This window comes from Virgibacillus halodenitrificans (assembly GCF_001878675.1).
GTDB classification, from domain to species: Bacteria; Bacillota; Bacilli; order Bacillales; family Amphibacillaceae; genus Virgibacillus_Q; species Virgibacillus_Q halodenitrificans.
This window is the reverse complement of sequence record NZ_CP017962.1, coordinates 115,343-172,550: the sequence shown is the minus strand read 5'-3', so window position 1 is coordinate 172,550 and position 57,208 is coordinate 115,343. Positions and strand designations below refer to the sequence as shown.

Here is a 57,208-nt window from a genome sequence, read left to right as displayed (position 1 = left end):
TGGTAGCAATTCCTTTGCCCCAGTATTCTTTTCCTATCCAGTAGCTAACCCCCGGTACGCCGAACTGCTCAAAACATAGAATATTTCCAGCAACATTATTTTGAACAATAATGGTTTGCTTGATGATGTCTTTATCCTTCAGAATTTTATTCCAGTGAGTTAAGAAGTTGTTCCAATCCCCCGGGTCCTTACTTGTAAATGCTGCCATATGATTGGCATCCCAATCCTGTTGGTGTTTGAAGAAAATCGGAAGATCATCTTCAATTACGTTTCGAAGCATTATATTACCCATCAAAATCACCCCTTTGTAGATTACTAGTGTTATGTACAGTCGAATGTGAAAAATGATGATTTGTAACACCCGAACAGAAAAAGAGGAATCCTTACTAGATTCCAAAAGAAAGTATCTTACTGCCATCCCACACACTGTCTTTTAAATTTGACTTAGTGCGCAGACTGCTCCTTCTGGATACTCAATGACGGCAAAGCTGCCGCACCCCGAGCCTTCCGGTTTTCTCAGCACCTTGCCACCAAGCTCTCGGCACATCTTTAAACTATGGTCCAGATCTTTCACTTGAAAATAAGTCAGCCATACGGGAGGCAACCCGGCATTGCTTCCGGATCGATGACAAATGCCGGCAACAGGAGTCCCCTCTTTGGTTGTCATCATGTAATCACTGTAATTTCCCATATTGACTTCACTGTTCTCCCAACCGATCACCTTTTTATAAAAGTCGCGCACCTGCTCTGCATTCTCGACAGTTAAATCAGCGGATATAATCTTCCCTTCCTTTTCCATGTAACTTATTCTCCTTCCTTAATAGATTTCGGTTTAATTGTAACGAATTTCATTCACGCTCATTTCTCCTGAATTGTGCTGTTGAATGTATTTTTTTATCAATAATGATAGAGAGACCAATACCGGCGGGTCTGTATTTCGTCCCGGCCGCAATGCCAGGTCAATTCCTTCCCTGATATGAACGCCTTGGTCGAAGTTGAAGGGCTCTTCCCACCTTGCGTATAAAGAATTGTGAAAAATTTCCCTGTTCGTCGTATGCTTGGACTTTGCCATTGATACTGCAATCAAATAATATGTTCCGGGACAAATATTGGCCAAACGATAAAAACCATCTTTTTTTAACAATTGAAGATAGGAGGGCAACCCCACTGGTACAGGCTTTTTAAATAACCCGACTATCACGACCCCTTTACCAAGCTGCTCCACCCCATCTACCCATCCGCAAACGACGGAACCAATGCTGCCGAATGGAATACGTGTTTTTGCACAGGGGACTTTCATGGAATAATGGTATTCCTGCAATTGCCTTGGCTGGGCACGATATTGAGCCGGGGTAATGCCGACTTTCTGCATAAAGGAAGAAGTGAAGGAGCCCAGGCTCTCGTAAACGACTTCCAAACAAATATCCCGGATCGTCAAATTGGTGTTTAACAATAGCGTCTTGGCGTTTGAATTCGGACTGCGAAAATATAGTAAAATGGGGATATACCTGTTACTTTATTAAAAATTTTGGTTAAATGGTACGGACTGTAGGAAGCGATGGCGGCCAGATCGGACAAGGCTATCGGACTATCTAAATGGTGATGAATATAATCCAGCACCTTCTCCACGGCTGCCTCCCACTCCGTACTCGCCTGATCTTTCGACATGCTCTCCCTCCTCGTCCGTACATAAAAAACTTGAACAGCCATGCTTTTACTTGCTTTTTGCATTACTAGGATTACGTTGCCTTTTGAAACTATAAAACACAGCTAATAGCCCAAAAAGAATGCCGCCCATTAAAAACAAATATCATGGTCAATAATGGGATGTCACATATGGCACCAACAGGTTCTTCGTTTAAATCTACCGCAATATAGGCTATATCTCCATGTCTTCCACAATCATCTGAATATTTTGATATACCTGTTTGACTTAAAATCTTCCGTGATGGTCTTGACTCTCCTTCTGGAACAAAAAGGGCTTGATAAAGCATTTTCCATAGAAAGTCATCATCTCCGTCCGTTCCCGATCTAGATCTTGTAATGTGTCAATTTAACATCTCTATCCATTAAACTAAATGCCTATTCTTATCCTTAGTTTAGGGCATCAAGTAAACATTTTGTTCGAATAATCATTCTCTTACAAACGCACTTTCTTTTATTCAATTAACAGGCCCAATTCATTAAGAAGTGTGGATCTCTTGCTCCAGAAATACGCCCGATTGTTTAAATCAAACAACTATAAACTGCTATACCTATTACTCCCAATAATATCAATGCAATACTTGTTACAAAACTTACTTTTTTCCTTTTCCTACTTACGATACTTGTAGTAAACCAACTAGTCACTACCATAATTGCACCTATATGCTGAGGCAATTTCAGAGACGAAATGTAACCAGAAGAGAATAATAATAAACCTATAACAACAAACCCGACTCCAAACAGAGCAAAAGGGTTTTTAAACTCATTTTTTAATTCTTGCTGTTCTTTTTTGTCCATTTCACAATAAGTGTTTATAGAAAGAATTGCTGGTAAAACCCAAATTACAATTAAAAATAAAATCTGCAATGTTCCCATATACTCCCCATCCCACTGTTCGGCTGGCCCGATCGTTTAAAAAAGTCTAGATCGTTCTTCCGTGTACGCGCCCGATTGCTTACATTCATTTCTCGATATTGTTTATTTTTTTAAGACCAAAAATAAACAAACCTAACAACAATACAAATGAGCCACCAGCTAATAATCTAGGAGCTAATTCTACTTTTGTCATGAATAAATAAATATCAAAAATCATAAACAATCCAATTATGAGTTCGCCAACCACTAATCCCATTTTTTTATTTGAATTATTTACATTACTATATTCCATTACTATTCACCCTCACTTTAAATCATTTCAACGGTCGGAAATAGTTCTTAATTTTAGGTTACCACACAGACCACTAGTTAAACAAAATGGTCCTATAATGCGATATTGCCGCGAATTCTTATTAGTGAATCGCGCCCGATTGCTTTATAAGGTATAAACTCCAACAAAAAGACTAAACCCAGCCGCAAGAAACATTGTAAAGGCAGATGGTTTTCGTTTTTGAAATTCAGTTATCCCCATAAGAAGACACAATAGTCCTATTAACAGCAAAACATAAGGCATTATTATTCCAGTTATACCAGTTATCAAACTATAACTAGATAGGACTACTACAACAATCGCTAAAGTTATTCTAAGTATTTTCACTAGCTCTTCCCCCTCAAAAGTAAAATTTGAATCTCAACAAAACGGCCCGACAATGGCAAGTTGGGCGCTAGTCTTATTCCTGATTAGCGCCCTTTTGTTTAACTTTAAAAATCAGTTGAGCAGTTTATTCTTATGTCTATCTTTTCTAAATAAGTGATAAAAACTAATTTCAAATATAAGAAATGCAACGATAAGACTAGCAATGAATGGGGATGAAGAATCGATTGTTAAGAATAACACTAACCCTAAAACAAAAGCTATGATACCGATAACTATTGAGTATTTAACATATTTTTTACTCAAATCATAAACCTCCCTTTATCTTAAAATGTACGATTTAATAATTGTTTAAGTTTCAAAATACACAGTACGTTATTCAAATAATGGCCCTACAATGGCAAATGGGGCGCTATCCCTTATTCCAGATGTGCGCCCGATTGTTTAAGTGCATTACTTTACGAACTTTAATTTGTATTCAATCCCAATAGTTGAAGACAATATCTCCTACGGTTTTAGATTTCCAATATTTAATGTTATATACTTCAGCATCATTAAGTTCATTCTCGTTTTCTACAGTAATTTTTCCCTTACTCTCCTTTATCACTAGTGGTTCATTTAACTCATTTGAACATAGAACGCGATAGTAAGGACTAAATCCATTTAACAACAGCTCGTTATCAACAAACTCACTATAGCCATAGTCAACTGATGAAGCAAAAGCGATAAATGGATATACATTATTGAGTAGGATAGACAAATTCTCCTCAAGAACATTCACTTTCACTTCATAATAATGTCGAGCAACTTTTGGTTCGCTAAAAGATAATACATTCCCATTTAGTGTGTGAATTAACGAGTAACATATTTTTTTGAAGTAATCTCCATCGGTTACTTGATCAGGTCCATTAAATCCGCTTACTCCATTTAAAAGTATCATTTCTAACTTTCCCTTCCGCATATTCAATCGAATGATAGGCCTAGTAATTGTACCTTATTGAACTAAACTAGACCTTGTCTTAAGGAATGGACGCTATCCCTTGTGCCAGAAAAGCACCTGTTTGTTGAAGAAGGGAAAGTTTTATACTTTTTCTATAAATTGTTCAACGTCTTTTGGCGGTTTTAAAATAATTACTTGTTTTTCTTTAGGCAATTGTTCGAGCCTCTTTAAAATTTCAGGTCTTATAGTTTTTGGATAATTCCATATCCATCTAAGAAAATCTGGATCAAATCTTTCTTCGCATCCCACTCCCATATCTGGTCTTGTTCTATTTCGATATTTTAACATTCGTGTGAAAGCACGATAAAGACAGGTTGTTCTTTGAATATCAAGGAAAATTATTGTATCTGCTGCATTAAGTCTTATTTCCATTGTAACGCCATAGTTTTCATCAATGATCCAATCTTCTTTCTTCACTAATTCATTTTTAATTTTCCTTTGTTCATCTTTTGGAACACCAACCCAATTTGGTTTCCAAAATTTTATTACTCTAAAGAAACTTCAAATTTACTTTGTAACAATTTCTAACTTCTAATACTTGTTGTCCGATATAAACGAATAACTGAGGATTGAAATCCTTTGGCACTAACTGTTTAGTTAACAGCGGTACCCTCTGTTTAGCGAATAACATTTATGTAAAACATTCTACGTAGCGGATGCGAAAAGGAATAGATTCATTCCAAATCAGACACAACAAAAGTAAGCGTGACATCTTCACCAACTAATTGGCTAATACCACGCTATCATTTCAAAGAGGTCTCCGGAGTTCCTCTATTATACTTTTATTCTATCTAATTTCAGGCTTTAATTGCACAGCTCACATATTGGGCAGTTAAAGAACCAGCAATCCCCCAAGCGCTTCCTTTAGCACCATATTTAATCATCAATTTTGCTGCTTTTATAAAGCTACCACTTTCTAAGTATGCATAGAACTGGCCAGCAGCAGCGCCACCAAGAATCATTCCCCAATCTGAAAGAACATTTTCTCTCATACATTTTCTTATACTATCCGCTTTACCGCCTGGATCTGACGGATTAATCATAGGAACAATCACTTGTTCACCCGTATTGTTAGCGATGCCAATTTCATTCTCCAAAACTTTCAATTCTTCAGGAACTTCGCCGTATCTAGCTTCAATTTTTTCGTAATCAAGGCCCACTGGATTCCCTTCCGCATCTTTGACCATCGCTTCATCAAACATAAATTCTAGTTCTTCAGCCAACTCTAACTCTTCCTCAGTATATTCCGTAGCGGCTAGCGCATTTATAGGCATAGCACAAAACAAGAGTGTGAAAGATAATAGTACCATCAAGCTCTTTTTCAAAATAAACCCTCCCCATTTTTTGGTAAATTTACCCAATTCGTATATATTTAATTCCAATCCTAACATTAAGAAATTCAAACTGTAACCCTATAAATAAAAAAAGTTTTGATTTACAATTTAGATTAGACCAAACAAAAAAACATAATTGGAGTTGAAAATTAATGTCAATTTCTAGAGTCATCTTGAGAGAGGTTGTATTTTTTATAGTTGTGACTTTGTTTATGTTCGGGATAACAACTCTTATAGATAATATAAGGGGCCACGCGTTTGAATGGGAAAGCAATCTACTCATATGTATACTGACTGTATTTTTTATCCGTGTATTTATGTTGATTACTAAAACTGGAAGCAGAAAAAAAGACAATAGTTAAGTTCCTAATAGTAATCTGACTCGCACTATTCAACTATAAACCTAATAACATAGACTCAAAGGAAAATTAGCTTGTTGTTGATTACTCTTGGACTATCACAAAGACAACCTTACATTTTTTTAAAGCACCGCATATACAGTAAAATCCCCCAACCACATGTGGTTGGGGGATTTGCAAGTGTTGATTTATTAACGTTTTGAGAACTGTGGTGCACGACGAGCGCCTTTAAGACCGTATTTCTTACGTTCTTTCATGCGGGCATCACGAGTTAGATATCCTTCTGGTTTTAGAGAAGCACGGTATTCTGGATCAGCTTCTAGAAGTGCACGGGCGATACCGTGACGGATAGCTCCAGCTTGTCCTGTGAATCCTCCACCATGAACGTTAACTAAAACATCATAAGTTCCTTCAGTTTCAGTTGCTGCAAGTGGTTGGTTAAGAATTAAAAGTTGTGTTTCATATGGGAAATAGTCTCTAGCATCACGACCATTGATTGTAATGTTTCCTGTACCAGGTACTAAACGTACACGTGCAGTTGACTTCTTACGACGGCCTGTGCCATAGTATTGTACTTGTGCCAATTGATTAACCTCCTCTTTAATTATCCGCGAAGTTCGTAAACTTCTGGTTTTTGTGCTTGATGATTGTGTTCAGATCCTCTGAATACATGTAATTTCTTGCTCATTTTACGACCAAGTGGTCCTTTAGGAAGCATGCCTTTAACTGCAGTCTCAAGCATTTCTTCTGTATATTTTGAACGCATTTCGTTTGCATTACGCTCTCTTAAGCCACCAGTGTAACCTGAATGACGATAGTACATTTTGTCTTGTAATTTGTTTCCTGTTAATTCGATCTTCTCCGCATTAATGATGATCACGTGATCACCTGTGTCTGCGTGTGGAGTGTAAGTTGGCTTGTGCTTTCCACGAAGGATTGCGGCAACCTCACTTGCTAAACGACCAAGACGTTGACCTTCAGCATCCACAACGAGCCATTTGCGTTCAATATTATTTTCATTCGCCATGAAAGTTGTGCGCATGATTGATTCCCTCCATCAATAAAATCTTTAATATTCGTTTCGTTATTCCTATATTTCAACATAATTAGTTCCGGGGCTAATCATGGTTTAGAAATAAAATGCCATAAATCATAATATACCAAACTGAGGCTATTTGTCAAGGGCTGAGACAGATTATTTACTGTTATTATAGGTTACCTGCCATAAATATAAACCTTGGGGTGGAACGGTTTCTCCCACAAGCTGTCTATCCTTCTTTTCTAACAATTTTTCAATATCTTCCGGACTTCTTCTACCTTGGCCAATATCCAATAATACACCTACGATAATTCGCACCATATTGTATAAAAATCCGCTTCCCCGAAAAATAAATTCGATTTCATTTCCTCGTTTTTCACAACTTACCTGAAACATCATTCGTTCTTTACTTCCCTTTGTAGTAGCCTTAGCTGAGGAAAAGGTAGTAAAGTCATGAAACCCTTCTAAATATTCACAGGCTCGCTGCATTTCCACAACATCTAACTTATATGGGAAGTGATAGGCATAGTTTCGCTTAAATACATCTGGTTCCTTTATGTTTAATACATAATAATGATATTCCTTCTCCGTTACATCATAACGAGCGTGAAACGTATCTGGAACCATTTCTACTTCTTTAACATACAAATCATCTGGTAATAAGGTGTTTAATGCCTTTTGCCAGTTAACTGTTGGGATATCGTAGTCTGAGTCAAAGTGAATCACTTGACCTTTCGCATGAACACCTGTATCCGTTCTTCCTGAAGCCTGAATACGGATAGGTAATCCTTTATGCATTTTAGTTAAAGCCTTCTCCAATTCACCTTGAATCGTTCTCTTCCTCGGCTGGATCTGAAAACCCGCAAATTGGGAACCATCGTAAGTAATTTTGCATTTCAATCTAGCCATTTGCTTCCAGCCTTTCTGTTAACTTCTTACCAGCTTCTAAAATAGAATAAACCGGCAATTACAAACACAAATAAAACAAAAATCAACATATCTCTTTTTTCTATCTTTAACTCACGTAATTTCGTCCTGCCCTCTCCCCCTTGATAGCCTCTTGCTTCCATAGCCATCGCAAGCTCCTCTGCGCGTTTGAAGGCACTGATGAACAAAGGTATCAATAAGGGCACGATTGCTTTTATTCTTTCCTTAATAGGCCCTGTCTTAAAATCCACACCACGCGATGCCTGGGCCTTGGAGATTTTCTCTGTTTCCTGCATGAGTGTAGGTATAAATCTTAAAGAAATAGACATCATTAAAGCGAGCTCATGTACAGGAAATTTTAATTTTTTTAATGGATGTAGCATTTCTTCTATTGCATCTGTTATTTCTATAGGTGTTGTTGTCAATGTTAATAAAGATGTCACCAGAATTAATAGAAAGAAACGCATGGAAATTGCAAAACCCTGAATGACCCCTCCAGAATAAATTTTAAATCGGAAAATCTCTAATAAAACAGTACCTTCTTTTGTAACAATCAAATGCAAAATAAACGTGAAAATAATCAGGAACCATACTGGCGTTAACCCTTTCGCAATAAATCGGATTGGCACTTTGGAAGTGACTATACATGTGATCGCGAATAAGGTAAGAATGGAATAACTTACTACATTATTTGCAAAAAAGACAATAAAGACAAAGAAAAAAATAACTGTTATTTTCGTACGCGGATCTAACCGGTGTATAAGAGAATTACCGGGAACATATTGCCCGATAATTAAGGAATTATTCATTACTATCACCATCCTTAACGATGGAATGAATCGTCTCCGCTATCTCCCGTACGGTTTGCCCATGAAATGGAATAGATATTGAAAACTTGGCTTCAAACGCATGGAGTAGTTGAATTACTTCCGGCACATCCAGCTGTACTTCTTTTAGTGCATCTTTTTGTGTAAATACCTCTTCTGGAGAACCTTCCATATATTTTGTTCCCTTGTTTAAGATAATTACGTGATCCGCATACTTTAGTGCATCCTCCATACTGTGGGTAACAAGAATTGTTGTAAGGCTTTGTTCTTTATGCATGGAATAAAACATTTCCATTATTTCTTTTTGCCCCCGTGGATCTAAACCTGCAGTAGGTTCATCAAGCACTAATACATCTGGGTTAATGGCCAATACTCCAGCAATAGCTACTCTGCGCATCTGCCCTCCACTAAGATCGAAGGGCGACCGCTCGAGCATATCTTCCGAAAGACCAACTGCGGGGATAACCCTTTTTATACGCTCATTTATCGTTTCTTTTGGTACACCAAAATTCTCAGGTCCAAAAGCGATGTCCTTTGCCACGGTTTCTTCAAATAGCTGATGTTCTGGATATTGAAATACCACTCCAACCCGGCTTCGAAGTTCTTTGAGATTATTTGGTTTTTCCTTAGGAGTTAGTTTGTATTCTCCTATTTTCACTTCTCCCTCGCTTGGGGTTACCAGGCCATTCAAATGTTGTAGTAACGTAGATTTACCTGAACCCGTATGCCCTACTATTGCTACAAAGGATCCAGAGGGAATATGAAAATTAAGATCTTTGATTGCTTGATGAGCAAAAGGAGTATTGCGTTGGTATATATAGCTTACGTTTGTGAATGTAATATCCATAAGTCCTCCAGCAATTCTTCGTGATTTAATGGTTCTTTTGTAAGGTTAATTCCTGTCTCCTTCAATTCATCAGCCAAAATAGCAACGAATGGAACATCTAGGCCTATCTCTCTTAAAGAATCTTTCTTGGAAAATATCTCTCTAGGTGTAGCACGATCCCAAATCTCACCTTTATTCATAACAATAACACGATCAGCTTGTACTACTTCCTGCAGATCATGAGTTATTGTAATTAGCGAAAGGGCTTCTTTGTTTTGAACATTGGAAACCGTCCGCATAATCTCAGTCCTGCCTTTTGGATCAAGCATGGCAGTGGCCTCATCCAAAATGAGGACTTTAGGAGAAATAGCTAGCACGCTGGCGATAGCCACACGTTGCTTTTGTCCACCGGAAAGTCGATGTGGTTCGGTAAACCGATAATCTTCCATTCCTACGGCAGATAGCGTTTCTTCTATACGTGTTACCATCTCTTCACGGGGAGTTCCTCTATTTTCCATTCCAAAGGCTACATCGTCCTGTACAGTCGTACCAACAAACTGATTATCAGGATTTTGAAAGACCATGCCAACCTCTTTGCGAATATCCCAAATTGTTTCCTCATTCACTTGCTGGCCATCTATCAAAATTTCACCTTTTTGCGGGAATAAAAGCCCATTTATTAATTTAGCTATTGTTGACTTGCCGGAACCGTTATGACCAATGATGGCTACCCATTCACCTTCATAAATTTGAAATGAGCAATTTCTCAACACCCAGGGTTGCTCTTCTCCATATCGAAATGATACATCTCTAAACTCAATTAACTTCCTACTCATCGTACTCCCTCTCTCTCCCTGGATCCTGTTGTATAATAAACTCTCATAGTTTTATAATATAGATAGACGTCTAAGATGTATATAGCCTCTAAGTGGGATTATCAGGGGCTCTCAGTTGAATCTGCCGCAGAGCTTTATCAGTCACAGGTGCTGTTTATCCTCCGGAGAGCTGTTTTATCGGCCGCAGGAGCTTTTTATCCGCCGGAGAGCTGTTTTATCACCCGCAGAAGCCTTATATCCGCCGGAGAACCGATTTATCCGCCGCAGGAGCGTTTTATCCTCCGGAGAACCGATTTATCGGCCTCAGAAACGGTTTATCTGTCGGGGGACATCTACCCGCTTCAAAACCGGCTTCGCTCTTCAGAACGCCGCTATACCACCTTAGAGCTGCAATTATCAATATTACTATACAAAAAAAGGGCTTGGATTCACCTCATGGAAGAGATTCAGTCCTGCCCTTGACGTATAACGTTACATTAAACTAGCTCGATAATTGCCATCGGAGCTCCGTCACCTTGACGAGCACCTAGTTTAAGAACACGTGTGTATCCACCTTGACGGTCTTCATAACGTGCAGCAACATCATCAAAAAGTTTTTGAATTACATTTTCGTTTTCATTTGCTTCCTGATTGTATAAAAATGCTGCAGCCTGACGACGTGCATGAAGATCACCACGTTTACCAAGCGTAATCATTTTTTCTACTACAGATTTAAGTTCTTTCGCTTTTGCTTCTGTTGTTTCAATCCGTTCATGAATAATCAAATCAGAGGCAAGGTTGCGAAGTAATGCCATACGAGTGTCTGTTGTACGACCAAGTTTTCTAGCCATGGACTATCCCTCCCTTTCCTGTTGTATAAGGAACTGTCATTAATCTCGGGTTATTTAAACAGCAACACACAGATTTTTATAAATCTGAGATGAAGCTGAAATGAACTTACAGTATTGTTCTAAAGGAGTTGTAAATGATCAGTCATCATTACGTAAACCAAGTCCAAGATCAGTTAATTTTACTTTAACTTCTTCTAGAGACTTACGGCCTAAGTTCCGAACCTTCATCATGTCTTCTTCAGATTTGTTTGCAAGCTCTTGAACGGTATTAATTCCAGCACGTTTCAAACAATTATAAGATCTAACAGATAAATCAAGTTCTTCAATCGTCATTTCCATGACTTTTTCTTTTTGGTCTTCTTCTTTCTCGACCATGATCTCTGCTTTTTGCGCTTCATCTGTTAAACCTACAAAGATGTTTAGATGTTCTGAAAAGACTTTGGCTCCTAAAGAAACTGCTTCTTCAGGACGAATGCTGCCATCTGTCCAAACATCAAAAGTTAATTTATCGTAGTTAGCATCCTGTCCTACACGCGTATTTTCAACTTGATAGGTCACACGTGAAACTGGTGTGAAAATAGAATCAACTGGGATTACACCGATAGGTTGCTCATCCCTTTTATTAGCTTCAGCTGAACGGTAACCACGGCCACGTTCTGCTGTTATTTTCATTTGTAAGTTTCCTTTGCTGTTCAACGTAGCAATAGGTAATTCCGGATTCAATACTTCTACATCACTATCAAAAGTTAGATCTGCAGCCGTAACTTTTCCTTCTCCCTGTACATCGATCTCCAAGGTCTTCTCTTCATCAGAGTAAATCTTAAGAGCAAGCTTTTTCAAACTTAAAATAATCGTGGTCACATCTTCAACAACACCATCAATTGTAGAGAATTCATGTAGTGCTCCATCAATTTGGACTGATGTAACAGCAGCACCTGGAAGTGAGGATAGTAGGATACGACGCAAGGAGTTTCCTAGAGTGGTACCATATCCACGTTCGAGCGGTTCGACTACGAATTTTCCAAATGTAGCATCATCGCTGATTTCTACCGTTTCAATTTTTGGTTTTTCAATTTCAATCATTCCATAAAACCCTCCTTTAAAACGTCGAAACCCCGGTTAGACAATAGGTCTAACCGAAATTCCTCAAATAGGCAGTTGGCGTTTCTGCACTATTGTCTATTTTGCCTTACTTGTCTCTTGGATGCTTGAATGATAAAGGAATTTAGCCTTTACACTTTTAAGCCATCATAACCCATTATAGACAGGGTGACAAATTCTATACGGTATAATTATACACGACGACGTTTTGGTGGGCGACAACCATTATGAGGAACTGGTGTTACGTCAACAATTGCTGTAACTTCCAGACCTGCTGCTTGAAGTGAACGAATAGCTGCTTCACGTCCAGCTCCTGGTCCTTTAACAGTAACTTCTAGAGTTTTCATACCATTATCAACCGCTGTTTTTGCAGCAGTTTCAGCTGCCATCTGTGCAGCAAATGGAGTTGATTTACGAGATCCTTTAAAGCCAAGTGCACCAGCTGAGCTCCAGCCAATAGCATTGCCTTGTGTGTCCGTAATAGTAACAATAGTGTTGTTAAAAGTAGAACGAATATGTGCTACACCTGTATCAATATTCTTTTTCACACGACGCTTACGTGTGTTTGTTTTAGTACGTGCCATTGATTAGCTTACCTCCTTCACGTTATTTTTTCTTTCCTGCAACTGCTCGACGAGGTCCTTTACGAGTACGTGAATTGTTTTTTGTCTTTTGACCACGAACTGGTAAACCGCGGCGGTGACGAAGCCCTCTGTATGAGCCGATTTCGATTAGACGCTTAATGTTAAGTGAAACTTCACGACGAAGGTCACCTTCCACTGTATATTCGTCCAATGCTTTACGGATTTTACCTAATTCATCTTCTGTTAGATCGCGTACACGTGTGTCTTCAGAAACGCCTGCTTCTTTAAGGACTTTCTTAGCTGTAGTACTACCAACTCCATAAATATAAGTTAATGAAATAACTACACGCTTATCACGTGGAATATCTATACCTGCAATACGTGCCATATAACGTTAGCACCTCCTTGGTTATTAGCCTTGTTTTTGCTTGTGTTTAGGGTTTTCGCAAATCACCATTACTTTACCCTTACGCTTGATTACTTTGCATTTTTCGCAAATTGGTTTTACAGATGCTCTTACTTTCATCATCTTTACCTCCTTTTATATCGGAGCTCGCTTATTTATAACGGTACGTAATTCGTCCTCTAGTTAAATCATACGGAGAAAGTTCAACCGTTACTTTATCGCCTGGTAGAATGCGAATGAAATGCATACGGATTTTACCAGAAACATGTGCTAAGACCGTATGGCCATTCTCAAGCTCAACATTAAACATCGCATTCGGCAACGTTTCCGTTACGGTACCTTCTACTTCAATTACATCGTCTTTCGCCATCGTGTTGATCTCCCTTCTTCAAATCAGTCACAACCTCATTGACAAATTTAGCTATGGCAAATCGAATTTTGCCATTTGTGACACGACCAGTTTCTAGAAGGCTGTTTTGGACCTCTGGAGAAATGTATCCCATACATTCAATATGCTGTAAATTCTTTTTCTTTGGTCGATCATATTTACGTTTTTCGCCATCTGCAAGCATAACATACCTGTCATCCACTGCTTCAATGATGATTGCATATTGTCCAGCTTCGCGTCCCTGCATAATACGAACAACTTGACCTATTAGCGGAATCGAATCATCTTCGTTCAACAACGATCACCTTCACTTAGGCTATAGTTTATACTGCTACACCTTTTATGAAAAAGGCTCTACATTTCATTTTGTGTCACTTTATATGAAGTACTATAAAATTTATAATCACTCAATTGCAATTATAACTATTTATAGCCGGAATTGCATTTATTTTGCGCTACCAAAGCAGCTCAACCACTTATTTATCAATACGTGATTGAATGTCCTGGAAGACCTGATTGATTTCCTGGTCGCCATTCACTGTAACAAGGTAACCTTTGTTCTGATAGAAGTCCAGTAACGGTTTCGCCTGCTCCATATTTACTGACAAACGATTTTTAACCGTTTCGGCTGTATCATCATCACGCTGAATTAACTGGGAACCATCCTTATCACATATTCCTTCCACTTTTGGCGGGTTGTATATGACATGATAAGTTGCTCCACATGTAGGACAGATTCTACGACCAGTTAGTCGCTCCACTAATTTTTCTTCTGGAACATCTACATGGATCACGTAATCAATGGATGTATCCAGTTCCTTTAAAAGCTCCTGTAAAGCCTCTGCTTGTGCGATTGTTCTTGGAAAACCATCCAGTAGAAAACCGTTTTTGCAGTCAGATTTACTAAGTCTTTCTTTAACGATCCCAATAGTTACTTCATCCGGAACAAGGGCACCTTGGTCCATATATTCCTTGGCCTGTTTACCGAGGTCTGTACCCTCTTTAATGGCCAAACGGAACATATCTCCAGTAGAAATATGAGGAATGTTATACTTATCGTTTATTTTCTCTGCCTGTGTACCTTTACCAGCACCAGGTAGACCCATCAATATTAAGTTCAACAAATTTCCCCTCGCTCTCACTGACAGCAAGATATTACTTTATAAAACCTTTATAGTGACGCTTTACTAACTGGCTTTCCAGTTGTTTCATTGTCTGTAAAGCAACCCCTACAACGATTAGTAAGCTAGTGCCGCCGATTTGTACTGCGGTAGGTAGATTTGCAAGACCACCTAGAACAATAGGTAGCACAGAAACAGCAGCTAAAAAGATTGAGCCAACAAATGTTAAGCGGTACATAACACGTGTCAAATATGTTTCTGTATTTTTACCAGGTCGTATACCTGGAATATATCCACCTTGTTTTTGTAAATTCTCAGCCATTTGTTCAGGGTTAACTTGAACAAATGTGTAGAAGTAAGTGAAAGCAATAATTAAAGCAACATAGATAACCATCCCGATTGGGTGAGTGTAATCAAACACTGTTTGGATCACTGAAGCCACTTTATTGCCCTCAAAGAAATTTGCTACCGTACTTGGTGCAACCATAAATGCGATCGCAAAGATTACCGGTATAACACCTGCAGCATTTACTTTAAGTGGTAAATGCGTAGAATGTCCACCAACCGGAGAACGATTCACAAGTTTTTTAGCATATTGAATTGGTATTTTACGTAAAGCTTGCTGAATGAAGATTACTCCAACAGTTACTGCTATTACTACCAATGCAATTAGGGCAACAATAACAATATTAATAAACAATTCATCACCAGGATTTACAAAGTACTGGCTGTATAATTGTTTAACACCATTAGGTACAGCGGCAACGATACCGGCAAAAATGATAATTGAAATACCATTTCCAACTCCGTTGGCTGTAATTTGTTCACCTAACCACATTAAAAATGCTGTACCACTTGTTAACGTAAGTGCGATAACAAGGAATTTTAATACGCTTGGATCAGAGATCAGCATACCACCAGCCATTGCGTTGAAACCAATTGACATTGCAATTGCTTGAATGAATGCAAGAACGATCGTTCCGTAACGAGTGACTTGTGCAAGCTTCTTACGGCCCATATCCCCTTGCTTTTTCCATTCAGCAAACTTAGGTACAACGTCCATTTGTAACAACTGCATAATAATTGAGGCAGTAATGTATGGCATGATTCCCATAGCAAAAATGGAGAAGTTTTGTAGGGCTCCTCCACCAAACGTGTTCAGAAACCCAAAAACATTTTGTGAGCTGTTCATCCAATCAATTGCTTGTTTATCTGTATATGGCACTGGAATAAATGTGCCTAGACGGAAGACAACTAACATGAGTAATGTAAAGATTATTTTCCGCCTAATGTCACCTACGCGCATAAAATTGGAGATTGTACGGAACATTAAATCACCTCAGTTTTACCGCCCGCTGCTTCAATAGCTTCAACAGCTGAAGCAGAGAACTTATGAGCTTTTACTGTAAGTTTCTTTTCGATAGCACCTTTGCCGAGTACCTTAATACCAGCCTTAAGCTTGCTTACGACACCTTCTTCAAGTAATAGCTCAGGTGTAACTTCTGTGCCGTCTTCAAAACGATTTAGAGCATCCAAGTTAACAATTGCAAACTCTTTGCGGTGGATGTTCGTAAATCCTCGTTTCGGTAAACGTTGGAATAAAGGCATTTGACCACCTTCAAAGCCCGGACGAGTACCGCCGCCTGAACGTGCTTTTTGTCCTTTATGTCCACGGCCGGAAGTTTTTCCGTTACCTGATGACATTCCGCGACCTACACGATTACGATTTTTGCGAGTTCCTTCTGATGCCTTCAATTCATGAAGTTTCATGCGAGCACCTCCCTTTACGCTAATGTTTATTAAACTTCTTTAACCGAAATTAAATGAGATACTTTATTTACCATACCACGTACAGCTGCTGTATCTTCACGAACAACGGATTGTCGAATTTTTTTAAGTCCTAATGCTTGAACAGTTTTACGTTGAATATCTGTTCCACCGATAACACTGCGCGTGAGGGTGATTTCTAATTTTTTAGACATAACATTTCCCTCCTTATCCTAACAGTTCTTCTACAGACTTTCCACGTAGTTTTGCTACGTCTTCTGCGCGCTTTAAGTTTGTTAAGCCGTTTAATGTTGCACGAATCATATTGATCGGTGTGTTTGAACCAAGTGACTTCGTTAAGATATCACCAACACCAGCAAGTTCAAGAATCGCACGAACAGGTCCACCTGAGATAACTCCAGTACCCTCAGTAGCTGGTTTCATTAATACGTTACCTGAACCAAATCTACCGTGAATTTCATGTGGAATTGTTGTTCCAACGATAGGTACTGTAATCAAGTTTTTCTTTGCGTCATCAACTGCTTTTTTAATTGCTTCAGGTACTTCTTGTGCTTTACCAGTACCAAAACCTACATGACCATTTTTATCTCCGACAACAACCAAAGCTGCAAAGCGGAAACGACGTCCACCTTTTACTACTTTCGCAACACGGTTGATCGTAACAACACGCTCTTCAAGATCTAGTTTGTTCGGATCAATGCTTGTATTCATGTATGTCCCTCCTTTATCGATTAAAATTCAAGACCTGCCTCGCGGGCAGCATCTGCTAATGCTTTTACACGTCCATGATAAAGGTAGCCTCCGCGATCGAATACAATCGATTTGTAACCTTTATCCTGGGCACGTTTAGCGATCAATTCTCCGACTTGCTTAGCTGCTTCTACATTGCCGGTAGCTTCTACTTTAAGCTCGTTGTCTTTTGTAGAGGCACTTGCAACTGTTTTGCCATTAATATCATCGATTAATTGTACATAGATGTGTTTATTTGAACGGTACACATTCAAACGAGGACGTTCCTGTGTTCCAAAAAGATTTTTACGAACACGTGCATGTCTTCTTTTACGTGTAACATTTTTGTCAGGTTTTGTGATCATCTAGGTCACTCCTTTCTGCTCCCTAACTAATCTTACTTAGCAGTTTTACCTTCTTTGCGGCGTACAAATTCACCTTCGTAGCGAATACCTTTCCCTTTATAAGGTTCAGGAGGTCTGATTGCTCTAATATTTGAAGCAATTGCTCCAACTAGTTCCTTATCAATACCTTTTACAACTACTTGTGTGTTTTTAGGAATTTCAATTTCAATACCCTCAATTGGGTCGATTTCTACAGGATGTGAGTAACCAGCGTTAATCACAACTTTGTTACCTTGCTTTTGTGCACGATAACCAACCCCAATAATTTCAAGGGATTTTTCAAAGCCTTTACTTACGCCAACAACCATGTTATTGATCAAACTACGAGTAGTTCCGTGTAACGCACGGTGATCTTTATGATCGCTTGGACGCTCAATTGTAATGACGTTGTCTTCCATGTTGATTTTCATGTCCTGAGGTAGATCTCTGGATAATTCACCTTTTGGACCTTTTACTGTTACAGAATTACGGTCACCAATTTTAACCTCTACACCTTCTGGAATTTCAATTGGTTTAAGTCCTATACGAGACATTCCATGCACCTCCTTATCAAAAAATGTTAATTACCATACGTAGGCAAGAACTTCGCCACCAACAGCTTGAGAACGGGCTTCTTTATCAGAAAGCACACCTTTAGATGTTGATACGATAGCAATACCTAAACCATTAAGTACGCGAGGTACTTCGTTAGCTTTAGCGTAGACACGTAGTCCCGGCTTACTAATTCTTTTAATACCTGTAATTACTCGTTCGTTATTAGCACCGTATTTAAGGAAAATACGCAGAACGCCTTGTTTGTTATCTTCAACAAATTCATAATCTGAAACAAAACCCTCACGTTTAAGGATATCAGCGATCTCTTTTTTCATAGTAGAAGCAGGAAGCTCCAACTTTTCATGGCGTACCATGTTAGCATTACGAATACGAGTAAGCATATCTGCGATTGGATCTGTCATAACCATTACTAATTACCTCCTTCCCGAATCGGGGTTTACCAGCTTGCTTTTTTGACACCAGGAATTTGACCTTTATAGGCAAGTTCACGGAAACAAATACGGCAAAGTTTAAATTTACGGATTACAGAATGTGGTCGGCCACAACGTTCGCAACGTGTATATTCACGTACTTGATACTTTTGTGGACGTTTTTGTTTCGCAATCATTGATTTTTTAGCCACAATTTTCCCTCCTTGTATTAGCTCTTAGCTTATTTTTGGAAAGGCATGCCTAGCTGAGCTAAAAGTTCACGAGCTTCTTCGTCAGTATTGGAAGTTGTTACAATAACGATATCCATACCACGGACCTTGTTCACTTTATCGTAGTTAATTTCTGGGAAAATTAGCTGTTCTTTAACACCTAATGTATAGTTTCCTCGACCATCAAAAGCTTTTTTAGAGATACCACGGAAGTCACGTACACGTGGAAGTGATACTGCAATAAGCTTTTGTAGGAAATCGTACATGCGCTCACCGCGAAGAGTTACTTTCGCACCGATTGGCATTCCTTCACGAAGACGGAAACCAGCGATTGATTTCTTAGCACGAGTTACCATTGGCTTCTGACCAGAAATTAATGCAAGCTCTTCTACAGCACTATCCAATGCTTTTGAATTTTGAACTGCATCACCAACACCCATGTTGATAACAATTTTTTCAACTGTTGGTACTTGCATAACAGATTCATAATTAAATTTATTCATCAAAGATGGTAATACTTCATCTTGGTATTTTTGTTTTAGTTGATTCATCATGTCGCCCTCCTTTCGTCGCTAAACTATTTATCTAATGCTTCACCGGATTTTTTAGCGATGCGGACTTTCTTTCCGTCACGTACTTCATGCCCAACACGAGTTGGTTCACCGGATTTAGGATCTATTGGCATTACGTTAGAAACATGGATTGGTGCTTCTTGATTAAGGATTCCGCCTTGCGGATTCTCCTGAGAAGGCTTCGCGTGTTTTTTAATCATGTTAATACCTTCTACAAGAACACGTTCCTTTTTAGGGTATGCTTCTAAAATAGTGCCTTGTTTACCACGGTCTTTACCGGATATTACTTTGACTTTATCACCTTTTTTTACATGCATGCTTTACGCACCTCCTTACAAGGCAAAAATTTAAGCTTATAAAACTTCTGGAGCTAGAGATACGATTTTCATGAATTTAGCTTCACGTAATTCACGTGCGACTGGTCCGAAGATACGAGTTCCTCTTGGACTTTTATCATCACGGATAATTACTGCTGCATTTTCATCAAAACGAATGTATGATCCATCTTTACGACGCGCGCCAGATTTTGAACGTACGATTACGGCTTTAACAACCTCACCTTTTTTGACAACGCCTCCTGGTGTTGCTTGTTTTACAGTACAAACAATTACATCACCAATATTAGCAGTCTTACGTCCGGAACCACCAAGTACTTTAATTGCAAGCACTTCACGTGCACCAGAGTTATCTGCAACTTTTAAACGAGTTTCTTGTTGAATCATATCGCTGTGACCTCCCTTCGGATACCTTTCCGAGCGAACTTATATTATATAATTACCGCTTCTTCAACGATTTCAACTAAGCGAAAACGTTTTGTAGCTGAAAGCGGACGAGTTTCCATGATGCGCACAACATCGCCGATTTTTGCTTGATTGTTCTCATCATGTGTTTTGAATTTCTTAGAGTACTTAACACGTTTACCGTATAGTTTATGAAACTTGTAAGTCTCAACCAAAACAGTAATTGTTTTATCCATTTTATCCGATACGACACGGCCTGTATATACTTTACGATTATTACGTTCAGTCATTTTGAGGCTAACCTCCTCTCGAATTATCAGTTACTTACACTTAGTTCACGTTGACGTACAACAGTTTTCAAGCGAGCAATTGACTTTCTTACTTCGCGAATGCGAGCAGTGTTTTCCAATTGACCTGTTGCAAGCTGGAAGCGTAAATTAAATAGTTCTTCTTTTAAAGATTTAACTTTTTGTTCAATTTCGGCAGTGGTTAGTTCTCTGATTTCATTAGCCTTCATTGCTTTCACCACCAATTTCTTCACGTTTTACAAACTTAGTTTTAATCGGCAGTTTATGAGAAGCAAGACGCAACGCTTCACGAGCAACTTCTTCTGATACACCTGCGATTTCAAACATAATTTTTCCTGGTTTTACTACTGCTACCCAGCCCTCTGGAGCACCTTTACCGGAACCCATTCGAACTTCTAGGGGCTTTGCAGTGTATGGTTTGTCAGGAAAGATTTTAATCCAAACTTTACCGCCACGTTTCATGTAACGAGTCATTGCAATACGAGCTGCCTCTATTTGACGGCTTGTGATCCAAGATGCTTCTGTTGCTTGTAGGCCATACTCACCAAAAGCTACAGTAGTTCCACCTTTTGCTTGACCTCTCATTTTACCACGATGTTGTCTACGATATTTAACACGTTTAGGCATTAACATAGAAAGTGCCCCCTTCCTTATTTGTTTGATTTAGTTGGAAGGACTTCTCCACGATAGATCCACACTTTAACGCCTAGCTTACCGTAAGTAGTATCAGCTTCAGCTGTACCATAATCGATATCAGCACGTAATGTGTGTAGTGGTACTGTTCCTTCACTATAATGTTCCGCACGAGCGATGTCTGCTCCACCAAGACGTCCAGAAACCTGAGTCTTAATACCTTTAGCTCCTCCGCGAATTGCACGTTGGATAGCTTGCTTTTGAGCACGACGGAATGAAATACGATTTTCTAACTGACGAGCAATATTTTCAGCAACTAGTGTTGCATCAAGATCAACTTTTTTGATTTCCACAATATTAATGTGTACACGTTTGCCAGTCAGGCTATTCAATGATTTACGTAGAGCTTCTACTTCGGAACCGCCTTTACCAATTACCATACCTGGCTTACCAGTATGAATAGTAATGTTCACACGGTTTGCTGCACGTTCGATATCAATAGAAGAAACAGCAGCAATACGCAAGCGGTTTTCAAGATATTCTCTGATTTTAATATCTTCATGTAGTAAGTCTGCATAGTCTTTACCAGCATACCATTTAGACTCCCAGTCTTTGATAATGCCGACACGAAGACCCGTTGGATTTACTTTTTGACCCACTGACTATCCCTCCTTCTTTTCTGTTACAACCACAGTAATGTGGCTTGTGCGTTTATTAATTTTACTTGCACGTCCTTGAGCACGTGGACGGAAGCGTTTCAGTGTTGCACCTTCATTTACAAATGCTTCAGAAATCACTAGATTATCTGGATCCATTTCGTAGTTATGTTCCGCGTTTGCAATAGCAGACTTAAGAACCTTTTCTACGACTGGAGAAGCACCACGTTGTGTATGACGTAAAATTGCAACTGCTTCACCAACGTTTTTTCCTCGAATTAGATCAACAACTAAACGAACTTTACGAGGAGCAATACGAACCGATTTCGCAATGGCTTTTGCTTGCATGTTGAGTGCCTCCTCTCATTAGCGTTTTGTTTTCTTATCATCGCCGGCATGCCCTTTATACGTACGGGTTGGGGCGAATTCACCTAATTTATGGCCAACCATATCTTCTGTTACATAAACTGGAACGTGTTTACGTCCATCATATACCGCAATGGTATGACCAACAAATGTAGGGAATATAGTAGAACGACGTGACCAAGTTTTAACTACTTGCTTTTTGTCACTTTCGTTTAATGTTTCAATCTTTGACAGTAGATGGTCATCTGCAAAAGGTCCTTTTTTCAAGCTACGACCCATGGATAAACCTCCTTTCGCAATTGAGAGACGGGGGTTATATCCCGTCCGCTATTCCGTTTATTTTTTACGCTTACGAACGATATATTTATCAGTCGACTTGTTACGGTGACGTGTTTTGTAACCAAGTGTAGGTTTACCCCATGGTGACATTGGTGATTTACGTCCGATTGGTGCACGTCCTTCACCACCACCGTGTGGGTGATCGTTAGGGTTCATTACAGAACCACGTACTGTAGGGCGCTTGCCTAACCAGCGAGAACGTCCTGCTTTACCAACACGAATAAGTTCATGTTCAATGTTACCTACCTGGCCAACTGTAGCACGACAAGTAGAAAGGATTAAGCGAACTTCACCAGAAGCTAAACGAACTAGTGTGTACTTATCTTCACGGCCAAGAACCTGAGCTTCGGCACCTGCTGAACGAGCAAGCTGTCCACCGCGTCCTGGTTTCAACTCAACATTATGAATGATTGTACCAACTGGAATGTTAGCCAATGGAAGTGCGTTACCTAACTTGATATCCGCATCTACACCTGATTCAATTGTTTGATCCACTTTAAGACCTTTTGGAGCTAGAATATAACGTTTTTCTCCATCAACATAATTGATTAGAGCTATATTAGCTGAACGGTTCGGATCATATTCAATTGTAGCAACGCGTCCTGGTATACCATCTTTATCACGCTTGAAGTCGATGATACGGTATTGACGCTTATGACCGCCACCTTGATGACGAACAGTTAGTTTCCCTTGGTTATTACGACCGCCACGTTTGTATAGCGGGCTTAAAAGGGACTTTTCTGGAGTATCTGTAGTGATTTCAGCAAAATCAGATACAGACATATTACGTCTACCATTTGACGTTGGTTTGAATTTTTTAATCGCCATCTTGTTTTCCCTCCTTCACAATTTCCTTGTTCTTAACCTTCAAAGAAGTCCAGTTCTTTACTGTCTTCAGAAAGTTGTACGATAGCTTTTTTGCGATCTGAGCGATACCCACCGTATCTTCCCATTCGCTTGAACTTACCTTTAAGATTCATTGTATTTACTTTTTCTACTTTGACACCAAATACTAGTTCTACAGCAGATTTGATCTCTGTTTTGTTAGCTTTTGGGTTTACTTCAAACGTATATTTCTTCTCTGCCATTAGGTCAGCAGAGTTTTCCGTAATTACCGGGCGCTTAATAATATCGCGTGGGTCTTTCATTATGAAAGCACCTCCCCTGCTTTTTCAGCTGCATCTTTAGTTACGATCAGCTTGTCATGCGAAAGCAAGTCCAGTACGTTCATTTCCTCTACAGTCAATACTTTTACAGACTGAAGATTGTTTGCTGAACGCATAACTGTCTCATCTTTTTCAGCAGTAACAATTAATACTTTTGTATCAACGTTAAGTGCTTCAAGCATCTTAACTACTTCTTTAGTTTTAGGAGCATCAATTGCAATGCTTTCTAATACTACAATATTATCTTCTTTTACTTTGGAAGATAAAGCAGATCTTAATGCTAGACGACGTACTTTCTTTGGTAGTTTATAGCTATAGCTTCTAGGAGTCGGTCCGAATACAGTTCCGCCACCTACCCATTGTGGTGAACGAATGGAACCTTGACGCGCACGTCCTGTTCCTTTTTGACGCCATGGTTTACGACCACCACCGCGTACTTCCGAACGGTTTTTTACAGCGTGCGTTCCTTGACGCATAGATGCACGTTGCATTACTACAGCTTCATGTAAAACATGTGTGTTTGGTTCAATACCGAATACGGAATCGTTTAACTCCATATCGCCAGCTTGTGAACCGTCTTGTTTTAATAGTGCTACTTTAGGCATGACATATCCTCCCTTCGTCTATATGATTAGTTAGCCTTTATTGCACTCGTGATTTTTACGAATGATTTTTTTGCTCCAGGCACGTTCCCTTTAACTAAAATAAGGTTACGCTCAGCATCCACATTAACAATTTCAAGGTTTTGAATTGTAACTTGGTTGCCACCCATTTGTCCTGGAAGTGGTCTTCCTTTAAATACACGCATTGGATCAACAGCACCTAGTGAACCAGGTCCTCTATGATAGTGGGAACCGTGGGACATTGGGCCACGTTGTTGATTATGTCGTTTGATGGAACCTTGGAAACCTTTACCCTTGGTTGTTCCAGTAACATCAATTTTATCTCCTGCTTGAAAAACATCAACGCTTATTTCCTGACCAACTTCATAGTCGTCAAGATTAGCGTCACGGAATTCACGAACGCAGCGCTTAGGGGCTGTTTCAGCTCTAGCAGCATGACCTTTTTTCGCTTTATTCGTACGTGATTCTTTCTCATCAGCAAAACCGATTTGTAATGCTTCATAGCCATCATTTTCTAGCGTTCTCTTTTGCAATACAACGTTTGGCTCTGCCTGAATTACTGTTACAGGCACTAACTCGCCAGTTTCAGAGAAAAGCTGAGTCATGCCGATTTTACGACCTAAGATTCCTTTCGTCATCCGTTACACCTCCTATAGTAAATCCATTATTTTATAGTTTGATTTCAATATCCACACCAGATGGTAAGTCAAGACGCATTAACGAGTCAACAGTTTGTGGTGTTGGATTAACAATATCGATCAAGCGTTTATGTGTACGCATTTCGAATTGCTCGCGTGAATCCTTGTACTTATGCACCGCACGTAAAACAGTATATACAGATCTTTCTGTAGGTAATGGAATTGGTCCAGAAACATTTGCTCCAGAACGCTTCGCAGTATCTACAATCTTCTCAGCAGACTGATCTAAGATACGATGATCATATGCTTTCAAACGGATTCTGATCTTTTCTTTTGCCATTATTTTCCCTCCTTCTCGCCCATATTATTATAGACATTCTCCACGAAAATTCCTTAGCACCCCGCCATGGCAAAGGGGCCGGGTGTGCCAACAACCTTCCGCTTCATCGCCTTCGATGACCAACATTCTTATTATATAGAATTCCGCCGGTCAATGCAACCCCTTTTTAATAAATGTTGTAAGGATATTGCACATCTATGTATTATACTTACTATTTTCAATGAATGCAAGGGGTACAAGGAAATTCCTTATCTAAACAAGAATATTTTCTAGCTTAAGTGAAAAGGTGTTCGAATGCGTTTAAACTTTAAGGAATTTAATTACCTTCTAGTTTGTTGGGAAATTCGAGTTATAGATGGGAAAATTCTATCTGCCATAGGGTGGACTCATTAGTAGTAAGTGGTGGATATTCGCGGATTGAAGATTTAATCTAGTGTAGAGTTACTTTATCAGCAGAAGGGAGTGGGTATCCGCTGGAAAATAATTTATTCGGCTGGAGAGTGAGATAATCAGCCGCAGAATAGGTTTATCAGCAGCAGAGCGAAACTATCCGCCGGAGAGCAATTTAATCAGCAGTAGAGCAACATTATCTGCCGCAGAATAGATTTATCAGCAGTAGAGCGAAACTATCCGCCGGAGAGCAATTTAATCAGCAGTAGAGCAATATTATCCGCCGCAGAATAGATTTATCAGTAGTAGAGCGAAACTATCCGCCGGAGAGCAATTTAATCAGCAGTAGAGCAATATTATCCGCCGCAAAATAGTTTTATCAGCAGCAGAGTAATCTTATCCGCCGCAGAATAGGTTTATCTGCAGCACAGCATAACTATCCCCCGGAGATATTCAGGAAATAGCTATAGTTTAGTTATCATACATTACCCTTTAAAACAGCCATACATAATACACCCAAGTTAGTTAAGAGTTCATCTATCCCACAAGTCATTGGATACCCCAACATATATATTAGAATTCAAACAAACAAAAAAGCAGGTAGCGTCGTCACGCTACCTGCTTTTGATAAAGTTTATTACTTTTGAATTGATGATACTACACCAGATCCAACAGTACGTCCGCCTTCACGGATAGAGAAACGAGTACCGTCTTCAATAGCGATTGGAGAAATAAGCTCAACGCTCATTTCGATGTTATCGCCAGGCATTACCATTTCAGTACCTTCTGGCAACTGAATAACACCAGTTACGTCAGTAGTACGGAAATAGAACTGTGGACGATAGTTAGCGAAGAATGGAGTATGACGTCCACCTTCTTCTTTTGACAATACATAAACTTCAGCTTTGAAGTTTGTGTGTGGAGTAATTGAACCAGGCTTTGCTAGTACTTGACCACGGTTGATGTCTTCACGTGCAACACCACGTAGAAGTGCACCAATGTTGTCTCCAGCTTCAGCATAGTCAAGAAGCTTACGGAACATTTCCACACCAGTTACAGTAGTTTTAGAAGCATCTTCAGCAAGTCCGATGATTTCAACTTCGTCTCCTACTTTAACTTCTCCACGCTCAACACGTCCAGTAGCAACTGTACCACGACCAGTGATTGAGAATACGTCCTCAACTGGCATCATGAATGGCTTGTCTTTGTCACGGTCTGGAGTTGGGATGTACTCATCAACTGCAGCCATTAGTTCAACGATTTTTTCTTCGTAGTCTGCATCGCCTTCTAGAGCTTTAAGAGCAGAACCTTTGATTACAGGTACATCGTCACCTGGGAAGTCGTATTCAGTTAATAGATCACGTACTTCCATTTCTACTAATTCAAGTAGTTCTTCATCGTCTACCATATCTGTTTTGTTAAGGAATACTACGATAGAAGGTACCCCAACGTTACGAGATAATAGGATATGCTCACGAGTTTGTGGCATTGGACCATCAGCAGCAGATACTACTAGGATAGCGCCGTCCATTTGAGCAGCACCAGTGATCATGTTTTTAACATAGTCAGCGTGACCTGGGCAGTCAACGTGTGCATAGTGACGAGTGTCAGTTTCATATTCTACGTGAGATGTTGCAATTGTGATTCCACGTTCTTTTTCTTCTGGTGCACCGTCAATTTGGTCATAAGCCATTGCAGACCCTTTACCAGATTTCTTATGCATAACTGTTGTGATAGCAGCAGTTAGAGTAGTTTTACCATGGTCAACGTGTCCAATTGTACCAATGTTTACGTGACTTTTTGAGCGATCAAATTTTTCTTTAGCCATTTATAGTTCCTCCTTTAGTTAAATAAAAGTTTTTTATTTTTTATATTAAGCAGAGAAATAATTTTAAACTATAACTCAGCCTTCAATAAAAGTTATACTTGATGATGATCAAAAAATCAATTATTGACCAGCATTTTTCTTAATAATTTCTTCTGAGATACTCTTTGGCACTTCTTCATAATGGTCAAAGTGCATAGTGAATGTTCCACGACCTTGCGTATTTGAACGTAATGCAGTAGCATAACCAAACATTTCAGCAAGTGGTACAAAACCTTTTACTAGCTGAGCAGTTCCGCGTGCTTCCATACCTTCAACGCGTCCACGGCGTGATGTAACATCACCCATAATGTCTCCCATGTATTCTTCCGGAATAACGATTTCAACTTTCATCATTGGTTCAAGAAGTACTGGGTTACACTTGTTTTTAGCAGCCTTTAGGGCCATTGATGCAGCTATTTTAAATGCCATCTCGTTTGAGTCAACATCATGGTAGCTACCATCATATAGTGAAGCTTTAATATCAATTAATGGATATCCTGCAAGTACACCATTCTCCATTGATTCAGCAATACCTGCTTCAACAGAAGGAATGTATTCACGAGGAACAACCCCACCAACGATTTTGTTTTCAAATTCAAAGCCAGCGCCTTCTTCATTTGGTTCAAATTTAACCCAAACGTGACCATATTGTCCACGACCACCTGACTGACGTACAAACTTACCTTCAACCTCTGCAGCAGAACGGAAAGTTTCTCTGTAAGCAACCTGTGGTGCACCAACATTAGCTTCAACTTTGAATTCGCGCTTCAAACGGTCAACAATAATGTCTAAGTGAAGTTCACCCATACCAGAAATAATTGTTTGACCAGTTTCTACGTTTGTTTCTGTACGGAAAGTTGGATCTTCTTCAGCAAGTTTTGCTAAAGCAATACCCATTTTATCTTGGTCCGCTTTTGTTTTTGGTTCGATTGCAACACCGATAACCGGTTCTGGGAATTCCATTGATTCAAGGATAACTAAGTCCTTTTCATCACATAGTGTGTCCCCAGTTGAAGTATCCTTCAAGCCTACTGCTGCTGCAATTTCACCAGAGTAAACACGTGAAATTTCTTCACGGGAGTTGGCGTGCATTTGTAGGATACGACCTACACGTTCACGCTTATCTTTAACAGAGTTCTTTACATAAGAACCGGAATCTAGTGTCCCAGAATATACACGGAAGAATGTAAGCTTTCCAACGTATGGATCTGTCATAACTTTAAATGCCAAAGCAGAGAAAGGAGCTTTATCATCTGATGGACGAGTTACTTTCTCTTCTGTTCCAGGAATAATACCTTCAATTGCCGCAACATCTGTTGGTGCAGGCAAGAAGTCAATTACACCATCAAGCATTAGTTGAACACCTTTGTTTTTAAATGCAGAACCACAATATACAGGATAGAATTCTACATCCAATGTTGCTTGACGAATTGCATTCTTAAGTTCTTCATTGGAGATTTCTTCCCCTTCTAGGAACTTCATCATTAACTCTTCATCAAGTTCTGATACTGCTTCAATAAGACCTGCTCTTAACTCTTCTGCCTTATCTTTATATTCTGCAGGGATCTCACGGGATTCTGCTTTTGTACCAAGGTCATCAAGATAGAAGTGTGCTTCCATATTGATCAGATCAATAATACCTTCAAATTGATCTTCAGCACCAATTGGTAACTGTACTGGATGTGCATTTGCACCCAGACGATCCTTTAGTGTGCCTGTAGAATACAAGAAGTCAGCACCTACTTTATCCATTTTGTTAATGAATACGATTCTAGGTACTCCGTATGTTGTCGCTTGACGCCATACAGTTTCTGTCTGTGGTTCAACACCAGACTGTGCATCAAGTACAGTTACAGCACCATCCAGCACACGTAGGGAACGTTCAACTTCTACTGTGAAGTCCACGTGTCCAGGTGTATCTATAATGTTAATACGATGTTCCTTCCAAGCAGCAGTTGTTGCAGCAGATGTGATTGTAATACCACGCTCTTGCTCTTGCTCCATCCAGTCCATCTGTGAAGCACCTTCGTGTGTTTCACCAATTTTATGAATACGTCCTGTGTAGAAAAGAATACGCTCAGTAGTAGTGGTCTTACCTGCATCGATGTGTGCCATAATACCAATATTACGCGTCTTTTCCAAGGAGAACTCTCTAGCCATGTATTCTTCTCCTTCCTATTTGAAAACTTTATTGTCTTGTTCTTACCAACGGTAGTGAGCGAATGCTTTATTCGCTTCTGCCATTTTATGCATTTCTTCGCGCTTCTTAACGGAAGCACCTGTGTTGTTAGATGCATCAAGAATTTCATTAGCAAGACGTTCTTCCATTGTTTTCTCTCCGCGTAGGCGAGAGTAGTTAACAATATAACGTAGTCCTAATGCCTGACGACGTTCAGGGCGAACTTCCATCGGTACCTGGTAGTTAGAACCCCCAACACGGCGAGCACGAACCTCAAGTACTGGCATTACGTTTTTCATTGCCTGTTCAAAAACTTCCATTGCATTTTGGCCGCTTCTTTCAGAAACAAGTTCGAATGCATTATAAAGAATTTTTTGTGCCTTACCTCTTTTACCATCAACCATAATTTGATTGATTAAACGAGTCACTAATTTTGATTTATAAAGTGGATCTGGCAAGACATCGCGTTTAGGTACTGGTCCTTTACGTGGCATATGTCCTCCTCCTCTCTCAATAGTTATTATTTTACATTACTTTTTCTTAGGGCGTTTTGTTCCGTATTTAGAACGTCCTTGTGCACGGCCTTCTACTCCAGCTGTGTCAAGTGCTCCACGTACAATGTGGTAACGTACCCCTGGTAAGTCTTTTACACGTCCACCACGTAGTAATACTACGCTGTGCTCTTGTAGGTTGTGACCAATTCCAGGGATGTATGCAGTTACTTCCATGTTATTTGACAAGCGAACACGCGCATATTTACGAAGTGCTGAGTTCGGCTTCTTTGGAGTCAATGTACCAACACGTGTACAAACACCACGTTTTTGTGGAGAGTTTTGGTCAGTAAGTTTCTTTTTGAAACTGTTATAACCTTTATTTAGTGCCGGTGAATCAGATTTCTTCGGCTTGTTCACGCGACCTTTACGTACTAATTGATTAATTGTAGGCATTGAAATGTCCTCCCTTCCAATTTTATAAATTTAAAATCTGTAACCAGCTGTTTTAAGCGAGTTATAAACCCACACATCCAGGTGGTTCATCTTTTGGCAAAAAACAAAGTCTCGACAGCTAATTTCCTGTCAAAACCATTAATGCTTTATTGCAACTGTAGATGCACCAACCTCAATACCACAAGCCGCACCTAGTTTTTCCATCGAATCTACATAGCGGCAAGGGATGCCAAGATCTTCTGCTAAACCAGCTACTTTTTGTGTCAATCGGTGATCAGCATCATCAGCAATAAACACTTCACTTATTTCACCATTATTCATGGCCTTAAGCGTCTGTTTCGTTCCAATAATTATTCGTGATCGAACTTGAGTCACTTTTTCATAAGACATTTCATATCCTCCAAAGTAACAAGCATTATCGGAAGCACCTTGAATATTCTATCACCCATATTTTTCAATGTCAATATATATCGGGAATATTTTTGGTGCTTCCGATGGTTTATCACTTGTTCTTAAACTCTTCTCTATTTTTTAAACCTATGCTCATTATTAGCAAGTTCTATTGAACAGTCTCTGTTTCTTCCTCGTTAGCTGTTTCAGGTTCATCCAAGTCTGCTTGCACCTGACGATATCGCTGCATCCCAGTCCCAGCAGGAACCAGCTTACCAATGATTACATTTTCTTTCAGTCCTAGTAACTCATCTCGCTTACCTTTAATTGCAGCATCTGTAAGTACACGTGTAGTTTCTTGGAAAGAAGCTGCAGATAAGAATGAATCTGTTTCTAAGGACGCTTTGGTAATACCTAATAATACAGGTTTTCCAGTTGCTGGTTGTTGCCCATCATTCAATACTTTATGGTTAGCAACCTTGAACTGATGGATTTCAAGTAATGAGCCTGGCAATACATCCGTATCTCCAGAATCAATAACACGAATCTTACGAAGCATTTGACGAACCATAACTTCGACGTGTTTATCACCAATTTCTACACCCTGCATACGGTAAACGCGCTGCACTTCACGCAATAAATAATCTTGTACTCCTTCAACACCCTGAACGCGCAAGAGATCTTTCGGGTCTACAGAACCTTCTGTAAGCTCCTGCCCTGCGATAACTGTATCTCCAACTGTCACCTTCATACGAGCATTATAAGGCACAGCGTAGGCACGTTGTTCTACTTCACCTTGAACAATAATTTCTTGTTTGTCCTTCACTTCTTTAACTTCGTGAATGGTTCCGTAGATTTCACTAATCACAGCCTGCCCTTTTGGATTCCGAGCTTCAAATAGCTCCTGAATACGAGGCAAACCTTGTGTAATATCGTCCCCTGCAACACCACCTGTGTGGAATGTACGCATGGTTAACTGTGTACCTGGCTCACCAATGGATTGTGCAGCAATTATACCGACTGCCTCTCCAACTTCTACATCTGCTCCAGTTGCTAGGTTACGGCCATAACATTTTTGACATACACCGTGCTTCGTATTACATGTGAAGGCTGTGCGAATGGTTACTTCTTCAATACCAGCCTCAACAATTTGTTTTGCTTGGTCTTCGGTAATAATTGTATCTTCTTTCGCAAGAACCTCGTTTGTTTCTGGGTGCTTTACAGAACGGAAGGCTGTTCGCCCAATTAACCTGTCGATTAACGGCTCTATTAACTCAGTACCATCAGTTAAGGCAGAAACTGTAAGTCCTCGGTCAGTTCCACAGTCTGCTTCACGTACAATAACATCCTGAGCCACATCAACAAGACGACGAGTCAGATAACCCGAGTCGGCTGTCTTCAAGGCTGTATCAGCAAGTCCTTTACGGGCACCGTGCGTAGAAATAAAGTACTCAAGCACTGTTAAACCTTCACGGAAACTGGACTTAATCGGCAATTCAATAATTTTACCAGCCGGGTTGGCCATTAGACCACGCATACCTGCGAGCTGTGTAAAGTTAGAGGCATTACCCCTCGCTCCTGAATCACTCATCATAAAGATCGGGTTTCTCTCACTTAGGGATTGCATCAGCTTATCCTGAATTGTATCCTTCGATTGAGACCATATAGCAATAACCCTGTCATAGCGCTCTTCATCTGTGATTAAACCACGACGGAATTGTTTAGATACGTTATCCACTTTCTTTTGAGCTTCTACAAGGATTTCTTCTTTTTCTTTTAGAACAACGATATCAGAAATACCAACAGTCATACCTGCTTTTGTGGAATAACTGAAACCAAGATCCTTCATGCGGTCAAGCATTTTCGATGTTTCACTGATTTTGAACCGTTTAAAGACTTCCGCAATAATATCTCCCAGGAAACCTTTTTTAAATGGTTTTATAATATCTCTCGATTTGACTTCTTCTTTTATGTTCGTTCCACTCTCTACAAAATAGTGTCCCGGAGTTTCAATCTCCAAATTTAATTTTGTAGGTTCATTTATATAAGGGAACGACTCGGGTAAGATTTCATTGAAAATAATTTTCCCTACAGTGGTGATCAATAATTGGCCTTGTTGCTTGTCAGTGAATGTTTTGTTGTTTAGACTCGATGCTTGGATTGCTACTCTTGTATGCAAATGTACATACCCATTCTGATAAGAGAGCAATGCTTCATTTATATCATTAAACACAGCACCTTCACCGATGGCGTCTTCTCGTTCCAACGTAAGATAATAGTTTCCTAAAACCATATCCTGAGATGGTGTAACAACTGGTTTACCATCTTTTGGATTTAAGATGTTTTGGGCCGCAAGCATAAGAATACGTGCTTCTGCCTGTGCTTCAGCTGATAAAGGAACATGGACTGCCATTTGGTCACCATCAAAGTCAGCATTGTATGCTGTACATACTAATGGATGCAGGCGAATTGCACGTCCTTCAACTAACGTAGGCTCAAATGCTTGAATACCCAGTCTGTGCAATGTAGGTGCACGGTTAAGTAATACAGGATGCTCCTTAATTACTTCTTCCAGTACATCCCATACATCTGGATGCACACGTTCAATTTTACGTTTTGCTGATTTAATATTATGTGCGATTCCTTTTTCCACAAGTTCTTTCATAATAAATGGCTTAAAGAGCTCCAGTGCCATCTCTTTCGGTAAACCACACTGATACATTTTCAAGTGAGGTCCTACAACGATAACAGAACGTCCGGAATAATCTACACGTTTTCCTAATAGGTTTTGACGGAAACGACCTTGCTTCCCTTTCAGCATATGTGATAAGGACTTTAATGGTCGGTTACCTGGTCCAGTGACTGGACGGCCACGACGGCCGTTATCTATCAAGGCATCTACTGCCTCTTGTAGCATACGCTTTTCATTTTGCACAATAATACTTGGTGCTCCGAGATCCAACAAACGCTTTAGACGGTTGTTTCGATTGATTACACGGCGATATAAATCATTCAGATCAGATGTCGCAAATCTTCCACCGTCCAACTGAACCATCGGGCGTATTTCCGGTGGGATTACAGGTAAAACATCCAACACCATCCAAGAGGTATCATTGCCGGAATTACGAAATGACTCCAGTACTTCCAAGCGTTTAATTGCTCTTGTTCTACGTTGTCCCTGTGCTGTTTTCAATTCTTCTTTTAAAGCATCCACTTCTTTTTCAATATCAATGTCTTGCAAAAGTTTACGGATTGCTTCTGCACCCATTTGGGCTTTAAAAGATTTACCATACTTGTCATAATATGCACGGTATTCTTTTTCAGATAAAAGTTGTTTTTTCTCTAAAGGTGTGTCGCCAGTTTCCGTTACAATATATGCAGCGAAATAGATTACTTCCTCAAGAGCTCTTGGAGACATATCCAAGACAAGGCCCATACGGCTTGGTATACCTTTAAAATACCAAATATGGGATACCGGAGCTGCTAATTCAATGTGGCCCATGCGCTCACGACGCACCTTAGCTTTTGTTACTTCTACACCACAACGGTCACATACAACACCTTTATAGCGTACTCGTTTATACTTTCCACAATGGCATTCCCAATCTTTTTGCGGCCCAAAAATCCGCTCACAGAACAAGCCATCTTTCTCCGGCTTCAATGTACGGTAATTAATTGTTTCTGGCTTCTTCACCTCACCATAAGACCATGATCGAATCTTTTCTGGTGAAGCTAACCCAATCTTCATATACTCAAAATTATTTACATCTAGCAAGGGGCCTACCTCCCTTTTAATGTCCGATTTTACCTAAGCTTATAACAGTTATATAAGATAAAGCTGGAGGTTGATCCAACAGTTGAACCAACCTTTCACTTTGGATATTTGGATATTATGCGTCTTTTAATCATTTACCCTATTGATATAATACTTAACTTTCTTCTACTTCAAGGTTTAATTTACTAGCTTGTTGTGTATCTTCTTCTTCCAGTTCACGCATATCGATCTCTTCTTCGTTACTGGAAAGCATTTTAACGTCCATTCCCAGACTTTGAAGTTCTTTAATTAATACCTTGAACGACTCCGGCACTCCCGGCTCAGGTACATTATCCCCTTTTACAATGGATTCATATGTTTTTACCCTGCCGACAATATCGTCAGATTTCACAGTAAGGATTTCCTGCAACGTATATGCTGCACCATATGCTTCAAGTGCCCACACTTCCATCTCACCAAAACGCTGACCACCGAACTGGGCTTTACCACCAAGCGGTTGCTGTGTAACAAGTGAGTAAGGACCTGTTGAACGAGCATGTAACTTATCATCAACCATATGCGCAAGCTTGATCATATACATTACCCCAACGGAAACACGATTATCAAAAGGCTCACCTGATCTTCCGTCATAAAGGACTGTTTTCGCATCCCTTGGCATACCAGCCTCTTCTAGAGTTTCCCAAACATCCTCTTCGGTAGCTCCATCAAAAACAGGTGATGCAACATGGATTCCAAGCTGTCTGGCAGCCATTCCAAGATGTAACTCAAACACCTGTCCAATATTCATACGGGATGGTACACCCAATGGATTAAGCATAATATCAATTGGTGTTCCATCAGGTAAGAATGGCATATCCTCTTCTGGTAAGATTTTGGAGATTACACCTTTGTTCCCGTGGCGACCTGCCATTTTATCTCCTTCATGAATCTTACGCTTTTGCACGATATATGCACGAACAAGTTGATTAACACCTGGAGGTAGCTCGTCGCCATCCTCACGATTAAAGATCTTCACATCTAAGACAATTCCGCCTGCTCCGTGAGGTACACGTAGGGATGTATCGCGAACTTCCCTTGCCTTCTCTCCAAAGATTGCATGAAGAAGTCGTTCTTCAGCAGATAGCTCTGTAACACCTTTAGGCGTAACCTTACCAACAAGGATGTCCCCATCAGTAACTTCAGCACCAACTCGGATAATCCCATGTTCATTCAGGTTTTTAAGTGCTTCTTCCCCAACGTTAGGAATGTCTCTTGTGATTTCTTCTGGTCCAAGTTTTGTATCACGTGCTTCAGACTCGTATTCTTCTATATGGATGGAAGTATACACATCATCCTTAACAAGTCGTTCACTCATAATGATAGCATCCTCGTAGTTATAACCTTCCCAGGTCATAAAACCAACAAGCACGTTTCTTCCAAGGGCTAGTTCCCCATCTTCCATAGAAGGTCCGTCTGCAAGGATTTCTCCTTTAGTAACACGGTTGCCTTCACTTACAATAGGTCGCTGGTTGTAGCATGTTCCCTGGTTGGAACGAATATATTTTTGTAATTTGTAACGATCCAAATCGCCTTTTACTTCTTTTCCATCCACTTCTGATATGCGACGAACAAGAACCTCTTTGGCTTCTACTTTTTCTACAATGCCTTCGTGACGGCAAATGATAGCTGCACCAGAGTCTTTCCCGTCTACATACTCCATTCCTGTACCAACAATAGGAGCTTCCGGATTCATAAGCGGCACTGCTTGACGTTGCATGTTCGCTCCCATTAGTGCACGGTTGGAGTCATCATTTTCCAAGAAAGGAATACATGCGGTCGCAGCGGAAACAACTTGCTTTGGTGATACATCCATATAATCAATTTGTTCACGTGGAACTGCTGTATTCTCCCCGCGGAAACGAGCGATTACTTCTTCATCTGTGAAAGTACCGTCATCATCTAATTTAGCATTAGCCTGTGCAACAACATAGTTGTCTTCCTCATCGGCAGTTAAATAATCAATTTGAGCAGTTACCTTACCAGTTTCTGGGTCGACCCGGCGATAAGGTGTTTCAATGAAACCAAATTTATTAACTTTTGCATAACTTGATAATGAGTTAATAAGACCAATGTTCGGTCCCTCTGGCGTCTCAATCGGACACATACGACCGTAGTGGGAATAATGCACGTCACGTACTTCGAAGCCAGCACGTTCACGCGTCAAACCACCAGGTCCTAATGCTGACAGACGACGTTTATGTGTTAATTCAGCCAACGGATTGGTCTGATCCATAAACTGTGACAGCTGAGAACTACCAAAGAATTCTTTAATCGATGCAATTACAGGTCGAATATTGATTAACTGTTGTGGTGTGATACTTGATGTATCTTGAATAGACATCCGTTCACGCACAACACGCTCCATTCGGGACAAACCGATTCTGAATTGATTCTGTAAAAGCTCCCCTACAGAACGCAAACGACGGTTCCCTAAATGATCAATATCATCTGTATTACCTACACGATGTAGCAGGTTAAAGAAGTAACTGATAGCTGATAAAATATCTGCAGGTGTAATATTTTTGATGCTGGTATCTACATTCGCATTCCCAATTACGGTTAGTTCCTTCTCACCACTAGGGTCAGTAGGATCTACGATTTTAATTGATTGAAGCGTAATTTGATCATCCAGTACACCTTCGTGAGGTTCAACAGTCCTCTCACCAAGCTTGTCTTCTTCTTTTTCCAAATATGGAATAATCTTATTTAATAACTTACGTTCGAGCTTATCACCTTTTTGTGCCAGTACCTCTCCTGTTTCAGGATCTACAATAGGTTCAGCAACAACTTGGTTGAAAAGTCGGTTCTTTATGTGTAATTTTTTATTCATTTTATAGCGACCAACATGCGCTAAATCATAACGCTTTGGATCGAAAAATCTGGAAACAAGTAAGCTTTTTGCATTTTCAACGGTTGGCGGCTCGCCAGGACGTAAACGCTCATAAATCTCCAATAAAGCTTTTTCAGTTGTTTCTGTGTTATCTTTTTCTAATGTATTTTTAAGGTATTCATTATCACCCAGCAAATCGATAATTTCTTGATCCGAACCAAAACCAAGAGCACGTAATAATACCGTAATCGGCAATTTACGTGTACGATCAATACGAACATAGGCCACGTCTTTCGCATCAGTTTCAAACTCTAACCATGCACCACGGTTAGGAATAACTGTTGCTGCAACGCCCCTTTTTCCGTTTTTATCAATTTTTTCATTATAGTAAACACTAGGTGAGCGCACAAGCTGTGAAACGATAACACGCTCTGCACCATTAATGACAAATGTACCTGTGTCTGTCATAAGCGGGAAATCACCCATGAATACTTCTTGTTCTTTTACTTCGCCTGTTTCATTGTTAATCAAGCGAACCTTTACTCGAAGTGGAGCATTATAAGTGACATCTCTTTCCTTAGATTCATCCACAGGGTATTTTGGTTCACCCAAGCTGTAATCGACAAATTCAAGTGAAAGGTTACCTGTAAAATCTTCAATAGGAGAAATATCCTTAAACATTTCTCTAATGCCTTCTTCCAGGAACCACTCATAAGAAGCTGTTTGAATCTCGATAAGATTCGGCAATTCTAATACTTCACTAATACGCGCATAGCTTCTGCGTTGGCGGTGCCGTCCATACTGAACTAGTTGACCTGTCAACTGCTTCACCCCTTAAATCATGCATTTTCAAGTAGTATTTTTCTACTTTAAATGATTAATATATTTTAAAAACTCCCTGATTTCTCAGGTTGTTTTTTGAATCCTCATTTTAAACACGCTAACAAACTTGCAATCCGAATATATACAAGTTATGGATCTATTTTATACCAAGCCGAAAATAACAATATAAATAGAAAATAAGGGAAAATCTCCCTTTCAATCTTACCATTATTTCCCTAGCACGGAGAAATATACGTCATTTTTATAAAATACCCTATTGACATAAGAATCGCCATGTTAGCATTTATTAAGCATAACATACACGTATACCTTGGTCAAACATTTATAGCCCGAAGAATAAAGTAACCTTTATCCTTTGTTACGACTTCTACATTCCCAAATAATTCTTCTAATTTACCCTTCGCGGAAGGAGCTCCCTGCTTTTTCTGTATTACAACCCATATTTCTCCCATCTTCATCAATGCCTTCTTTGACTTTTCGAACATTTGATGAACCGTCTGTTTCCCTGCTCTGATTGGCGGATTCGTCAAGATCGCAGCAAACATCCGACCATCCAGTTGAGAGAACTGGTCGCTTTGGATAAACTCCGCATTATTAATTTGATTTTTAGCAGCATTTTTTTCAGCTAAAAGGACAGCTCTTTCATTTACATCTGCCATAACTACATGGCGGTCGGGGTAAGAATCAGAAATCGCAATACCAATCGGTCCATACCCACACCCCAAATCCAAGATATCTCCTTGTATTTCAGGTGGGCGGAATTGTTCTATTAGTAATTTTGATCCGAAGTCGACTTCATTCTTCGAAAACACACCCAGATCACTTGTAAATGTATATTGCCTTTCTTTCAACCGATAACTCCATGTCTTTGGTGAACTTTTAGATTGAGGTTTTTTTGAAAAGTAATGCTCTGACATTTGGCACCTACTTTTTAATAAAATAGATTGAGAAGATAGGAGAGGCACAAATCAATAAACAACATCAGCTTTTCCTTTGGTTGTTCATACTTTGTGCCTCCTCATCATATTTTATATATAGAGAGCCCGTCGTTAGCTTGTACGACGAGCCCCATTATTGAAATTACTTAACTTCTACAGTTGCGCCAGCTTCTTCTAGCTTGCCTTTAACTTCTTCAGCTTCTTCTTTAGATACAGCTTCTTTGATTGCTTTTGGTGCGTTATCAACCAAGTCTTTTGCGTCTTTAAGACCAAGACCAGTGATTTCACGAACTGCTTTAACAACTTTAATTTTTGAAGCTCCAGCACTTTCAAGTACTACGTCAAATTCAGTTTGTTCTTCAGCAGCTTCTCCAGCGCCAGCTCCACCTGCTACTGCAACTGGTGCTGCAGCTGTTACACCAAATTCTTCTTCAATTGCTTTTACTAAATCGTTTAAGTCTAATACAGACATTTCTTTAATCGCATCAATGATTTGTTCTTTAGTCATGATATTATTTCCTCCTAATTATTATTAATTTTTTATAAAACGAAACAGATTGATCTGCTTATTATCCAATTATGCGCCTTGTTCTTCTTTTTGCTCTGCAATTGCTTTTGTAGCATATGCAAAGTTGCGAACAGGAGCTTGAAGTACGCTAAGCAACATAGAAACCATGCCTTCGTAATTTGGTAGATCTGCAAGTTCCTTGATTTGATCAAGTGTTGCGACTTTACCTTCAATTACGCCACCTTTGATTTCCAATGCCTCATGCTTTTTAGCGAAGTCATTTAAAATTCTTGCTGGTGCTACTACATCTTCTGTACTGAAAGCAACCGCGTTAGGTCCTACCAATACATCAGAAAGGTCATTTAACTCTGCAGCTTCTACAGCACGTCTAGTCATTGTATTCTTATATACCTTGAAGTCAATTCCTGCTTCACGAAGTTGTTTACGTAATTCAGTAACTTCAGCTACGTCAAGGCCACGATAGTCTACAACTACAGCAGTTTGACTCGCACGGAATTTTTCAGCAATCTCTTCAACGATTTGCTTTTTCTTCTCGATAATGCTGGACATTGTTCCACCTCCTATTGTCATTGTTTATTATACCGTATAGAAATAGCGCAAGCGCCTGTTTATTAACAGAAGAAAAGCTCCCATGCAGACATGGGAGCTTAATATAACAATTAACCTATTACAGGCTAATCTGCTTTTAAACACCTCGGCAGGATATTAAGCGAAGTATCGCCCCTACTGTCTACGGTACAACATATTCATTTATATAACGCATATTAGTATAACGAATATTTAACTAAAAGTCAACATGTTATTAACGATATGATGAAACGTCTACTCTTACACCAGGGCCCATTGTGGAAGTTAATGAAACATTTTTCATGTAAGTTCCTTTAGCAGCCTGTGGTTTAACTTTAACTAAAGTTTCAGTGATCGCTTCAAAGTTCTCAATTAGTTTCTCATTATCAAATGAAAGCTTACCAATTGGAACATGGATGTTAGCAGATTTATCTACACGATATTCTACTTTACCAGCTTTAATATCTTTAACAGCTTTTTCTACTTCGAAAGTAACTGTTCCAGTTTTAGGGTTAGGCATAAGGCCTTTTGGCCCTAACACGCGGCCAAGTTTACCAACTTCAGCCATCATGTCAGGTGTAGCTACGATTACATCAAAATCAAACCAACCTTGGTTAATTTTATTAATATAATCAGACTCACCTACGAAGTCAGCTCCTGCTGCTTCAGCTTCTTTAGCTTTTTCACCTTTTGCAAATACTAGTACACGTTGTGTTTTACCAGTACCATGTGGCAACACCATTGCGCCACGAATTTGTTGGTCTGCTTTTTTAGGGTCTACGCCTAAACGAAAAGCAGCTTCAACAGTTTCATCAAAGTTTGCTTTAGCTGCTTCTTTAACTAAAGCTACAGCTTCTGCTACATCATATGATTTAGAACGATCAACAAGCTTAAGAGCTTCTTGATGTTTTTTACCTTTTTTAGCCATTTTATTTCCTCCTCTTTTGTGGTTATAACGGTAATACCTCCCACTTATAAAAGCAACAGCTTTTATAAAGCATGTGATAAAACTGGTCCATCACATTCACGAAAAAGGTTGCGAGTAATGGCAATCAATCGCAACCTATACCGTATAAATTTGGGTAACCCATCTCTTCTCTCGCTTATAAAAGCAAGCATAAGAATGGATCTCCATTAAAAATTAGTCTTCAATCGTAATACCCATGCTGCGAGCAGTTCCTTCAACCATACGCATGGCTGCTTCTACGTCTGCTGCATTCAAATCAGGCATTTTAGTTTCTGCGATTTCTTTTACTTTGTCGCGTTTAACAGTTGCGACTTTATTACGGTTTGGCTCACCTGATGCAGTTTCAATACCAGCTGCTTTTTTCAATAGAACAGCTGCAGGTGGAGTTTTTGTAATAAATGTAAATGAACGGTCTTCAAATACCGTAATTTCAACAGGGATAATCATACCCGCTTGATCTTGGGTACGTGCGTTGAATTCCTTACAGAATCCCATGATGTTAACACCCGCTTGACCTAGTGCCGGTCCAACTGGTGGTGCCGGATTAGCTTTTCCAGCTGGGATTTGCAGCTTTACTAATTTAATTACTTTTTTAGCCACGAGACACACCTCCTTAAAGTCCGTGATGTGGTAATAGGGGATGTCCCCTCCCACTCCTATTTCCATTTTCTCCAATAAAGTTGAGAACATGAATAACAAAAAAATTTTAGCATGAATAAGAAAATATTGCAAGGCTTTGTCAAAGATTACTATTTCTTTGAGCCAAGAAAGATTAAATATTGACCAAAAATTGCCTTTCGAATAAATGATTTTAAACCATTTATTGGGACATCCATTGATTCACAAAATAGATATACTGCGACGTAACTAAGAATATAGAGGCTGCGTAAATCACCGCTACGGGGAAATATTCCGCTTTCCGCGGGCGGCTGATGAGCCTCCTCACGCTACGCGTTCCGGGGTCTCATCGAGGCCTCTCCTCCCGCAGGACAAGGAAAGCTTCGTCAGCAAGGCATTGCACGAAGAAAATGTGTATTTTCATTTTCGAGGAGTCTCCATATTTCCCCTTCGCTACTATGTACATTTATATCTACGAAGAAAAATTGCGTTCACATAGATCCAGAATATGCTATGGACGAATTGATTGGAGTGGAATGCGGCAATCTAAGAACGCCACGTCCTGGGACTGCGTTTCCTCGTCCCACCGAAAACATTTGTGGCAACGATTGCATGACCAACGTCCTGTTGGCCCGCGACTCCTGCCGGAATAGCATGAGCTGAAGACACTAAACGGAGCGTAGCGGAGGAAGCGGCTGAAGCCATGCCGGCGGAAAGCGTCCGCATGCAACGGAAATCAATGGGGCAATTCTCCTCAAATATTTCACTGAGCTTTTCATCAATAAAGTTACGTCGCAGTTTCCTCCTACTATGAAACAGTAAAATTATTCGAGGTGGCATATGTACCTTAACATTTGCAATAGAACAAAATAATTATTCACTCTAATAATAAAAGCCCCTCTCAAGTTGGGAGGGACTTATCAAAGAATTAGGATAGCTTTTCTATTTGAGAGAAGTCCAACTCCACTGGAGTCTCTCTGCCGAACATATTTACATGAACTTTTACTTTTTGTTTATCAATATCTATGTGTTCAATCGTGCCAGTAAAGTCTGTAAACGGCCCATCTGTCACCTTAACGCTTTCTTTCACTTCAAAGTCTACTTGTACAGCAGCTTCTGTTACGCCCATACGTTTTAACACAGCTTCTGCCTCTTCAGGCCATAACGGTGTCGGCTTTGTTCCACCACCACTTGAACCGATAAAGCCTGTTACTCCAGGCGTGTTCCGCACAACATACCAAGAGTCATCAGTCATAATCATTTCAGTTAATACATAGCCTGGGAAAAACTTCTTTTTAGAGACCTTCTTTTTACCGTTCTTTATTTCTGTCTCTTCATCTTCGGGAACAATCACACGAAAAATTTTATCCTCCATGCCCATCGTCTCTACCCGCTTTTCCAAGTTCATTTTTACCTTATTTTCATATCCGGAATACGTATGAACAACATACCAATTTTTCTCCATTTGTCCAGGACAATTTATTTGCCCTTCCCTCCCTTTATATGGAATAATGCTTTCCAGCAATTTATTATTAATGCTTAGCAATGTTTTTTTGCAATTTAAAAAACCCGTTTACCGGGTTTTCAAATTGAAATATTATTAACCATTATAGCATAAATATAATATTATTATTCAACTAATATCATTAAAGTAAGTTTAATAATTGCGAGATTCCTAAATCAATTAAAAAGAAAAATACTGCAACAAAGGCTACTGTAGCAATAACAGTTATTGTATAGCTTGTTAATTCTTTACCCTTGGGCCAGCTTACCTTTTTCATTTCTCTCGATACATTTTTAAGAAATTTAAACATGCTTGTACCCCCAAACTCTACGTAAAATCCAGTCTCTATTTTGTCTCACGATGCAACGTATGCTTACCACATCTCTTACAATATTTCTGTACTTCCAATCTTGTAGGTTGTGTGGATACATTCTTCGATGTCGTATAGTTTCTATTTGAACATAGCGAACATGCTAATGTTACTTTTTTACTCATCTTTCTCACCCCAAAGCCTGGGAATCTATAATTTATCTAAAACGTGTCGTTTTCAGCCTGCTAGTATAAATGTAGCATGGTTAGAAAAAAGTGTCAACGCTTGCCATTAAGAGTTTTTACTGGCCTCCATCAATTGTTCCAATTTACGCTTAACACGTTGAAGTGCATTGTCTATTGATTTTACATGCCTTTTCAACTCCACTGAGATTTCTTGGTAGGTTTGGCCATCTAAATATAAATGGAGCACCTGCTTTTCCAACTCGCTTAATAATTCAGATAATTTAGTTTCTAAATCTCCAAACTTCTCTCTGTTCACTAGTAATTCCTGTGGGTCAATTGCTTTTGATCCCGCTATTACATCCAGAAGCGTTCGATCAGATTCTTCGTCATATATTGGCTTGTCCAAAGATACATAGGAATTAAGCGGCAGATGTTTTTGACGAGTCGCTGTTTTTATTGCTGTTATAATCTGTCTGGTGACACAAAGCTCTGCAAAACCTTTAAAGGACGATAATTTCTCTCCATCATAATCACGTATCGCTTTATACAGACCGATCATTCCCTCTTGAATAATATCCTCTCTATCTGCACCAATAAGAAAGTACGTTCGCGCTTTTGCACGAACGAAGTTTTTATATTTATTTATAAGAAAATCCAGGGCACGACTGTTACCCTGTTGCACTAAAGCGATTACCTCATTATCATCCAGTATACCTAATTTGCTATCGTCTATGTCCAGCTGATCGACATTCACTCAGAATGACCTCCTGACTAACGTGCAGTCATTATAAAAGTCATTATACAGTAAGCGCTTCACTATAGTCAATATCTGGATAAAAGCTTTCCCCCATTTACAGAGGGGTTTATCTTACTTTTGGGTAGCATTATAAATCCCCTCTGCGCCACTTTTCAAACTTTTCCAGTATCCTATCATCCAAAGGAATCTTTGCCTTTGCTTTAATATTTTTATGCGAGTCAATACTTTCCTCGATTTCTTTTTCGATATTTTTTAACTCAATGTACAGTTCTCTTGCAGATTTCCTTAATGCACCACGCCCAAAAATGGTACGTTGCTCTGCAAAATCGGAAGTGGCAACATATACCTGTGTTTGGACATTTTTTAACTTTTTAACAAGCTTTTCAATACATTCATCTGCGGTCTCTTTCTCTTTAGTGTAGATAATCTCTACTTTATAAGCCTCCTGCTTACTTGCTATTCCCTTAACATAGTAAGCATCGAAGACCACAATTACCCGATAACCTGAATATGCTTGATATTCTGCCATTCGTTCTATCAGTCTGTCTCTGGCTTGTCCAATATCTACTTCTTTTAATCGTTGCAACTCTTCCCATGCTCCGATAATGTTATAGCCATCTACCACTAAAATAAACATTACTTATCACCAATTGCGAACCTTTTTCGATATACTTCATAAAGTAATAGACTGCATGCAACAGAAGCATTTAAGGAAGAAACCTTTCCTCGCATAGGCAGGCTAACTGTCCAGTCACATTTTTTGTGAACAAGTCTACTCATCCCTTTTCCTTCATTTCCTATTACCAAACCAATTGGTAATGCACCATCAAGTTTGCGGTAGTCCTCTGTTGCGTCCGCTTCTGTTCCAACAATCCAAACATTTCTTTCCTTCAATTCATCTATCGTATTTGCAATATTAGTTACACGGGCAACAGGAATATGTTCTATTGCTCCAGCAGATGTCTTTGCCACAGTAGCTGTCAGACCAACCGAACGGTGTTTTGGAATAATCACTCCATGGGCCCCTGTGGCATCCGCTGTACGTAAGATGGAGCCTAAGTTATGTGGATCTTCCAATTCATCCAAAATAATAAAAAACGGTTCTTCTTCTTTATCAGCTGCATTTTGAAATAGATCCTCTAAAGAAGCATATTGATAAGAAGCAACATACGCAATTACTCCCTGATGATTTTCCTTTGAGAGCTGATCCAATCTATTCCGAGGCACTTTCTGTACCACTGTCCCAGCTGATTTGCTTAGACTAATTAATTTCCCTTGCGCACCGGCGTTTAATTGTTCTGAAAGAAGAACCTTATTTACCGAGCGCCCGGACTTCAACGCTTCAATTACCGGATTTTTACCAACAATTATTTCCTGATCCATCTTAATCGTTCCTCCCTTCTAAAAAAAGTACCGCCTTTTCCATCAATTCATTTAACCTGTCTTGATTATTCAAAAGATAATGATACCCAAGCAGCGCTTCAAATGCGGTACTGTAACGATATGTCTGTACACTTATATTCTTAGGTATGGAGCCGGATTTGGCGTTTCTCCCTCTAGCAACTACCCGCTCTTCTTCTTCAGAGAGCGTACCGTTTTCCAACCAGTATAACACCACTTGAGCCTGGGCCTTCCCAGATACAAATTGTATTGCCTGTTTGTGGAGCTGCTGAGGTTTCACCTGGCCCTCTTTAAGAAGATGCTCTCTTATATAAACTTCATAGATAGCATCTCCCATATAGGCAAGTGCCAAACTCTTCATCTGTTTAACATCCTGTTTCATGATTAGCCCCTTCTCCAGCGTACCCCTTGGGCAGTATCTTCCAACATAATTCCTTTTTCCTTCAACATATCTCTTATTTCGTCTGCTCTAGCGAAATCACGAGTTTTTCTCGCTTCATTTCTTTCTGCTATTAATGCTTCAATGTCTTCATCAAGCAAATCCGCTTCTTCTTCGACAGTTACCCCTAATACATTCATCAAATCACGTATGGATTCCTGAAAAGCCTCGATGATTTTAGTAGAGGTTTGACTTTCTTGTAAGTAAACATTAGCTTCTTTCGTAATGTCAAAGATTACAGAAATCGCATTAGCAGTGTTAAAGTCATCATCCATTTCTTCCTCAAATCGCTTCTTCAGCTCCTCGATTTTGTTCAACCAATCTTCCTGTTTCTGGTTACTTACTAAGTCCATACTGGAATTTTTCCTGTGCTCTAAATTGGAATATGCTGTCTTAATTCTTTCCAGGCTATTCTCCGCACTTTCAAGTAACTCCGCTGAAAAGTTAATCGGATGGCGATAATGCACACTTAGCATGAAGAAACGTAACACCTGAGGGTTATACTGATTAATTAGGTCTCTCGTCAACACAAAATTCCCTAGTGACTTAGACATCTTCTCGTTTTCAATATTAATATACCCATTATGCATCCAATATCTTGCAAAGGATTTCCCTGTCATTGCTTCCGACTGAGCAATTTCGTTCTCATGGTGAGGGAAAGTAAGATCCTGGCCACCTGCATGGATATCAATTGTGTCACCAAGATACTTCTTAACCATTGCCGAGCACTCAATATGCCAACCCGGACGACCTTCTCCCCATGGAGAATCCCATGCTATTTCTCCATCCTTCGCTTTTTTCCACAAAGCAAAATCGAGCGGGTCTTCCTTTTTCTCCCCAACCTGAATTCTCGCTCCTGAACGCAATTCGTCAACAGATTGATGGGACAATTTACCATAACCCTCAAAAGCTCGAGGTTTAAAATAAACGTCGCCTTCGACTGCATAGGCAAAGCCTTTTTGAACCAATGCATCAATGAATTGGATAATATCCTCCATCGTTTCCATTACTCGTGGATTATGTGTTGCTTGCTTCACCCCTAGTGCTCCTACATCTTCCAGGTAAGCATCAATAAATCTTTCTGCAACCGCAGGTACTTCTTCCTCTAATTCTTTTGCTGCTTTAATAATTTTATCGTCTACATCCGTGAAATTTAGCACATAATCAACATGGAACCCTTTATACTCAAAATATCTTCTCACGGTATCAAATACAATAGCAGGTCTGGCATTCCCGATATGAATATAGTTATATACCGTTGGTCCGCACACATACATGCTGACATGCCCTTCTTTTAATGGTTTAAACTCTTCCTTCTGCCTTTTCAATGTATTATAAATTTGTATCGGCATGACGGTTGCCCTCCTTCAATTTGTTTATTTCCTGCTTCAATAAATCAATCTCGTTTTGCAGATTGTTACATCGTTCCTCTACAGGATCCGGCATTTTATGATGATCCAAATCCCTTCTGATTTTTTCTCCGTTTTGTATTACTACCCTTCCTGGGATACCTACTACAGTTGAATGATCCGGTACATCTTTCAACACAACAGAACCGCCACCAACTTTGGAGTTTTCGCCAATGGTGATAGACCCAAGCACCTTAGCTCCTGTGGCAATTAAAGCATTATCCTTCACTGTAGGGTGTCTTTTTCCTTTTTCCTTACCGGTTCCTCCCAAAGTCACCCCTTGGAAAATGGTAACATTATCACCAATCTCGCATGTTTCCCCAATGACAACTCCCATTCCATGATCAATGAACAGCCTTCGCCCTATCTTAGCGCCAGGGTGGATTTCAATCCCGGTAAAAAAACGGCTTATTTGCGAAATAACTCGAGCGATAAAGAATAACTTTCTTTTATAAAAAGCATGAGCAAGACGGTGTGACCAGACCGCATGTAGCCCTGAATAGGTTAGAAAAACTTCTATATATGTTCGCGCAGCTGGATCCTGTTCAAATACTACATCCATATCTTCCTTCATTCGCTTAATAAATCCCATCTTATCAACCTCCCCATAATTAGTTTAAAAAAGCTTAAGGGAATTCCTTACACAAAAATTTATAAGATCTTGTTGGAAAAAGCGCTTTTTTTGGAACAACCATAAATTATAATACCAAGTTTTTCCCAGTATTTATTTTGTGAATTCTATCGTTTTCTATGGACCTAAAAAAGCGCCTCTGTGCATATACACAGAGACGCTTTTGCGCGGTCCCACTCTGTTTGGAGAACTCTCCCAACTCTTACTCTCATAACGGGAGAGCCTGCCGCCGTTATGTACTTTACTTTTCCATAACGGACTCTGAGGAGCACTTCAAAATCGATGCTTAAAATCACTCTCAGCCTAGGTGATTCTCTCTGAATAAGCTATTCGAATTTTACTTTCCCTCATCTTCGTTCCATATTTTATTAATACTATATACTATTTTAGTTTAGGTGTGAATAATTATGCTCCCAATTGTTTTAAAACTTTATCAAGACGGGCCAAAATCACTTTCTTACCTAATAGCTCTATTGCCATCGGCAGCTCCGGACCATGCGTTTGGCCAGTAGTAGCAACCCTGATCGGCATAAATAGTTTCTTTCCGCGATGTCCTGTCTCTTTCTGTGTTGCTTTGATTTGAGACTTAATGGAGGCAGCTGTGAAGTCGTCCAAATGAATAAGTTTATCTGCGAACACCTGCAAGACTTCCGGAACCTGCTCCTCTTGAAGTACATCCATCGCACCTTCATCATAATTTATTTCTTCATTGAAGAATAGCTCTGTTAGTTCGACAATCTCTGCGCCATAACGCAGTTGTTCACGGTATAGAGAAATGACTTTCTCCGCCCATTCTCTTTCCTCATCACTCATATTTTCAGGTAATTTACCTGCTTCAATAAGGTGAGGCATAGCCAGGTCAATAACCGTACTTAAATCAGCAGCTTTTATATATTCATTGTTCATCCACTTCAATTTATGACGGTCAAAGATTGCAGCAGAAGTTGACAAGCGCTCAGGGTCAAAAATCTTGATCAACGTTTCTTTATCAAAGATTTCTTCTTCGCCTACAGGTGACCAGCCTAATAAAGTGATGAAATTGAACAATGCTTCAGGTAAATAACCTAAGTTACGGTATTGCTCAATAAATTGCAGTATATGCTGATCGCGTTTACTTAATTTTTTACGCTCTTCGTTTAGAATTAAAGTCATATGTCCAAAGGTAGGAGCAGTCCAACCAAACGCATCGTAGACCATCATTTGTTTCGGTGTATTGGAAATATGCTCTTCCCCACGTAGAACGTGCGTAATCTTCATTAAATAGTCATCAATTGCTACAGCAAAGTTATATGTTGGAATACCATTTTTCTTTACAATTACCCAATCACCGAAGTCACTGGATTCAAATGTTATATTCCCACGCACCAAATCATGGAAGGTATATGTTTGGTTTGCTGGCACACGCATACGAATGCTTGGCTTTCTTCCTTCTTTTTCAAATTGATCGATTTCTTCAGCTGTAAGATTAGCATGAGCTCCGGAGTACTTAGGGACTTGTCCTTTTGCACGTTGCTCCTCACGCTCTGCCTCCAACTCTTCTTCTGTCATATAACATTTATAAGCTAATCCTCTTTCAAGAAGCTGATCCACATACTTGTTATATAAATCAAGCCTTTCCATTTGGCGATATGGTCCATAATCTCCACCGATATCTGCACCTTCATCCCATTCAATACCAAGCCACTTTAAGAACATAAGCTGGCTTTCTTCACCACCAGCTACGTTGCGCTTATCGTCTGTATCCTCAATTCGAATAATAAATTTACCATCAAAATGCTTAGCATATAGGTAATTGAATAATGCTGTACGAGCATTTCCTATATGCAAATGACCAGTTGGGCTTGGTGCATAGCGTACACGAACTTCCTCTGTCATGATGTTACCCCTTTCCATAATCTGCTTTAATTTTATCTTTAATTAGGTTCTACTTCAACTATCTACATAGTTCCTTCACGTTGCCTGATTTGTTTATCCTTACTACCACAACAGACAGGGTATAACCTTTATTATAATCCTTCATTAAGTATAACAAAAAGTGATAACAATTTCTGTTATCACTTTATTAGTTATACCCTTTTTACTGTGCTTTTTCAAGTAATTTTGGTTTGGCAAAGATCATTCTGCCTGCAGAAGTCTGAAGCACACTTGTAATTAAAACTTCTATAGTTTTGCCAATGTAATCTCTGCCTTCTTCGACAACAATCATTGTTCCATCGTCCAAATAAGCAATACCTTGGTTTTGCTCTTTACCATCTTTAATAACCTGGACAACTAACTCTTCTCCTGGAAGAACTACCGGCTTAACTGCATTAGCAAGATCATTGATATTTAGTACAGCAACACCCTGCAGATCACAGACTTTGTTTAAATTAAAATCATTTGTAACTACAATACCATTCATTACTTTTGCCAGTTTTATCAGCTTACTGTCTACTTCCTGAATTTCCTCAAAATCGCCTTCATAGATTTCTACCTTTACAGGCAATTCTTTTTGAATACGATTCAGAACATCCAGTCCTCTTCTTCCTCTGTTCCGCTTTAAAACATCCGAAGAATCAGCAATATGCTGTAATTCACCTAGTACAAATTGCGGGATTACAATCGTACCTTCCAAGAAATTCGTTTGACATATGTCCGCTACTCGCCCGTCAATAATTACACTTGTATCGAGAATTTTAGGTTTTGGAAGAGATACGTCCTCATTGTCCACTTCTGTGACTTTCTTTTTATCCCGATCCTTTTTATTTATATTCATCAGATTAATAAACTCTTCTCTACGTCTGAAGCCTACCTGGAATCCTAAATAACCTAATAGTATCATGATAAATAGCGGTATAACCTGAGATATGACCTCAATATTTATATCCTGCAGTGGTCGATTAATAAAATAAGCAATAACAAGACCTACAATTAATCCAATACTACCAAAAAATAAATCTCCAGCGGGTAACTTAATCAAAGCATCCTCAACCCACTTCAAGAAACCTACAATATACCCTGCCAGCCAATAGGATACGATAAAAAATATAATTGCACCAACAGCTGTTCCTAAATATGGGGATGTGGCCCATCGTGCGTCTGTAAAATCTAATAAATTAATAATATCCGGTATATATAAATACCCAATGGTACCGCCCAAAATAATAAAGAATAAATGAACAATCTTTCTTAGCACCACTGTCACCTCCTAGCTTATATTATTACCTTTTTCAGTAAAAAATAATCCTACGAAAGAAACAATTATGAAACCTATTGCATTTTCCCGTAAAAAATAATAATTCTCAACGCAAGAAAAAGTCTTACCTAACAACATGCAGCTTCTTTTATAATTTGTTTCATCATAGCATACATGGGCAACATGCTCAATAAATAAAATCTTATATTCTATCACATCTGAATATTCATATCAATAGAAATGCTATCTGCTCACACCTATATCCAGTGCTTCCTGCACCGTACTAACACCAACTACTTCAATATTCTTCGGTATCGTCCAGCCTTCAAGATTATTCTTTGGGCATATCACACGTTTAAATCCTAGTTTTGCAGCTTCTTGAACACGTTGTTCAATTCGGGATACTCTTCTTATTTCACCTGTTAATCCTACTTCACCAACGAATATATCTTCAGGATTCGTAGGTTGATCCCTAAAGCTTGAAGCAATACTCACTGCTACTGCCAAGTCAATAGCCGGCTCATCTAATTTAACTCCGCCAGCTACTTTTATATATGCATCCTGATTTTGCAGCATAAGCCCTACTCTTTTTTCCAGTACAGCCATTAATAAAGGGACGCGATTATTATCAATGCCAGTAGCCATCCTTCTTGGATTACCAAACGCGGAAGGAGAAATTAAAGCCTGAATTTCTACCAACACAGGTCTCGTTCCTTCCATAGAAGCTACAACGGTAGAGCCAGCAGCTCCTTGAGATCTTTCCTCCAGAAAAATTTCAGAAGGATTCATTACTTCACGAAGACCTTCCTCTTTCATTTCAAAAATTCCCATTTCGTTTGTACTTCCGAAACGATTCTTTACTCCCCTCAGGATACGGTAGGTATGGTGCCGCTCTCCTTCAAAATATAGGACTGCATCCACCATATGTTCCAATAAGCGCGGGCCAGCAATTGCGCCCTCCTTTGTAACATGACCGACAATAAAAATTGGTATTCCGTTTGTTTTCGCTATTTTCATCAATTCACTTGTAGATTCTCGAACTTGTGAAACACTTCCTGGCGCGCTTGTTACCTCTTCTCGATAAACTGTTTGGATCGAATCGACAACAACTAGAGAAGGCTTTACTTCTTCAATCTGCTTAGCGATATCAAATAAGTTCGTTTCAGCAAGGACATATAGCTGATCAGCCTTAATTCCTAACCGATCGGCACGTAGCTTTGTTTGTCTTGTAGATTCCTCGCCCGATATATAAAGAACTGGTAATTGCTTCTCTGCCAATTGGGAAGAAATCTGAAGTAGCAAGGTAGATTTCCCAATCCCAGGGTCCCCACCAATTAATACAAGAGAGCCCAGAACAATTCCGCCCCCAAGCACCCGGTTAAATTCCTTCATGGTCGTAGTAATTCTCGGTTCCTTTTGTGATTCAATGGAAGTAATACTTTCTGGTTTCCCTGCAGGTTTTCCACCAACATTGAATGTATGGTTACCTCGCCCGCCAGTTGCTGCAACTTCTTCCACCAACGTATTCCAGTTGTTACATCCCGGACATTTCCCCATCCATTTAGCTGATTCATAACCACATTCTTGACATACATACTTTGTTTTTCTTTTTGCCAACAGACTCTACTCCTTCACTATCTATTGTATACGAAAAATATAACCATAAAGTTACAGCAATCTATCAATTTATAAAAAAAATTCCATACCGCTGCCACATTTAATACTGTTTATCTTCACTCATTCAGATTATCATTACTTTTCATGCTTTACTTTAAAAATCAGGTCCAATCGTAAATGTCCAGGCACAAACGTTACCTTGTACATTTATAGTAGGGGGAAAGTACGAACTAGAGAAAGCTTATTTTCCAGTTAACACAAACTAGCTAAATAACACCGCTACGGAAATCAATGGGGCATTCCTCCTCAAATATTTCACTGAGCTTTCCATCAAAAAAGTTGTTTTTCTTACTCTAAACAACAATAGTTAATTCGGAGTTTATCCGTCTTACGAATTATTGCATAACCCTAACATATATTTTATAGCCCCAAAATAAAACCTATTTAATGAGTAAAAAAGCTAGAAGTATAATACCTCTAGCCTTTTTACAACTATAGTCCATATCCTAGGTTTAGGATAGTATAGTATATTCACCTTTGTTATTTAAGCCTATTTTCACTTTCTGTCCAATAGCAATGTTCTCTTTTAATAGTTCTTCAGATAATAAATCTTCAATGTTCTTCTGAATTGATCTGCGTAACGGACGTGCGCCATACTCTGGATCAAATCCTTCATTGGCAATTTTCTCAATGGTTTTATCTGTTAAAGAAAGCTCGATATCCTGTTCCTTTAACCGATCTTGTAATTGTTTAACCATAAGCGTTACAATATCTTTCATATGTTTTTTCTCAAGAGAATGGAAGACAATCATTTCATCAATACGGTTTAGAAATTCAGGGCGAAAAGCCTTTTTCATTTCTTCCGTAACCTTTGCCTTCATATCTTTATAATCCTGATTTTCTTCTCCTAAGTTAAAACCAACATATTTGTTACGCTTCAACTCACTTGCTCCGACGTTTGAGGTCATGATAAGAACCGTATTACGGAAATCCACTAGTCGTCCCTTTGAATCTGTCAGACGCCCGTCTTCCAATACTTGTAATAGTATATTAAACACTTCAGGATGTGCCTTCTCTACTTCATCAAGAAGAACCACTGAATAAGGCTTTCTGCGCACCTTTTCTGTAAGCTGTCCACCTTCCTCATATCCAACATAACCTGGAGGTGACCCGACTAGTCTGGAGGTAGAATGTTTTTCCATGTACTCAGACATATCGATGCGGATCATGGCGTCCTCATCTGCAAACATTGCTTCGGCCAATGCTCTCGCAAGTTCTGTTTTACCAACACCAGTAGGTCCTAGGAAAATAAATGAACCGATTGGTCGCTTAGGATCTTTTAATCCTGCACGGGCTCTTCGAATTGCCTTAGACACCGCATTAACTGCCTCTTCCTGACCAATAACACGGCTATGCAATGTTTCTTCCAGATTTAGAAGACGATTACTTTCATCCTTTGTAAGTTTAGCAACCGGTACACCTGTCCAGATGGATACAACACTTGCGATATCCTCCATCGTTACTTCCGTGTCTGTCTGGCCTTGTTTTTCTTTCCATTTGTTTTTAGTATCTTCTAGTTCTTCACGAAGTCGTTGCTCGGAATCGCGTAAAGAAGCAGCTTTTTCAAATTCTTGGCTTTGTACAGCTGCATCCTTTTCTTTGCGAACTTCCTCTAGCTTTTTCTCAAGTTCTTTTAAATTAGGTGGAATGGTATAAGAACGTAAACGTACTTTTGAGCCAGCCTCATCAATAAGATCAATTGCTTTATCTGGTAAAAAACGATCTGTTATATAACGGTCCGATAGACTTGCAGCAGCTTCAATTGCTTCATCGGTAATAGTAACCCGATGGTGGGCTTCATATCTGTCACGCAATCCATTAAGTATTTGTACAGTTTCCTCCAATGTTGGTTCATCAACTTGAATTGGCTGAAATCTACGCTCCAACGCAGCGTCCTTTTCAATATATTTCCGATATTCATCCATCGTAGTTGCACCTATACACTGCAACTCACCACGGGCAAGTGAAGGTTTTAATATATTTGATGCATCAATAGCTCCTTCAGCGCCTCCTGCTCCAATTAATGTATGCAGCTCATCAATAAATAGAATAACATTCCCGGCCTGGCGAATTTCTTCCATTACTTTTTTCAAACGATCTTCAAATTCCCCACGGTATTTGGTGCCTGCAACTACAGTTCCCATATCCAATGTCATTACACGTTTATCTCTTAACGTTTCTGGAACCTCGTTATTAATTACCTGATGTGCCAAACCTTCCGCAACAGCAGTTTTACCCACTCCAGGTTCTCCAATTAATACAGGATTATTTTTCGTACGGCGGCTTAGTACTTGAATGACTCTCTCGATCTCTTTGCTACGTCCAATTACAGGATCAATTTTGCCTTCCTTGGCGCTTTCTGTTAAGTCTCTAGCCAAAGAATCTAATGTAGGCGTACTGGCATTAGACTGCTGGCCACGTCCCTGTCTTCCTGCTTGAGACTCATTACTTCCTAATAACTGTAGCACCTGCTGTCTCGCTTTATTCAAGCTTACACCCAAATTGTTTAGCACTCTGGCAGCAACGCCTTCTCCCTCACGAATTAATCCTAAGAGAATATGCTCTGTGCCAACATAAGAATGCCCCAACTTTCTTGCTTCATCCTGAGATAGTTCTACTACCTTTTTTGCTCTCGGTGTATAGTGAATGGATTGCATTGGCTGTTTGCCAACACCAATTAATTTTTCCACTTCTTCTTGAATCTGTGACACTTCCAGCCCCAAAGATTGAAGCGCCTTTGCAGCAATGCCATCCCCTTCTCTTACAAGCCCTAAAAGGATATGCTCTGTTCCTATATTATTGTGGTGAAGCCTGACAGCTTCTTCCTGTGATAAAGCTAATACTTTTTGAGCTCGTTCAGTAAAACGTCCAAACATCATATAACTATTCCTCCTATCTATTTTTCCAACTGTAATCGTTCCCGTATAAGTGAGGCTCTTAAAATGTCACGTTCATCAGGGTTTAACGTCTTACTAGCATATTGTTGTAAAAATCCAGGCTGTGTTAATATCATTAATTCATTTAAAATGTTTTTAGACACATTAGTAATAATACCCATATCTATACCTAATCGAACATCGGAAAGACATTTTGCTGCTTCCTTAGATTCTATTATCCGACTATATTCTAAAACACCATAGGAACGATAAATACGGTCCTCAAGTCTTTTACTCGATTGTTCCATAATTTGCTTCCGTGCTTTTCGTTCATGATCAATGAGTTGTTCAACAACACTTTGTAAGTCTTCAACAATATCCCCTTCTGATTTCCCAAGTGTAATTTGATTGGAGATCTGATAAATATTTCCTACAGCTTCACTACCCTCACCATAGATCCCCCTTACCACAAGGCCTAATTGGTTAATAGCAGGAATCATTCTGTTAATCTGCTTGGTAAGTGTTAAAGCAGGCAAATGCATCATTACAGAAGCGCGCATTCCTGTTCCAACATTTGTTGGACAACTGGTCAAATAACCTCTTGTTTCATCAAATGCATAGTTAATTTTTTCTTCAAGCCAATCATCAAATTCAA

Annotated in this window: 72 protein-coding genes and 2 other annotated features (2 of these 74 cut by a window edge); all 72 genes read right to left on the bottom strand. The window is 39.4% G+C overall.

Features of this window, described 5'->3' with window-relative positions; translation table 11 throughout:
• Window positions 1–292 carry the 5' portion of a GNAT family N-acetyltransferase gene (locus tag BME96_RS00965; protein WP_019376684.1) on the bottom strand. 182 nt of this gene lie to the left of the window's left edge, so the window shows 292 of its 474 coding nt (coding positions 1–292); its start codon is at window positions 290–292; its stop codon lies off the left edge, out of view.
• A gap of 141 nt (window positions 293–433) precedes the next feature.
• Complete coding sequence (locus BME96_RS00960; RefSeq protein WP_071648041.1) at window positions 434–799, bottom strand: VOC family protein; 366 nt, start codon at window positions 797–799, stop codon at window positions 434–436.
• Between the two features lie 33 nt (window positions 800–832).
• The gene (locus tag BME96_RS00955) at window positions 833–1,417 is read right to left on the bottom strand and encodes a hypothetical protein (protein ID WP_156958424.1); all 585 of its coding nucleotides are present in this window, start codon (window positions 1,415–1,417) and stop codon (window positions 833–835) included.
• Window positions 1,418–1,446: 29 nt separating this feature from the next.
• Complete coding sequence (locus tag BME96_RS00950; RefSeq protein WP_026041354.1) at window positions 1,447–1,668, bottom strand: AraC family transcriptional regulator; 222 nt, start codon at window positions 1,666–1,668, stop codon at window positions 1,447–1,449.
• A 558-nt stretch (window positions 1,669–2,226) separates the two neighbouring features.
• Window positions 2,227–2,580 carry a Fe3+-siderophore ABC transporter permease gene (locus tag BME96_RS00940; protein ID WP_071648039.1) on the bottom strand — a complete coding sequence of 118 codons (354 nt, stop codon included), beginning with the start codon at window positions 2,578–2,580 and terminating at the stop codon, window positions 2,227–2,229.
• Between the two features lie 85 nt (window positions 2,581–2,665).
• Window positions 2,666–2,872 carry a hypothetical protein gene (locus tag BME96_RS00935; RefSeq protein ID WP_071648038.1) on the bottom strand — a complete coding sequence of 69 codons (207 nt, stop codon included), beginning with the start codon at window positions 2,870–2,872 and terminating at the stop codon, window positions 2,666–2,668.
• Window positions 2,873–3,016: 144 nt separating this feature from the next.
• Window positions 3,017–3,238, bottom strand: a complete 222-nt coding sequence (locus BME96_RS00930; RefSeq protein ID WP_071648037.1) for a DUF3953 domain-containing protein — start codon at window positions 3,236–3,238, stop codon at window positions 3,017–3,019.
• 475 nt (window positions 3,239–3,713) lie between these two features.
• A complete protein-coding gene (locus tag BME96_RS00920; RefSeq protein WP_071648036.1) occupies window positions 3,714–4,175 on the bottom strand; it encodes a hypothetical protein in 462 nt (153 codons plus the stop codon).
• Window positions 4,176–4,316: 141 nt separating this feature from the next.
• Window positions 4,317–4,721, bottom strand: coding sequence for a P-loop NTPase family protein (locus BME96_RS00915; protein ID WP_071648035.1), 405 nt, complete (start codon window positions 4,719–4,721; stop codon window positions 4,317–4,319).
• A 311-nt stretch (window positions 4,722–5,032) separates the two neighbouring features.
• Complete coding sequence (locus BME96_RS00910) at window positions 5,033–5,560, bottom strand: hypothetical protein (RefSeq protein WP_019375500.1); 528 nt, start codon at window positions 5,558–5,560, stop codon at window positions 5,033–5,035.
• A gap of 559 nt (window positions 5,561–6,119) precedes the next feature.
• A complete protein-coding gene (gene rpsI, locus BME96_RS00900; RefSeq protein ID WP_019375502.1) occupies window positions 6,120–6,512 on the bottom strand; it encodes a 30S ribosomal protein S9 in 393 nt (130 codons plus the stop codon).
• 20 nt (window positions 6,513–6,532) lie between these two features.
• Window positions 6,533–6,970, bottom strand: a complete 438-nt coding sequence (gene rplM / locus BME96_RS00895; protein ID WP_019375503.1) for a 50S ribosomal protein L13 — start codon at window positions 6,968–6,970, stop codon at window positions 6,533–6,535.
• A 153-nt stretch (window positions 6,971–7,123) separates the two neighbouring features.
• Window positions 7,124–7,876: a tRNA pseudouridine(38-40) synthase TruA gene (gene truA, locus BME96_RS00890; RefSeq protein WP_019375504.1), complete on the bottom strand. Its 753-nt coding sequence runs from the start codon at window positions 7,874–7,876 to the stop codon at window positions 7,124–7,126.
• Window positions 7,877–7,902: 26 nt separating this feature from the next.
• The gene (locus tag BME96_RS00885; RefSeq protein ID WP_040953960.1) at window positions 7,903–8,703 is read right to left on the bottom strand and encodes an energy-coupling factor transporter transmembrane component T family protein; all 801 of its coding nucleotides are present in this window, start codon (window positions 8,701–8,703) and stop codon (window positions 7,903–7,905) included.
• Complete coding sequence (locus BME96_RS00880) at window positions 8,696–9,568, bottom strand: energy-coupling factor ABC transporter ATP-binding protein (protein ID WP_040953959.1); 873 nt, start codon at window positions 9,566–9,568, stop codon at window positions 8,696–8,698. Before BME96_RS00880 ends, BME96_RS00885 begins: the two co-directional genes overlap by 8 nt.
• Window positions 9,544–10,383, bottom strand: coding sequence for an energy-coupling factor ABC transporter ATP-binding protein (locus BME96_RS00875; protein WP_040953958.1), 840 nt, complete (start codon window positions 10,381–10,383; stop codon window positions 9,544–9,546). Before BME96_RS00875 ends, BME96_RS00880 begins: the two co-directional genes overlap by 25 nt.
• Window positions 10,384–10,859: 476 nt before the next feature.
• Window positions 10,860–11,213, bottom strand: a complete 354-nt coding sequence (gene rplQ / locus BME96_RS00870; RefSeq protein ID WP_040953956.1) for a 50S ribosomal protein L17 — start codon at window positions 11,211–11,213, stop codon at window positions 10,860–10,862.
• A 138-nt stretch (window positions 11,214–11,351) separates the two neighbouring features.
• On the bottom strand, window positions 11,352–12,296 hold the full coding sequence (locus BME96_RS00865; RefSeq protein WP_019375509.1) for a DNA-directed RNA polymerase subunit alpha: 945 nt from the start codon (window positions 12,294–12,296) through the stop codon (window positions 11,352–11,354).
• Between the two features lie 209 nt (window positions 12,297–12,505).
• On the bottom strand, window positions 12,506–12,898 hold the full coding sequence (rpsK, locus tag BME96_RS00860; protein ID WP_019375510.1) for a 30S ribosomal protein S11: 393 nt from the start codon (window positions 12,896–12,898) through the stop codon (window positions 12,506–12,508).
• A gap of 22 nt (window positions 12,899–12,920) precedes the next feature.
• A complete protein-coding gene (rpsM, locus tag BME96_RS00855; RefSeq protein ID WP_019375511.1) occupies window positions 12,921–13,286 on the bottom strand; it encodes a 30S ribosomal protein S13 in 366 nt (121 codons plus the stop codon).
• Between the two features lie 24 nt (window positions 13,287–13,310).
• Window positions 13,311–13,424 (bottom strand): 50S ribosomal protein L36, encoded by a 114-nt coding sequence (gene rpmJ, locus BME96_RS00850; protein WP_010095733.1) that lies wholly within the window; start codon window positions 13,422–13,424, stop codon window positions 13,311–13,313.
• Between the two features lie 31 nt (window positions 13,425–13,455).
• Window positions 13,456–13,674 (bottom strand): translation initiation factor IF-1, encoded by a 219-nt coding sequence (infA, locus tag BME96_RS00845; RefSeq protein ID WP_010095735.1) that lies wholly within the window; start codon window positions 13,672–13,674, stop codon window positions 13,456–13,458.
• The gene (locus BME96_RS00840) at window positions 13,652–13,987 is read right to left on the bottom strand and encodes a KOW domain-containing RNA-binding protein (protein WP_019375512.1); all 336 of its coding nucleotides are present in this window, start codon (window positions 13,985–13,987) and stop codon (window positions 13,652–13,654) included. The genes infA and BME96_RS00840 overlap by 23 nt, the downstream gene beginning before the upstream one ends.
• Window positions 13,988–14,168: 181 nt before the next feature.
• Complete coding sequence (locus BME96_RS00835) at window positions 14,169–14,813, bottom strand: adenylate kinase (protein ID WP_019375513.1); 645 nt, start codon at window positions 14,811–14,813, stop codon at window positions 14,169–14,171.
• Between the two features lie 34 nt (window positions 14,814–14,847).
• The gene (gene secY / locus BME96_RS00830; protein WP_071648034.1) at window positions 14,848–16,143 is read right to left on the bottom strand and encodes a preprotein translocase subunit SecY; all 1,296 of its coding nucleotides are present in this window, start codon (window positions 16,141–16,143) and stop codon (window positions 14,848–14,850) included.
• Complete coding sequence (rplO, locus tag BME96_RS00825; RefSeq protein WP_019375515.1) at window positions 16,143–16,583, bottom strand: 50S ribosomal protein L15; 441 nt, start codon at window positions 16,581–16,583, stop codon at window positions 16,143–16,145. Before rplO ends, secY begins: the two co-directional genes overlap by 1 nt.
• A gap of 29 nt (window positions 16,584–16,612) precedes the next feature.
• Window positions 16,613–16,795, bottom strand: coding sequence for a 50S ribosomal protein L30 (gene rpmD / locus BME96_RS00820; RefSeq protein WP_019375516.1), 183 nt, complete (start codon window positions 16,793–16,795; stop codon window positions 16,613–16,615).
• Window positions 16,796–16,808: 13 nt separating this feature from the next.
• Entirely contained in the window at window positions 16,809–17,312 is a 504-nt protein-coding gene (rpsE, locus tag BME96_RS00815) for a 30S ribosomal protein S5 (RefSeq protein ID WP_019375517.1), read from the bottom strand.
• Between the two features lie 20 nt (window positions 17,313–17,332).
• The gene (gene rplR, locus BME96_RS00810) at window positions 17,333–17,695 is read right to left on the bottom strand and encodes a 50S ribosomal protein L18 (protein WP_019375518.1); all 363 of its coding nucleotides are present in this window, start codon (window positions 17,693–17,695) and stop codon (window positions 17,333–17,335) included.
• A 32-nt stretch (window positions 17,696–17,727) separates the two neighbouring features.
• The gene (gene rplF, locus BME96_RS00805; protein ID WP_019375519.1) at window positions 17,728–18,267 is read right to left on the bottom strand and encodes a 50S ribosomal protein L6; all 540 of its coding nucleotides are present in this window, start codon (window positions 18,265–18,267) and stop codon (window positions 17,728–17,730) included.
• 30 nt (window positions 18,268–18,297) lie between these two features.
• Entirely contained in the window at window positions 18,298–18,696 is a 399-nt protein-coding gene (gene rpsH, locus BME96_RS00800; RefSeq protein ID WP_040953951.1) for a 30S ribosomal protein S8, read from the bottom strand.
• Between the two features lie 29 nt (window positions 18,697–18,725).
• A complete protein-coding gene (locus BME96_RS00795; RefSeq protein WP_019375521.1) occupies window positions 18,726–18,911 on the bottom strand; it encodes a type Z 30S ribosomal protein S14 in 186 nt (61 codons plus the stop codon).
• Window positions 18,912–18,940: 29 nt separating this feature from the next.
• A complete protein-coding gene (gene rplE / locus BME96_RS00790; RefSeq protein ID WP_026041277.1) occupies window positions 18,941–19,480 on the bottom strand; it encodes a 50S ribosomal protein L5 in 540 nt (179 codons plus the stop codon).
• 26 nt (window positions 19,481–19,506) lie between these two features.
• Window positions 19,507–19,818, bottom strand: a complete 312-nt coding sequence (gene rplX, locus BME96_RS00785) for a 50S ribosomal protein L24 (RefSeq protein ID WP_019375523.1) — start codon at window positions 19,816–19,818, stop codon at window positions 19,507–19,509.
• A gap of 36 nt (window positions 19,819–19,854) precedes the next feature.
• On the bottom strand, window positions 19,855–20,223 hold the full coding sequence (gene rplN, locus BME96_RS00780; protein WP_019375524.1) for a 50S ribosomal protein L14: 369 nt from the start codon (window positions 20,221–20,223) through the stop codon (window positions 19,855–19,857).
• 44 nt (window positions 20,224–20,267) lie between these two features.
• Window positions 20,268–20,531, bottom strand: coding sequence for a 30S ribosomal protein S17 (gene rpsQ / locus BME96_RS00775; RefSeq protein WP_019375525.1), 264 nt, complete (start codon window positions 20,529–20,531; stop codon window positions 20,268–20,270).
• 26 nt (window positions 20,532–20,557) lie between these two features.
• A complete protein-coding gene (gene rpmC / locus BME96_RS00770; protein ID WP_071648033.1) occupies window positions 20,558–20,758 on the bottom strand; it encodes a 50S ribosomal protein L29 in 201 nt (66 codons plus the stop codon).
• Window positions 20,748–21,182 (bottom strand): 50S ribosomal protein L16, encoded by a 435-nt coding sequence (rplP, locus tag BME96_RS00765; RefSeq protein WP_019375527.1) that lies wholly within the window; start codon window positions 21,180–21,182, stop codon window positions 20,748–20,750. The genes rpmC and rplP overlap by 11 nt, the downstream gene beginning before the upstream one ends.
• Before the next feature lie 17 nt (window positions 21,183–21,199).
• Window positions 21,200–21,841 (bottom strand): 30S ribosomal protein S3, encoded by a 642-nt coding sequence (rpsC, locus tag BME96_RS00760; RefSeq protein ID WP_019375528.1) that lies wholly within the window; start codon window positions 21,839–21,841, stop codon window positions 21,200–21,202.
• Window positions 21,842–21,844: 3 nt separating this feature from the next.
• Window positions 21,845–22,186 carry a 50S ribosomal protein L22 gene (gene rplV / locus BME96_RS00755; protein WP_019375529.1) on the bottom strand — a complete coding sequence of 114 codons (342 nt, stop codon included), beginning with the start codon at window positions 22,184–22,186 and terminating at the stop codon, window positions 21,845–21,847.
• An 18-nt stretch (window positions 22,187–22,204) separates the two neighbouring features.
• Complete coding sequence (gene rpsS, locus BME96_RS00750; protein WP_019375530.1) at window positions 22,205–22,483, bottom strand: 30S ribosomal protein S19; 279 nt, start codon at window positions 22,481–22,483, stop codon at window positions 22,205–22,207.
• A gap of 57 nt (window positions 22,484–22,540) precedes the next feature.
• Complete coding sequence (rplB, locus tag BME96_RS00745; protein ID WP_019375531.1) at window positions 22,541–23,371, bottom strand: 50S ribosomal protein L2; 831 nt, start codon at window positions 23,369–23,371, stop codon at window positions 22,541–22,543.
• 32 nt (window positions 23,372–23,403) lie between these two features.
• A complete protein-coding gene (rplW, locus tag BME96_RS00740) occupies window positions 23,404–23,691 on the bottom strand; it encodes a 50S ribosomal protein L23 (RefSeq protein WP_019375532.1) in 288 nt (95 codons plus the stop codon).
• Complete coding sequence (rplD, locus tag BME96_RS00735; protein WP_019375533.1) at window positions 23,691–24,314, bottom strand: 50S ribosomal protein L4; 624 nt, start codon at window positions 24,312–24,314, stop codon at window positions 23,691–23,693. The genes rplW and rplD overlap by 1 nt, the downstream gene beginning before the upstream one ends.
• Window positions 24,315–24,340: 26 nt before the next feature.
• Entirely contained in the window at window positions 24,341–24,970 is a 630-nt protein-coding gene (gene rplC, locus BME96_RS00730; RefSeq protein WP_071648032.1) for a 50S ribosomal protein L3, read from the bottom strand.
• Window positions 24,971–25,001: 31 nt separating this feature from the next.
• Window positions 25,002–25,310 (bottom strand): 30S ribosomal protein S10, encoded by a 309-nt coding sequence (gene rpsJ / locus BME96_RS00725; protein WP_019375535.1) that lies wholly within the window; start codon window positions 25,308–25,310, stop codon window positions 25,002–25,004.
• 1,027 nt (window positions 25,311–26,337) lie between these two features.
• Complete coding sequence (tuf, locus tag BME96_RS00720) at window positions 26,338–27,528, bottom strand: elongation factor Tu (RefSeq protein ID WP_019375536.1); 1,191 nt, start codon at window positions 27,526–27,528, stop codon at window positions 26,338–26,340.
• 120 nt (window positions 27,529–27,648) lie between these two features.
• Complete coding sequence (fusA, locus tag BME96_RS00715; RefSeq protein ID WP_019375537.1) at window positions 27,649–29,727, bottom strand: elongation factor G; 2,079 nt, start codon at window positions 29,725–29,727, stop codon at window positions 27,649–27,651.
• A 42-nt stretch (window positions 29,728–29,769) separates the two neighbouring features.
• Window positions 29,770–30,240 carry a 30S ribosomal protein S7 gene (gene rpsG / locus BME96_RS00710; RefSeq protein ID WP_019375538.1) on the bottom strand — a complete coding sequence of 157 codons (471 nt, stop codon included), beginning with the start codon at window positions 30,238–30,240 and terminating at the stop codon, window positions 29,770–29,772.
• Between the two features lie 36 nt (window positions 30,241–30,276).
• Window positions 30,277–30,693, bottom strand: a complete 417-nt coding sequence (gene rpsL / locus BME96_RS00705; protein WP_019375539.1) for a 30S ribosomal protein S12 — start codon at window positions 30,691–30,693, stop codon at window positions 30,277–30,279.
• Window positions 30,694–30,831: 138 nt separating this feature from the next.
• Entirely contained in the window at window positions 30,832–31,083 is a 252-nt protein-coding gene (locus BME96_RS00700; RefSeq protein ID WP_019375540.1) for a 50S ribosomal protein L7ae-like protein, read from the bottom strand.
• Window positions 31,084–31,252: 169 nt separating this feature from the next.
• Entirely contained in the window at window positions 31,253–34,858 is a 3,606-nt protein-coding gene (gene rpoC, locus BME96_RS00695) for a DNA-directed RNA polymerase subunit beta' (protein WP_071648031.1), read from the bottom strand.
• A 154-nt stretch (window positions 34,859–35,012) separates the two neighbouring features.
• Complete coding sequence (gene rpoB, locus BME96_RS00690) at window positions 35,013–38,549, bottom strand: DNA-directed RNA polymerase subunit beta (protein ID WP_019375542.1); 3,537 nt, start codon at window positions 38,547–38,549, stop codon at window positions 35,013–35,015.
• Window positions 38,550–38,884: 335 nt separating this feature from the next.
• Window positions 38,885–39,487, bottom strand: a complete 603-nt coding sequence (locus tag BME96_RS00685; protein ID WP_071648030.1) for a class I SAM-dependent methyltransferase — start codon at window positions 39,485–39,487, stop codon at window positions 38,885–38,887.
• 163 nt (window positions 39,488–39,650) lie between these two features.
• A complete protein-coding gene (rplL, locus tag BME96_RS00680; RefSeq protein ID WP_019375544.1) occupies window positions 39,651–40,016 on the bottom strand; it encodes a 50S ribosomal protein L7/L12 in 366 nt (121 codons plus the stop codon).
• A 69-nt stretch (window positions 40,017–40,085) separates the two neighbouring features.
• Window positions 40,086–40,586 carry a 50S ribosomal protein L10 gene (gene rplJ, locus BME96_RS00675; RefSeq protein ID WP_019375545.1) on the bottom strand — a complete coding sequence of 167 codons (501 nt, stop codon included), beginning with the start codon at window positions 40,584–40,586 and terminating at the stop codon, window positions 40,086–40,088.
• Between the two features lie 61 nt (window positions 40,587–40,647).
• Window positions 40,648–40,791: a sequence feature (ribosomal protein L10 leader region), on the bottom strand.
• Window positions 40,792–40,839: 48 nt separating this feature from the next.
• Window positions 40,840–41,532: a 50S ribosomal protein L1 gene (rplA, locus tag BME96_RS00670; protein WP_019375546.1), complete on the bottom strand. Its 693-nt coding sequence runs from the start codon at window positions 41,530–41,532 to the stop codon at window positions 40,840–40,842.
• A 213-nt stretch (window positions 41,533–41,745) separates the two neighbouring features.
• Window positions 41,746–42,171: a 50S ribosomal protein L11 gene (gene rplK, locus BME96_RS00665; RefSeq protein ID WP_019375547.1), complete on the bottom strand. Its 426-nt coding sequence runs from the start codon at window positions 42,169–42,171 to the stop codon at window positions 41,746–41,748.
• A 946-nt stretch (window positions 42,172–43,117) separates the two neighbouring features.
• The gene (nusG, locus tag BME96_RS00655; RefSeq protein WP_019375549.1) at window positions 43,118–43,654 is read right to left on the bottom strand and encodes a transcription termination/antitermination protein NusG; all 537 of its coding nucleotides are present in this window, start codon (window positions 43,652–43,654) and stop codon (window positions 43,118–43,120) included.
• A 181-nt stretch (window positions 43,655–43,835) separates the two neighbouring features.
• Complete coding sequence (secE, locus tag BME96_RS00650; protein ID WP_019375550.1) at window positions 43,836–44,003, bottom strand: preprotein translocase subunit SecE; 168 nt, start codon at window positions 44,001–44,003, stop codon at window positions 43,836–43,838.
• A 35-nt stretch (window positions 44,004–44,038) separates the two neighbouring features.
• A complete protein-coding gene (gene rpmG, locus BME96_RS00645) occupies window positions 44,039–44,188 on the bottom strand; it encodes a 50S ribosomal protein L33 (protein WP_071648028.1) in 150 nt (49 codons plus the stop codon).
• Between the two features lie 106 nt (window positions 44,189–44,294).
• Entirely contained in the window at window positions 44,295–44,942 is a 648-nt protein-coding gene (gene sigH, locus BME96_RS00640; protein WP_071648027.1) for an RNA polymerase sporulation sigma factor SigH, read from the bottom strand.
• A 130-nt stretch (window positions 44,943–45,072) separates the two neighbouring features.
• Window positions 45,073–45,582: an NYN domain-containing protein gene (locus BME96_RS00635; protein WP_071648026.1), complete on the bottom strand. Its 510-nt coding sequence runs from the start codon at window positions 45,580–45,582 to the stop codon at window positions 45,073–45,075.
• Window positions 45,582–46,328, bottom strand: a complete 747-nt coding sequence (gene rlmB / locus BME96_RS00630) for a 23S rRNA (guanosine(2251)-2'-O)-methyltransferase RlmB (protein ID WP_071648025.1) — start codon at window positions 46,326–46,328, stop codon at window positions 45,582–45,584. The genes BME96_RS00635 and rlmB overlap by 1 nt, the downstream gene beginning before the upstream one ends.
• Window position 46,329: 1 nt before the next feature.
• Window positions 46,330–46,728, bottom strand: a complete 399-nt coding sequence (locus tag BME96_RS00625; protein ID WP_019375554.1) for a Mini-ribonuclease 3 — start codon at window positions 46,726–46,728, stop codon at window positions 46,330–46,332.
• A gap of 2 nt (window positions 46,729–46,730) precedes the next feature.
• A complete protein-coding gene (cysS, locus tag BME96_RS00620) occupies window positions 46,731–48,137 on the bottom strand; it encodes a cysteine--tRNA ligase (protein ID WP_071648024.1) in 1,407 nt (468 codons plus the stop codon).
• Entirely contained in the window at window positions 48,118–48,786 is a 669-nt protein-coding gene (gene cysE, locus BME96_RS00615; protein WP_060681876.1) for a serine O-acetyltransferase, read from the bottom strand. Before cysE ends, cysS begins: the two co-directional genes overlap by 20 nt.
• Before the next feature lie 189 nt (window positions 48,787–48,975).
• Window positions 48,976–49,188: a binding site (T-box leader), on the bottom strand.
• A gap of 42 nt (window positions 49,189–49,230) precedes the next feature.
• On the bottom strand, window positions 49,231–50,700 hold the full coding sequence (gltX, locus tag BME96_RS00610; RefSeq protein ID WP_071648023.1) for a glutamate--tRNA ligase: 1,470 nt from the start codon (window positions 50,698–50,700) through the stop codon (window positions 49,231–49,233).
• 202 nt (window positions 50,701–50,902) lie between these two features.
• Entirely contained in the window at window positions 50,903–52,000 is a 1,098-nt protein-coding gene (locus BME96_RS00605) for a PIN/TRAM domain-containing protein (RefSeq protein ID WP_019375558.1), read from the bottom strand.
• Window positions 52,001–52,243: 243 nt separating this feature from the next.
• Window positions 52,244–53,617 (bottom strand): DNA repair protein RadA, encoded by a 1,374-nt coding sequence (radA, locus tag BME96_RS00600; RefSeq protein WP_019375559.1) that lies wholly within the window; start codon window positions 53,615–53,617, stop codon window positions 52,244–52,246.
• Window positions 53,618–54,129: 512 nt separating this feature from the next.
• Window positions 54,130–56,556: an ATP-dependent protease ATP-binding subunit ClpC gene (clpC, locus tag BME96_RS00595; RefSeq protein ID WP_019378984.1), complete on the bottom strand. Its 2,427-nt coding sequence runs from the start codon at window positions 56,554–56,556 to the stop codon at window positions 54,130–54,132.
• A 17-nt stretch (window positions 56,557–56,573) separates the two neighbouring features.
• Window positions 56,574–57,208, bottom strand: the 3' portion of a protein-coding gene (locus BME96_RS00590) for a protein-arginine kinase McsB (RefSeq protein ID WP_060681874.1). 430 nt of this gene lie beyond the right edge of the window; only the last 635 of its 1,065 coding nucleotides appear in the window; its start codon lies beyond the right edge, outside the window; its stop codon occupies window positions 56,574–56,576.

Excerpts from the sequence above, each read along its gene's own strand:
- rpsQ (WP_019375525.1), bottom strand. The coding sequence starts at position 20,531 with ATGACTGAACGTAATAATCGTAAAGTATATACAGGCCGTGTCGTATCG.
- rplL (WP_019375544.1), bottom strand. The coding sequence starts at position 40,016 with ATGACTAAAGAACAAATCATTGATGCGATTAAAGAAATGTCTGTATTA.
- rplW (WP_019375532.1), bottom strand. The coding sequence starts at position 23,691 with ATGAAAGACCCACGCGATATTATTAAGCGCCCGGTAATTACGGAAAAC.
- rpmG (WP_071648028.1), bottom strand. The coding sequence starts at position 44,188 with ATGAGTAAAAAAGTAACATTAGCATGTTCGCTATGTTCAAATAGAAAC.
- BME96_RS00700 (WP_019375540.1), bottom strand. The coding sequence starts at position 31,083 with ATGTCTTATGAAAAAGTGACTCAAGTTCGATCACGAATAATTATTGGA.
- rplD (WP_019375533.1), bottom strand. The coding sequence starts at position 24,314 with ATGCCTAAAGTAGCACTATTAAAACAAGACGGTTCACAAGCTGGCGAT.
- truA (WP_019375504.1), bottom strand. The coding sequence starts at position 7,876 with ATGGCTAGATTGAAATGCAAAATTACTTACGATGGTTCCCAATTTGCG.
- rpmD (WP_019375516.1), bottom strand. The coding sequence starts at position 16,795 with ATGTCTAAAAAATTAGAAATCACCCTCACGCGCAGTGTTATCGGTGGA.
- rpsJ (WP_019375535.1), bottom strand. The coding sequence starts at position 25,310 with ATGGCAAAAGAAAAGATCAGAATCCGTTTGAAAGCATATGATCATCGT.
- BME96_RS00950 (WP_026041354.1), bottom strand. The coding sequence starts at position 1,668 with ATGTCGAAAGATCAGGCGAGTACGGAGTGGGAGGCAGCCGTGGAGAAG.
- clpC (WP_019378984.1), bottom strand. The coding sequence starts at position 56,556 with ATGATGTTTGGACGTTTTACTGAACGAGCTCAAAAAGTATTAGCTTTA.
- rplN (WP_019375524.1), bottom strand. The coding sequence starts at position 20,223 with ATGATTCAACAAGAAACTCGTTTAAAAGTTGCAGATAACTCTGGTGCA.
- rpsH (WP_040953951.1), bottom strand. The coding sequence starts at position 18,696 with ATGGTTATGACAGATCCAATCGCAGATATGCTTACTCGTATTCGTAAT.
- secE (WP_019375550.1), bottom strand. The coding sequence starts at position 44,003 with ATGTTTAAATTTCTTAAAAATGTATCGAGAGAAATGAAAAAGGTAAGC.
- rplO (WP_019375515.1), bottom strand. The coding sequence starts at position 16,583 with ATGAAACTTCATGAATTGAAGGCATCAGAAGGAACTCGCAAAAATCGT.
- BME96_RS00635 (WP_071648026.1), bottom strand. The coding sequence starts at position 45,582 with ATGTTTATTTTAGTGGTAGATGGCTATAACATTATCGGAGCATGGGAA.
- BME96_RS00920 (WP_071648036.1), bottom strand. The coding sequence starts at position 4,175 with ATGATACTTTTAAATGGAGTAAGCGGATTTAATGGACCTGATCAAGTA.
- cysS (WP_071648024.1), bottom strand. The coding sequence starts at position 48,137 with ATGCCGATACAAATTTATAATACATTGAAAAGGCAGAAGGAAGAGTTT.
- rplA (WP_019375546.1), bottom strand. The coding sequence starts at position 41,532 with ATGGCTAAAAAAGGTAAAAAACATCAAGAAGCTCTTAAGCTTGTTGAT.
- BME96_RS00875 (WP_040953958.1), bottom strand. The coding sequence starts at position 10,383 with ATGAGTAGGAAGTTAATTGAGTTTAGAGATGTATCATTTCGATATGGA.
- rplV (WP_019375529.1), bottom strand. The coding sequence starts at position 22,186 with ATGCAAGCAAAAGCCATTGCGAAATCGGTTCGTATTGCTCCTCGTAAA.
- rpmC (WP_071648033.1), bottom strand. The coding sequence starts at position 20,758 with ATGAAGGCTAATGAAATCAGAGAACTAACCACTGCCGAAATTGAACAA.
- rpsG (WP_019375538.1), bottom strand. The coding sequence starts at position 30,240 with ATGCCACGTAAAGGACCAGTACCTAAACGCGATGTCTTGCCAGATCCA.
- rplE (WP_026041277.1), bottom strand. The coding sequence starts at position 19,480 with ATGAATCAACTAAAACAAAAATACCAAGATGAAGTATTACCATCTTTG.
- nusG (WP_019375549.1), bottom strand. The coding sequence starts at position 43,654 with ATGGAGAAAAATTGGTATGTTGTTCATACGTATTCCGGATATGAAAAT.
- BME96_RS00880 (WP_040953959.1), bottom strand. The coding sequence starts at position 9,568 with ATGGATATTACATTCACAAACGTAAGCTATATATACCAACGCAATACT.
- BME96_RS00940 (WP_071648039.1), bottom strand. The coding sequence starts at position 2,580 with ATGGGAACATTGCAGATTTTATTTTTAATTGTAATTTGGGTTTTACCA.
- rplF (WP_019375519.1), bottom strand. The coding sequence starts at position 18,267 with ATGTCTCGTATAGGACTTAAACCAATTGAAATTCCAGAAGGTGTAGAG.
- secY (WP_071648034.1), bottom strand. The coding sequence starts at position 16,143 with ATGTTCCGTACAATCTCCAATTTTATGCGCGTAGGTGACATTAGGCGG.
- rplP (WP_019375527.1), bottom strand. The coding sequence starts at position 21,182 with ATGTTAATGCCTAAACGTGTTAAATATCGTAGACAACATCGTGGTAAA.
- rpmJ (WP_010095733.1), bottom strand. The coding sequence starts at position 13,424 with ATGAAAGTAAGAGCATCTGTAAAACCAATTTGCGAAAAATGCAAAGTA.
- BME96_RS00865 (WP_019375509.1), bottom strand. The coding sequence starts at position 12,296 with ATGATTGAAATTGAAAAACCAAAAATTGAAACGGTAGAAATCAGCGAT.
- rpsE (WP_019375517.1), bottom strand. The coding sequence starts at position 17,312 with ATGAATACAAGCATTGATCCGAACAAACTAGATCTTGAAGAGCGTGTT.
- rpsK (WP_019375510.1), bottom strand. The coding sequence starts at position 12,898 with ATGGCACGTACTAAAACAAACACACGTAAGCGTCGTGTGAAAAAGAAT.
- rplR (WP_019375518.1), bottom strand. The coding sequence starts at position 17,695 with ATGATCACAAAACCTGACAAAAATGTTACACGTAAAAGAAGACATGCA.
- gltX (WP_071648023.1), bottom strand. The coding sequence starts at position 50,700 with ATGACAGAGGAAGTTCGTGTACGCTATGCACCAAGCCCAACTGGTCAT.
- BME96_RS00625 (WP_019375554.1), bottom strand. The coding sequence starts at position 46,728 with ATGAAACAGGATGTTAAACAGATGAAGAGTTTGGCACTTGCCTATATG.
- infA (WP_010095735.1), bottom strand. The coding sequence starts at position 13,674 with ATGGCGAAAGACGATGTAATTGAAGTAGAAGGTACCGTAACGGAAACG.
- rplB (WP_019375531.1), bottom strand. The coding sequence starts at position 23,371 with ATGGCGATTAAAAAATTCAAACCAACGTCAAATGGTAGACGTAATATG.
- rplC (WP_071648032.1), bottom strand. The coding sequence starts at position 24,970 with ATGACGAAAGGAATCTTAGGTCGTAAAATCGGCATGACTCAGCTTTTC.
- BME96_RS00960 (WP_071648041.1), bottom strand. The coding sequence starts at position 799 with ATGGAAAAGGAAGGGAAGATTATATCCGCTGATTTAACTGTCGAGAAT.
- rplJ (WP_019375545.1), bottom strand. The coding sequence starts at position 40,586 with ATGTCCAGCATTATCGAGAAGAAAAAGCAAATCGTTGAAGAGATTGCT.
- tuf (WP_019375536.1), bottom strand. The coding sequence starts at position 27,528 with ATGGCTAAAGAAAAATTTGATCGCTCAAAAAGTCACGTAAACATTGGT.
- rpsS (WP_019375530.1), bottom strand. The coding sequence starts at position 22,483 with ATGGGTCGTAGCTTGAAAAAAGGACCTTTTGCAGATGACCATCTACTG.
- rplQ (WP_040953956.1), bottom strand. The coding sequence starts at position 11,213 with ATGGCTAGAAAACTTGGTCGTACAACAGACACTCGTATGGCATTACTT.
- rplX (WP_019375523.1), bottom strand. The coding sequence starts at position 19,818 with ATGCATGTAAAAAAAGGTGATAAAGTCAAAGTAATATCCGGTAAAGAC.
- rpsM (WP_019375511.1), bottom strand. The coding sequence starts at position 13,286 with ATGGCACGTATTGCAGGTATAGATATTCCACGTGATAAGCGTGTAGTT.
- fusA (WP_019375537.1), bottom strand. The coding sequence starts at position 29,727 with ATGGCTAGAGAGTTCTCCTTGGAAAAGACGCGTAATATTGGTATTATG.
- cysE (WP_060681876.1), bottom strand. The coding sequence starts at position 48,786 with ATGGGATTTATTAAGCGAATGAAGGAAGATATGGATGTAGTATTTGAA.
- rpsL (WP_019375539.1), bottom strand. The coding sequence starts at position 30,693 with ATGCCTACAATTAATCAATTAGTACGTAAAGGTCGCGTGAACAAGCCG.
- rplM (WP_019375503.1), bottom strand. The coding sequence starts at position 6,970 with ATGCGCACAACTTTCATGGCGAATGAAAATAATATTGAACGCAAATGG.
- BME96_RS00685 (WP_071648030.1), bottom strand. The coding sequence starts at position 39,487 with ATGTCAGAGCATTACTTTTCAAAAAAACCTCAATCTAAAAGTTCACCA.
- BME96_RS00935 (WP_071648038.1), bottom strand. The coding sequence starts at position 2,872 with ATGGAATATAGTAATGTAAATAATTCAAATAAAAAAATGGGATTAGTG.
- BME96_RS00885 (WP_040953960.1), bottom strand. The coding sequence starts at position 8,703 with ATGAATAATTCCTTAATTATCGGGCAATATGTTCCCGGTAATTCTCTT.
- rlmB (WP_071648025.1), bottom strand. The coding sequence starts at position 46,328 with ATGGATCAGGAAATAATTGTTGGTAAAAATCCGGTAATTGAAGCGTTG.